Raw genomic sequence first — 57,671 nt, 5'->3', positions numbered from 1 at the left:
CCATTTAATAGGCTAAATTGTACTGGACTAGAGCCTCTGTATTTTGGTAAAGATGATGGATGCAAGTTAATTATTTTATTTTTATATTCTTCTAATAATTTTTCTTTTATCAACTGACCAAAAGCAACTACTACTATATAATCAATATTTTTTTCTTTTAATAAATTTATAAATTCATCTGTGTTTACACTATCTGGAGTAACAACTTCAATATTATTATCCAAAGCATATTGCTTAACCACTGTTGGCTTAAATTTATTTCTATTTCTTTTTTTATCTTTTCCACTTACTACTAAACTTAGGTTTATATTTTCGTTTTTATTAAGAATATCCAAAGTTTCTAGTGAAAACTTTGGACTTCCCATAAAACATATATTTATTTTATTCGTCAAATTTAACTTCCTCTTCATAATTATCTATAAATAAAATCCCATTTAAATGATCAATTTCATGGCAAAGAGCAACAGCTTTTAGGCCTTCAGCCTCTATTTTTTTCTCATTTCCATTTTCATCCAAATATTTTACAACAACATGGGCAGGTCTTTTTACATTTGCATTGAAATTTGGAACTGAAAGGCAACCTTCAACCCCAACTTGTTCTCCATCTTTTTCAATAATTTCTGGATTTACAAGTTTAATCAAACCATCTTCATCTCTAATGTCCACAACTATAACTCTTTTTAAAAGTCCTACTTGTGGTGCTGCAAGTCCAACTCCATCAGCCTTATACATTGTTTCTGCCATATCATCTAATAAAATTTTAATTCTATCATTAACTTCTTTCACTTCTTTTGAAGTTTTTCTTAAAATAGGATCTCCAACTTGTCTTATATTTCTAATTGCCATTTTTTCTCCTTCTATTTTTCATCATCAAAATCTATCGAATAAATTTTTGAAATTCCACCGTCACCAATTGTAACTCCATGAATTTTTTCTGCCAATTGCATGGTAGTTTGTCTGTGAGTTATCATTATAAATTGAGTTTTGTCAGATAAGGATTTTAAATAATCTATATATCTTTTTATATTTGATTCGTCCATAGCCGCATCAATCTCATCTAATAAAGAAAATGGAGCAGGATTTGTTTCAAATATTGCAAATAATAAAGCCACAGCCGTTAGTGATTTTTCTCCACCAGAAAGTAAGCTTATATTTTTTGTACTTTTTCCTGGAGGGCAAGCGGATATATCAATTCCAGCATCCAATAAATCATTTGAATCAAGTCTTAGCTTTGCCTTTCCTCCCATAAACAATTCCTTAAATATCCTTTGGAATTTTTCATCTATTATATTGAAATTTTTGATAAATTCATCTTTCATATCTTCTTCAAGTTTTTTTATCATTTTTTCAATATCTTTTTTGGACTTTTCAAGGTCAATTTTTTGCTTATCTAAAAATTCAAATTCTTTGTAGGCTTTTTCAAAATCTTCTTTTGAATTTTCATCAAAAAATCCGACTTGAGTCAATTTTTTTTGAAGATTAAATAATTCTTCCTTTTTAATTTGCTTTGAAGAATTTTCGTAATTATTTTCTTTTAAATCTTCTAGCGATTTTGAAATAAATGGTCTAATTTCATCTTCTAAATTTTTCAAATCCTTGCTTATAGCTTCAAGTTTGTAATTAAACTTCACTATTTTCATAGAATATTCATTTAATTCATTTTCTATATTTTTAGATAGAGATAATAACTTATGATTAGAGTTTTTCTTCTCATCAATTTCCATAGAAATCTTTATTTTATTTTTCTCGTCTTCTTTTACTCTTTCTTTTGTATCTACAACTTTATTTTCACAAGCACTTATTTCTTTTTCTAAATTTATCAAACTTTCTTCTAAGGATTTTTTCATTTTTTGATTGAATTCTATATTTTGTTTCAAATTCAAAAGACTATTTTCATCTTCATTTATCCTATTTTCTAAAATATTTAAATCTCTTGTATTTATTTCAATACTATTTTTGTTTTTAAATATTTCGTTGGATAAATCATTTATTAGTTTGCTATTTTCAATAGATTTTTCCTTTAAAATCTCATCTTCTTTTTTTACATTTGAAAGTTTTAATTTGATTTTTTCTATATCTTTAAAATTTTCTTCTTCTTTTGATTCGTTCAAAGATTCTTTTAACTCGTCAATTCTTTGAATTAGACTTTGCTTTTGATAATTTTTTTTGTCAAAAATTGACCTTATATCTATTAAATTTTCATTAACTTTTACTAATTCATCTTCCTTTTTTTGCCTTAATCTTTGATTTTCTTCTAATTTTATATTTAAAGAATTATAATTTTCTAATAAGTCATTTCTTTCATTTCTTAATTTATTTATCCTAGACTTAATTTCATTTATTTTTTTATTTCTATTTAGGATATTAATATTTGATTTTCTAGCCTTATTAACTCCGGCAACCATTGAACCCCAAGTATTAATTAAATCAAGATTTAAAGAAATTATCCTATATCCCTTAATTTTGTTTGATAAGCTTACAGCATCGTCTATATTTTTTACAACAATTGTATTTGAAAGAAAATGATTAATAATATTTTCAAGTTTTGAATCAAAACTAACCAAATCATAAGCCATTGCTATAACTTCTTTTTCTTCAACTCTAGCTTTTTTATTTTGTTTTATTGAATCCAAAGGTAAAAATGTAATTCTTCCAAGCTTATTTTTATTTACAAAATTAATTATCTCCCTAGTATCTTTTTTTGACCATGTTACAATATTTTGAAGCCCTTGACCTATAAGATTTTCAATTATTTCTTCATAACCTGATTTTACAGTTATAAGATTTGCTAGGGTATTTATATATAATTTTTCAATCTCTGTATTTTTGGTTTTTTTCAAAAAATCTGAAACAGAATAAAAATACCCTTCATTTCTTTCCATCAAAGACTTTTGTATCTTATAATTTGATATTTCTTCTTTGCAAGAAAGTTTATTTTGGTTGATTGCTTTTTCCAAATCATCTTTTTTATTTATTTCATTTATGATTTTTTCTTTTATCTTTTCAAGATTTGTATTTTTTTCTTCAATATCTTTTGAAAGATTTTCTTTTTTATTTTCCAATTCATTTAAATCTTTGCTAATATTTAACAAATCAGAATTTAGTTCTTGAATTTTTTCATTGATTATCTTGTTATTTTCAAATCTTTGTTTTTCAAGAATTGTTCTTGTTTTTTGATCTATATCATAGTCATATATTAATTTATTTAAATCTTCGCCTTCTTTTTTTAGTCTTTCAATTTCTTTTTGTATTGAAGATAATAAAGCAATGCTTTCATCTTTTTTCTCAGATAATTTTTTATTTTTTTCTTCTAAATTTTTAATTATATTTTTTGTATTTTCAAGCTTATCTTTTTGATTTTTTAGTGAAATTTCGTAATTTTTAAATTTCTCATCATACGATTTAAAATCATTATTATTTCTTTCTAAATCTTTTTTGTTATAAGCCAATTTTTGCCTATCAAGATTTATATTATTAGTGTACTTATCAATATTTTTTTCATTATCTAAAATACTTTGGTTAAGATTTTTATATTTATTTTCTAAATCTCTGATATTTTCTGCTATTGGCAATAAAGATTCATTTACCTTATCAAATTCTCTAGTTTTTTCTTCTTGATTATTTTTTAAAATTTCAATTTGTTCAATTAAATCTTTATTTTTTTCGTTTAAAGACTTCGATTTATTTGCATAAAATAAATAGGCTTTTTCATTAAGCAAGCTATCAATTTCAATATATTTTTCAAAATTTTTCGCCTCAATTTCAAGCTTATTTTTATCCTTATTTTTGTAGTCCCATTCTCTTTGAATTATCTCAAGATCTTCATCAACCTTAGATAATTTTTTTAGAGATTCTTCTCTTCTATATTTGTGAGTTGCAATTCCACTTGCTTCTTCAAATATATTTCTTCTTTCTTGATTTGATGAATTCAAAATTTCATCAATTCTTCCTTGACCTATTACAGAATATCCTTCTTTCCCAATACCTGTATCCAAAAATAATTCTTTAATATCCTTAAGTCTTACTCTTTTTCCATTTAACCTATACTCATTGTCGCCATTTCTAAAAATTCTTCTAGAAATTTTTACAATATCATAGTCACTAGACAAAGCCCTATCTTTATTATTAAACGAAAGATTTACTTCCGCCATATTCATAGGTTTTTTATCATCAGCTCCTTGAAAGATTACATCATCCATCTTCTTTCCTCTCAAAGATTTTACTGATTGTTCACCCAAAACCCATTTTATGGCGTCTGCTATATTTGATTTTCCAGAACCATTTGGACCAACTACAGCAGTTATTTGATTATCAAATTTTATTTTTGTCCTATTAGCAAAGGACTTAAATCCTTTAAGTTCAACACTTTCTAATCTAATATAAATCACCACCGTAAGTTTTTTCTACAAATTCTCTCATAAAATTTTCAATATCATAGGATATTTTTTTATCCTCATACTCTATATAATTATTTTCGTCATTTTCAAAATTTATAATCAAGCCGTATTTTTTATAAAAATAATTTTTGTTTGCTTTTTTATTTCCAGCTATTATTGAAATTTCTCTGTTTGATATATGAATTTTTATCTTATTTTTTAGCCTATACTTATTTATTAATTCTTCCAAATAAATTTTGTGAATATTTGTTTCAACCAATTGTCTAATTGAAGGATGAAAAGGCCCTGCAACAACATCTTTTTTTTCATTTATATTTTCTGTTGGTTGAAGTCCTATTCTTATTACTGGAATTTTTTTGTATGAATAAATCATATAAAGCCTACTAGATATTTCAATAGCTTCATCCAAGCTAAGAGGCCTATATAAACATTCCTTATATAATTTTTCAAGTTTTGTATCTTTTATAACCAAAGTTGGATATATTCTTACCATATCAGGATTCATTTTAATAGACTCTAATCCTGTTTTGATAGCTTTATCAAAAGAATCCTTATAAAGACCTGGCATTATTTGATGACCTAATTTAAAACCATAATCTTTTATTAATTTGCTTGCCCTAATTGAATCTTCTTTACTATGACCTCTCTCATTTGCATTTAATATTTCATTATCAAGCGATTGTATTCCAAGTTCAATTACATCAACCTCATATTTTTTTAATATATCAAGAATAGAATTATTTATATAATCAGGTCTTGTGGATAATCTGATTCTATCAATAATTCCCTTCTTTTTATAATTAAGTGCAATTTCAAGATAAGAAATCATTACTTTTTCATCAAGACCTGTAAATGAGCCACCAAAAAATGCAATTTCTTTAAGATTTTCATTTTTTGGAAAATATGATAAGTATTGATTAATTTGCCTTATAGTATTTTCTTTATTAATATTGTCCTTATAATTTGTAATTTTGACTTGATTGCAAAAAGCACAATCGTGGGGACAACCCAAAAATGGTATAAAAATTGGTATTATATATTCTTTTTTACTCATTTGTCAACTTCTTATAAGCGATTCTTGCTGCCATTTGTTCTGCTTCTTTTTTATTTTTTCCCTTGCCAGTGCTAAGTTTTTTATTTTTGGCTGAAACTTCCATATAAAATGTTTTATTATGCTCTGGTCCTTCTTCTTTTACAAGTTTATATTTTAAAATTATTCTGTTTGTCTTGTTAAAATATTCTTGTAATTTTGTTTTGTAATCAATAAAAAGCAAGTCATTTTCTAGAAGTTCTTTTACAATTTCATAATAATTTTTCATTAAAAAATCTTTTAGAAAATCATATCCTGCATCAAGATAAATTGCAGCACAAAAAGCCTCAAAAGTATCTGCTTTTACAGATTTTTTTTCTCTACCATTATGACTTTCTTCTCCTTTTCCAAACAACAAATATGAAGATAAATTAAATTTTTCGCTTGCTTTTGAAAAAGATGAAGTACAAACTATCCTTGATCTTATTTTTGTCAATTTTCCTTCTGGATATGTTTTGTGATTTTTGTAAAGTTCTTCGCTTACAATTAAATCAAGAATGCTATCTCCCAAAAATTCCAATCTTTCGTTTGATGATTTATTTTCATCCTTGCTCTCATTAATATAAGAAGAGTGAGTAAGGGCTACATCAATAAGATTTTTATTTTTAAAAATGTAGCCTATACTCTCTTCAAGTTTTTCAATTTCTTCTAATCTTTCTTTACTCAATTTCATTAATTTTTGCTTTCTATTAAAGATATTACATCTGAAAATTTTTCGATTTCATCTAATTCGTCATCAGAAAATTCTATGTCATACTTATCTTCAATTGCCATAATAAAATCAAGCATATCAATTGAATCTATGTCATAAGCTGTGATTTCTTTTTCAAAATCAATTTCATCTTCATTAATATCTAAATTTTCTTTTACTAATTCAATTAATTCTTCTCTTATCATTCTAATTCTCCTTTTATTTTTTCTATTGTATTTGTATTTACATAATCGATTAGGCCTAAAATAGCTGAGCTAAATGCTTTTTCATTAGAATTGCCGTGGGCCTTGTAAACATATTGGTTTACTCCCAAAAGTGGAGCTCCTCCTATAGAATCTGAGTTATATTTTGATAAATTTTCTTTTAAAGAATTTTTTATCAAGGCTCCCCCAATTTTTGTTGAAAATGATTTGTAAATTGCATCTTTAATTTCCTTACTGAAAAGACTAATTACACCTTCTGCAGTTTTTATAGCAATATTTCCGTCAAATCCATCTGCTATTACTATATTAGTCTTGCCAGTAAACAAATCTCTTGCTTCAATATTTCCTTTGAAATTTATTGAAGATTCTTCCAATAATTTGTAAGTTTCTTTTGCTAATTTGTTGCCCTTGTGTTCTTCGATTCCAACATTTAAAAGTGAAACTGTAGGATTTTCTATATGAAGTACATTTTTTGCAAAAACACTTCCCATTATTGCAAATTCTTTTAAAAATTCTGCTTTGCAATCCATATTTGCCCCGGTATCCAATAATAAAGTTGTATTTTCATAAGTTGGTAGGCTTGTTGCAATGCAAGCTCTTTTTATTCCTTTAATTCTTCCAGAAATAAATAATCCGCTTGCAAGAATTGCTCCTGTTGAGCCTGCAGAAACTAATCCATTGTAACCATCTTCATTTAATTTTTCAAAGGCTTTAACCATTGTAGAATCTTTTTTTCTTCTAATGGCCTTTACTGGATCTTCATTATTTTCAATTTTGTCTTTAGCATCTATTATTTCGTAGGATTTTATTCTTCCATCAATAATTTTTTCTATTTTTTCTTTATCTCCAGAAAAAACTGGCACAAAATCTTTTTCTTTTAAAGCACTAATTGCACCTTCAATTGGAATTTTTATTCCGTCATCTACTCCATAAGTATCTATAATTATCTTCATAATTTCCCCTTATTTTTGATATTAAAAAAAGATAGTGTTACCACTATCTTAATTTAACTCAAGAACTTCTTTGCCTTTATGATAACCACAGCTTGGACAAACTCTATGTGGTAACATTGGTTCATGACAATTTGGACACTCTACATAAGTTGATTTATTTAATCTGTAAGCTGAAGCTCTTCTTTTATTTTTTCTTGTTTTTGATGTTCTTCTCTTAGGTACTGCCATTCTAACACCTCCTAGTTATGAGTTTTAGCAATCTTAAACATTATATAAGTAAATGTTAAAATTGTCAAGCTATACTAGTTTTTTAGTGTCTCTTGCAATCATTAATTCTTCGTTTGTTGCTATTACAAAAACTTTTACTTTTGAATCGTCAGTTGAGATTAAATGACAACCGCCACGAACATTATTTTTTTCTGGATCAATTTTAATTCCAAATTGTTCAAAGCCTTTCATTATATCAGCTCTCATTGTTGCTGAATTTTCTCCGATTCCTCCAGTAAATACAATTGCATCAACATTGCCTACTTCTGCCATGTATCCTGCTACATATCTTTTTGCTCTGTTAGCAAACATTTTTAAAGCAATATCTGCTCTTTTATTTCCATCATTTGCAGCATTTTCAAGATCTCTAAAGTCTGATGATACTCCAGAAACTCCAAGAACTCCTGATTCTTTATTTAGGACATTGTCCATTTTTTTTGTATCATATCCGTATTCATTCATCAAAAATGTTACAACTGTTGGATCTAAATCTCCACTTCTTGTTCCCATTACAAGTCCTTCAAGTGGTGTAAGTCCCATTGTTGTATCAAATGATTTTCCTTCTTTAACTGCACAGATTGAAGATCCATTTCCCAAGTGGCATGAAATCATATTTAAATCTTTTTGATCTTTTTCTAAAACTTTTGCTGTTTTTTGTGTAATAAAATCATGGCTTGTTCCGTGGAAACCATATTTTCTAACAGCTTGGTCTTCGTAGTATTTATAATCAATTCCATAAAGGAAATTTTCTTCTGGCATTGATTGGTGGAATGCTGTATCAAACACTGCAACATTTTTTACATTTGGTAGAAGTTTTTCACAAGCTTCAAGTCCCATCATATTTGCTGGATTGTGTAATGGTGCAAATTTTGAATATTCTTTTACAGCTTCTTTAACTTCGTCATCAATTACAACAGATTTTGTAATTTTTTCTCCACCATGAACAAATCTGTGGCCAACTGCATCTATTTCAGATAAATCTGAAATCACACCATTTTCTTTATCAGTTATAGCATCAAATACGTGTTTAACTGCTTCAGTATGGTCTTTCATATCTTCTTCAATTATATATTCGTCGTCGCCTTTTTCTTGTTTAAGTCTTGAGCCATCTATTCCAATTCTTTCTACAAGACCTTTTACTAAAACTTCTTCATTGTCCATATCAAATAATTGATATTTTAAAGATGAAGATCCACAGTTGATAACTAATATTTTCATTTATTCCTCCATTAAAATACTTTTTTTGATTTAATTTCAATAAATTTTGGATTTTCTATATCATCAAGATAATCTAGTGATTTTTCTTTATTGTATGAATAATCAACTATATTAGTGTAATCATTTTTTGATATTAATTGCCCAGCTATAATAAGTTTGCTATTATTTTTTGAAATAATATCGCCTTTTATTATAAGCAAACCATCCAAAACTAAATCATTTTCCAAAATCAAATCTTTACCAATAATTACTATACCACTAATTCGTCTTGGTGTCTTAGTTTTATTGGAAAAATTTTTTTCTTCATTTGATAAATTGCTCTGATTTTTTTCTAAATTATCATCACTTGAAATTTCATTTGATATTTTTTCTTCTTTTACAAGAAGTTGGTCATTAATTTTTAAAAATCGATTTTCTAAATCATTTTCTAAGTTTAAATTTTCAAATTCTTCAAATTTATTTTCTTTGAATTTTAAATTTTTGTAAAATTCGTCGAAATTTTCATCAAGTATTATTTTTTTATTTTCTCTTAGCGCATACTTATTTCTTAAATCCAAAACCATTTCTAATATAGCTTTTGAATTTCCAATATTTTTTACACTTCTTAGTACAAATTCTTTTTCATTTTGTTTTTGAATTTTTACTTCTTCTTTTTTATCAAAATAATCAAAATAAAATGGATGCCACAAATTGTCATCATTTTTATTTACTATCTCAACATCTTCCAACAAAGTTTTTTTATCATCTACAATTATGGAATAAAGTGATTCTAATTCGTAAATTGCTTTTTTTCTATCGTACAAGTCCTTATTTGAATCATTGTTATTTATTGCTTGCTCGTATATAAAGCTTAGGCTTATTGATAAAAGAAGTAAAATTATCAGAACATAAATGGATAAAAACCCTCTTTTTTTCATTCAAGCCTCCTTATATAAGTTTTGTAATTTGAATTTCCTTCTTTTTCATAAAAATCAATATCTATTGAAAATGAATCCTCATTTTTATCATAAGATATTTTTGAATCACTACAATATCCTATTGGGATTTTTATTTCTCTTTGACTATTTGACTTTAAATTATTGATATAAACGTATAATTTTTTTCCATTTTGTTCAAACCTATATGTAGACTTATTTTTACCTTCAATAATTAATAATTTGAAATTATTTTCATTTTTAAAGTCAATTATTTTGTCTGATTTTCTTATAACATTTTCTATATACAAAATACAATTTGTTGAATTTTTATAGTCAATTTCGTCCTCATAAGTTTTTTGACTAATTGAAAGATTTGTTTTTACAATATTATTTATTAAAACTAAAAGGATTGATCCGATGGCTATGGCACAAATTAATTCTAAGAGGGTAAAGCCTTTTTTTCTCATTTTTTTACCACCACTTCCAAATTATATTTATCACATCTTACTTCTATATATTTCAAATTTTCCTTATATGATTCTATTCTTGTATTAATTTTAAAGCCATTTTCTAAATCTTCATATTCTCCTTCATCTCTATTTTTTGATTTTTCTAATACTTCTTGCATTGTAAATAAAATTTTAGAATCATCTTTTATTTTTCTAGAATTTTCATAAATCGAAAAAAGTGATGGAAGAAGGTAAATGCTTATTATGCTTATAAGGGCTAGAGCAATAATTATTTCAATCAATGTGAATCCTTTTTTATTTTTATTCATATCTTATCCTTCCAGCAATAGGCGATACTATAATAGAATATTTTTTGTTAGAGGAATAAAAATAAATCGTACTTGCTCCTTCTACACTTCCTGTTGGCCTAAATACAAAAGTATTTTTTGAGTTTGCTTTTATATATTTAAAATAAACTTCTTTTACCATTTCATTATCATCAGCTCTTTTTATTTCGTATTTATTACTACCTATATTTATTTTGTATTTATAACCTGTGACTAGAGATTTTTCTCTGCAATAATTTATATCAGCTTGCAGGTTTTCAATTTCTTTTCTTTCTTGAAGTTTTGGTATCAAACCTGATTTTATTAAAATCACACTTGAAATCAAAGAAATTATTGCAAGTGTGACTATTAATTCGATTAATGTAAAAGCTCTTTTTTTCATAAACACCTCACATAAGCCCTATAAGATAAGCTATAAATATATAAATACAAAATGGAATCATTATTTTCATTGATTTTTTCTTGATAGCTATTATGATTGCAAAAATCGCTCCAATCCAAATAGAGCCTAAAATTAAATATAAAATTCTTTCATTTTTTAAAAACAGAAAAAGACTAATGTAGAAAAAATAATCTCCATCTCCTATATTTTTCTTCGATATAAAATAAATTAAAAAATATAGGAAAGTAAAAATCAAAAAAATTAAAAAAAATTCAAAATCAAATCCCAAATAACAAATTCTATATATTAATCCAACAAAAGCTAAAATATAAACATATCCCATATATATTTCCATGCTTTTCAAATCAATCATAGCTATTACAAAAGAAAAAATTAGAGATAAAAAAATCAAACTTCCTTCCATAAAAGTTTTTTCTTTCATAGCAAATATAAATAAAAGACCCCCTATTATTTCATAAAGAATATATGAAAATGGGATCTTTTTTTGGCAAAATCTACACCTTGCTTTTAAATTTATGTAAGAAAAAATAGGTATAAGATCTCTTTTTAATATTTTATTGTTACAAAATGAGCAATGACTTGGCGGATAGGCAATATTTTCTCCTCTAAGAGTTCTATCACACAATAAATGTGCAAACGAACCGAATATTGCTCCCAAGAAAAAATAAATTATATTAATCATTTATTTTTCTCTTTTAGATCAATTGTATTAGGCTCAATTGTAATTGTTGAATTTTTAGGATTAATGGTTACCTTATATTCACTTGCTTCTAGTCCAATTCCTTTTGGAATCTCAGGCCATTTTTCTACATATTGAAGTGCATCTTCACTTTCTTTTGTCCAAGTTACTTCGTCATCATTTGCATTTAATTCATTTAGTTTTACGCTAGCTGCAGTTTTTAACATTGACACATTCGCATTATGAGCAGTTATTGCCGCTTGTTTTTTTGATTTTTGATATTTTGGTATAGCTATTGCTGCAAGTATGGCTATAATTGCAATTACAATAATTAATTCAATAAGAGTAAATCCTCTTTTTTTATTTTTTATATTATTAAACATTAACTTCTCCTTAAAAATTAATGGCATTAACCGAATCAAACATTGGTATGGCAATAGAAAAAACTACAAATCCAACTACTAAAGCCATAAAAAGTATCAAAAAAGGTTCTGCTAATCTTGATATTCTTTTTAGTCTATAAATATATTCATTAGCATAATAATTAGAGGCTTTTTTGAGAGATTTTGTCATATCTCCACTGTCTTCGCCTACCTTTATCATGGCTATAAATAATTTCGTAAAAACATTTTCCTTATCTAAAGAGCTTGATAAATTATTTCCTAGTTTTAGGCTCTCCTCTACATTTGTTAGAATTTGTTTTAAATATTGATTTTTGAAAGAATTTTTTATTATATCAATGCTTTCAATAATATCTACATCGCCCTTTTTTAGGATATATAAAAGCGAAGAAATTTGGTATTCTATGTTTAAAATTCTAAATTTTTTAAAAAATATACTTTTAAAAAAGCTTTCATCAACTTTATATCTGTACTTATCTTTACGTCTTAGTAAAATTATTGTAAAAACAAAAATAAAAATTATTAATAAAATAAAAAAGCCATTTTTATTAAAAAAATCTGAAATATTTAAAAGAATTTTTGTAGCTATTGGTAGGCTAATTTCATTTTCTTCAAAAACTTCTATAAAAGTAGGCATAACTTTTGTTAAAATCGTTATAACAACTCCTATAGTAACAATTAATAAAATTATAGGATAAATCAAAGCTTCACTTATTTGATTTTTGTTTTTACTTTCTTCGGTCATATATGTAGATAACTCATCAAGAATCTTTGAAAGATTTCCACTTGCATCTCCACTTTTTACAAAAGCTGTAACAATTGGTCCAAAGGCTTTTTCTTCTTTTTTAAAAGCCACATAGGCTTCGTCTCCCTTTTTTAGGGCTAATGATACATTGACCAAAGCCTTGTTCAATTTCTTGTCAAGTCTTTGGTCAATTATTATCATTAAACTATCGTATAAGGATACCGATGAGTCAATAAGTAAACTTAATTGCTTTAAAAATAAGGATAAAATATTGGAATTTATCCTAGCTTTTCCTATATCCTTGTTTAAAAAAGCCTTCAGCTTATCAAATTTTATTTTATTCAATTAAACTTCAAGTAATTCTTTATTTTTGCTTTCAACAGTTTTTTCAACTTTATCGATATATTTTTTTGTAATTTTTTGTATATCTTCTTCTATTGAAAATAAATCATCTTCTGTTAAGTCTGCAGATTTTTCAGCTTTTTTTGCTATATCCATTGAATCTCTTCTTATATTTCTAATTTGAATTTTGCTATCTTCAGAATATTCAGAAACTTGTTTTGTAAGTTCTTTTCTTCTTTCTTCAGTCAAAGCTGGGAATGGAAGTCTAATTACTTCTCCATCATTTTGTGGATTTATTCCTAAATCAGATTTATTAATAGCCTTTTCAATTTCTTTAATATTAGATTTATCCCAAGGTTTAATAACTAAAAGTCTTGGCTCTGGTGTAGATATGGTTGCAGCTTGGTTAATTGGTGTTTGAGTTCCATAATATGAAAATGTAATTCCATCCAATATAGAATCATTAGCCCTACCTGCTCTAATTTTTGATATTCTAATTTCGAATGATTCACAAGCTTTTTTCATCGAAGCTTCGGTATCTTTAATAATCTTATCGTACATCAAAATTCTCCTTTACAATTGTACCAATTTCTTTTCCTTCAACTATTTTAACTAAATTTTCTGGATTATCAATTCCAAAAGCAAGGATTGGCATATCATTATCCATACACAAACTTGTTGCTGTAGAATCCATAATCTTTAATCTTTTTTGTAAAATTTCACTATAGGTTAATTTTTCATACTTAACTGCATCATCAAATTTATTAGGATCTTTGTCATAAATTCCATCAGTTCCTTTTTTGCCTAATAAAATCATATCAGCATTAATTTCCAAAGCCCTAAGAGATGCTGTTGTGTCAGTTGAGAAATATGGTAGACCAGTGCCTGCTGCAAAAATTACAATTCTTCCCTTTTCAAGGTGTCTTACAGCCCTTCTTCTTATGTAAGGCTCAGCAACTTCTTGCATATTTATTGCAGTCATTAGTCTTGTTTCAAGTCCCATTTTTTCAAGAGTATCTTGAACTCTAAGACCATTCATAACAGTTCCAAGCATACCAATCGTATCACTTGTTGCACGTTCAATATGTTGACCGCTTCTACCTCTCCAGAAATTTCCACCGCCAACAACTATGGCAATTTCAAGTCCCTTATCTCTAGCTTTTTTTATATTTTCGCAAATAAGATCAATGGTGTCATCATCAAAACCAAATCCCTTATCTTTTGCAAGTGCTTCTCCACTTAATTTTAAAACTACTCTTTTTATATCTCGCAAAACTTTTCCTCCTATTAGTAAAATTATATACTATTTTTTTATATTGATAAAGTTATAGCTAATAAAAATTTATTAAATAGTTTACTATAAATATAGATACCCATATTCAAAAAATTCTATCTATATCAAAAATGGAAAATTTTATATTTTTATTATTTTATAGGATTTTTATTAAATGACGAAAATTTATCTAATACTAAACTTATCAAAGCAAAAATCATTCCAAATCCTATAATAATATAAATATTATTTAAAAATATTTCTTTTGAAAAATCATTTGCTATCATATTATTGTTTGCTACATAATAAAAGCTTGGAAAAACTCTAGCTAATAAAAGGGCGTTTTTACTTAAAATCTCTTGAGGTACAAAAACCCCTGTTAAAAATGATGAGCCTAGAGCAAATATATTCATTACAGCCATCATAATATTGCTATTACTTATTAATTTCGAAATAAAAAGCGCAAGACTAACTGTAGATAAGGCAAAAATCAATGAATTTATCATCATATATATTATTCTGTTGGATAAATCTTCTTTCCCATTTAAAACAAAAAATGCAATGATATAAAGAATCCAAGAAAAAATAGCAAAACAAATATTACCCAAAAGTATTTGCAAATTTCTTTTTGTTTTACTTAAAGGAGAAATCAAATTTCTTTGACTGATATTTTTATTTTTATAAGTCAGGCTAACCAAAGAAACTACCAAAATTATCTGACTTAAAAATACATAAGATAAAAAGTTGAAGAAAAATAAAATTTTTTCTGGTATAATTTGCCCCTTATCTTTTTTTAGAGAAATCTTCACTTTCTTTTGAAAATCTTTCTTCGTATTTTTGATTGCATCATTAAGATTTAAACCCGCTTTTTCATAAACCGAAATTTGATCTAAATATAAGTTTACTGATTCTTTTACATATTGATAATATTTTGCACTTTGACTCTTTTTTATCTCAACTTTTCTTTCTTTATCAAAATTTTTCGGAATTTTTATGTAAGCTGTCACAATTCCATAAAATAAATTATCATCAATATTTTTTCCTTTAAGGTCAACAATTTTATTTTCTTCTTCCATATAATCAATAAAAGATTTTGATAAATCACTTTCACATAAATCTTCTATATAAATTTTTGCCTTTTCTTTTTTATAAACATTTGTATTGTTATTGCTAGAATTTGAAAATATAAGTAAGGACATAAAAATTATTGTATATAAGGCTATCGCCTTTAAATGACCTCTAATTATTTTAAAATAATTTTTAAATACTATCATATTGCCTACCCCTTGTTAATAGATAAGAAATCAATCCAAAAATCAAAGTTAAAAATAATAAATATCCTATATTTGTCCGATACCTATCCAAATTATCATAATAGTAAATACTATAGATTCCATCATTAATTAAGCTTGCTGGATTTAGCTTATTAATTATAGGATAATTTTCTTGGATTAATATTTTTACATCAGAATTCATCATTCCAGCTAGGTATGAAAAAAGCATGCTTACAGCTATTCCTATTCCACTTTTTATTTCTATACTAGCCTTATTGGATAAGCCGATTAAACACCCAAACAAGACTCCAAATAAACTTGCAAGGCCTATAAGAAATATTAAAAGACCTAACTTATTAGAAAAATCGATTTTATAAATTTTATTAAAAAATAAAATTGTAAATAAAACTATAGAAAAGTTTATTATAAAACCCGAAAGAATTGAAGCTGAAAGACTTACAGATTTTTTTATTGGAGCTATTGCATTTCTTTTTGCAAGAGTTGTTAAGTTTGCTTCATAGTTGTAAATAATCAAAAGTCCAAAACTAAATCCATATAAAGCCTGCATTGCTATAAGTGTATAGAAAAACGTATTGATGATGTTAATATTTTTCTTTGAAATATTTTTTATGTGATCTACATTTTCGGTCAAAACATTAGGGTTAAAAGTAGGATTTTTTCTTATAATTTTCTCAACCATCATCCCTTTTCTAAGATAAGCATTCATAATACTTTCAACAATTGATTCATATAGACCTGATTTTTTAAACTCAACTTTATCATAATCTTTTATATAAGCAATTATTTTTTCATCATCCATATTTTTTTTATCATATAGCTTAAATATTTTTTCTTTCTCTAGTTTATCTAAGAAATCATCAAAATATTTATCATCTCTTAAACCATCTTTTACACTAACATTTATAGGCTCAAATTTCATAGAATTTTCGATATTTCCAAGACCTATATAAAAGAAAAATCCTAATATAAGAGGAAATATTAAAGACCAAAAAATAAGAGTCTTATCCCTAATTAAAATTTTAAAAGTATTTTTAAAACTATGTAAGAACATACTAATCCCTCAATTCTTTTCCAGTTAATTCTAGAAATACATCATTTAAACTAGGTCTACTTGAACTTAAATGGTCATATTTTGTATTGCATGAATTTAATATATCAACAAGATTTAAAATATTTGAATCTTTAGAAAAACTTAATTTACAATTTCTTCCATTTATTGAAAAATCTATCAAAAAATCCATATCTTTTATTTTTTCAATCAAGTCATCTGATAAATCATCAGATTCAAAAGAAATTTTTTCCTTTAAATTTATAGTATCCTTTAAGCTTTCAGCATCGCCTTTTGCTATTATTTTTCCCTTATCTAAAATAACTATGTAATCACAAAGACTTTCAACTTCATCCATATAATGAGAGGTGTAGATAATGCTTGCTCCTTCTTTATTTAATTTTTTTATACCTTCCAAAATATTGTTTCTAGATTGAGGGTCAACTGCAACTGTAGGCTCATCAAAAATAATTAAGTCAGGTTTGTGGGTTATTCCACAAGCAATATTTAACCTTCTTAGAAGTCCACCAGATAATTGCTTAGGTTTAAATTTAACAAAATCACCAAGACCTACAAGATCAATAGTTTTTTTAACAAGAATTTTTCTTTTATTCTTATTTTTTATATATAAGCCACAAAAATAATCTATATTTTCATAAACATTAAGCTCATCATAAACACCAACATCTTGAAAAACTACACCAATCTTTTTCTTGATATTAAATGAATCAGCAGTCATTTCTTCGCCAAAAATTTTAATAGAGCCTCCATCATTTTTTAGTAGAGAAAGAATGCAAGAAATGCTAGTAGATTTTCCAGAACCATTAGGTCCCAAAAGCCCCAAAATTTCTCCTTCATATAAATCCAAATCCAAATTATCAACAGCAATAAAATCTTTATATTTTTTAAGCAAAGACCTAACTTCAATAACTTTATTAACCATAATTTTTCTCCTTTTATTTATTTTAGCATATAAGAATGAGTAAAAATATTATAAAAATGTAAAAATTTTGTAAAAATAAGCACAAAAAAAGACGTTATTGCTAACGTCTTGCATTTCTTGGTGCGGGATAAAGGAGTTGAACCTTCACGAGAAAATCTCACTAGATCCTAAGTCTAGCGCGTCTGCCAATTCCGCCAATCCCGCATATGGGGTGAGTAGAGAGATTTGAACTCTCGATCTCCTGGGCCACAACCAGGTGTCTTAACCAACTGGACCATACCCACCAAATAAATAACTTACTATACAAGTATACATCCAATCAAATCACTTGTCAAGCAAACTGTAAAATATTCAAAATATTTTTACATTTTACAAGGGCCTTTCTCTTTCGACTTATATATAATACCACTAATAAAAAATTAATGCAAATTTATTTTTATTTTTAAGTTTTACAAAAAATATCTCTTATAGTAAAATACTGTTAAGAAAGATAGATTTAGAGGTGATTTTATGAAGAAAAAATCTAATAGCAAAATGATTTTAAAAATTTTTGCTGTTGTAATTGTTTTGTCTATGGTTATTCCTATTATTATGAATGCTGTTGAATCATTATGATTGTTGAAAATATTGAATATTCTGATAAATATAATTTGGTAAAAATTACCATTTCAAATGAATTTTTTTATATTTCTTATGATTTTTTTAATGATTTAGCTTTATCTCTTGGAGCGGTTATTGATTTTGATTTGTATAAGGAAATTCTAAGAGAAAATGACTTTAATAGATGTAAAAATGAAGCTTTAAAACAATTATCTTATGGGGCAAAGACTTCTTTCGATTTGAAAAAAAAATTGAAGGAAAAAAAATTCAATAATGATTCGATTTCTAGGGTTATTGATTTTTTGACTGAATATAATTTAATTGATGATAAAGCTTATGTGAAATCTTATATAAATGATAAATCAAGGATAAAAAATTGGTCCAAGGGTAAAATTAGATATAAATTAAAGGCAAAATTTATTGATGATAGTTTAATTGATACTTATTTGGATAAAATTTCCTATGATGAAGAGTATAAAAAAGCTTATGATGCAGGTCTTAACAAAAAAGAAAGTGTAAATGATAAAAATAAGGTATATAGATTTCTTGCTTCTAGGGGATTTTCTTATGATATTATAAGTGATGTGTTGGGTGATTTGTTTAAATGAAAAATGCTTTTGTTTATATTTTAAGATGTTCTGATGGAAGTCTTTACACTGGTTGGACAAATAATTTACAAAATAGATTGGAAAAACACAACAAGGGAATTGGCGCAAAATATACAAGAGCAAGAAGACCTTGCAAGTTGGTTTTTTATAAAGAAGTTTCTGACAAAAATAAGGCTATGAAAATTGAATATAGAATAAAAAGATTAAACAAAAAATTCAAAGAAAATATTGTGAATAATTTTGATAGAAAAAAATTAGAGCTTATCGATTAAATAAGCTCTTTTTCTTTTAATTTTTTATAGAGGCTTTCTCCTCTTCTTTTTATTGACAATTCAAATAGCCCCATATTTGTAAAGCCATATATTTCGTAAGTGTCAAAATATTTTTTTATATTTTCGTTTATTTTATCAATCAATTGGTCATTTTTACTAGATTTTAAAAAATCTATAACGACCATTCCGCCAATATTTCTAAGATTTAGATTATAAAAAATAAAATCTACCAAATCTTCATTAACCTTATAATAAAAATCATCTTTATCCATAGTTGATTTTTTCTTTGATGAATTCACATCAATAAAGCAAAGCGTTTCAAGATCATTGATTATTATTGATAAATCGTCTTTGTAAATCTTTTTTTCCTTAATATTTTTTATTGAATCTGAAATTATTTTATTATTTTTTATATCTAGTTCAACAAGTTCCAAATCTTTATTTTTTTCACAATATAAATCAAATTCATTGTAAGTTTTCAATAGTTTTGGAGAAGGCGTAAAATTTTCCTCATCTATTAATCTTTTTTTTAGTTCAAGTAATTTATTATAATTTTCAAAATTTTTCTTTCTATCTTTTTTTAATTTTGGAAATCCCTTATTTTTGAACCTATACAAATAATAATCTTCATTTTCGATTCTAAAATTTGCACTCATAGTTGCTAATTTATCGTCAAATTCTTCTTTAATAATCTGGCAAATTACACTATCTCCAATTTTAAATTTTTTTTTTGATTTTAAAAAAGCCTTTTTGCCATCATCATACAACAAAAAATAAGCATTAATAGAATCAATTTTATTTACTACTTTTGCCCTATAAATATTGAACAAATATGGAGAATAAAATTTTAATTCAAAAAGCTTGTTATCGACAATTTTGCCAAAGGCTTTTTCTTTATAATCTACAAAAATATATGATTTCATTTTGCTAATTTCTTCTTTAATTTTTCAAAAAATCCAATTTTTTCGATATTTTCATTTTTTTCATTCAAAAGATTTGAAATAATATTTTCATAGGATGTATCTTTTGATTTTAAACCTAAAAATTTTGAAGGTTTAGCAAAAATTTCATCTCTATATTCCCTAATATCAAAATATTTGTCATTACTTTCAATAAAAAAATAGTCAGAATCAAAGTCTTCATTAATTCTACATTCATCAATAATTTGAATTATCTTTTTATCATCTATTAAATCTTTATCTAAACCATTTACAATAAGAACATCATAATAATTTATTTTTTCTAAAAGATTTGATATATCATCTTTTTTTATTTTATATTTTGAATTAATTAATGGAGCTATGGCAATATCTATATTATCACAAGTTTTTCTAATAATTTTTTCAAGACCTACAAGGTCAAGGAAATAATCACATATATCGTATGTGATCATCCCTCCCATATCAAATAAATCTTCGACATTACAATCCTTGTTTCTTTCAAATGAGAGAACCAAAACAGACTTATCCTTAGATAAAATTTTTGAAAAATCTTTTATAAATTTTAATTCATTTTGATTTTTTGAATTTATTAAATATATGTCCATTTTATTCTCCTTGTGTATTTTCTTGATTATTACCTTTGGTTTTTACTTCATTAAGAAGATTTTGCTTATCTGGATTTATTTTTATATCAAAATATTTGCAAACTATGTCTCTAAAAATTGGTGAAACATTATATGATGTTCCTCCTTGAGTTAAAATTATTGATATTGCAATTTCTGGATCATCGTATGGAGCAAATCCAATCATCCATGCATAAGGGTCGTAACCACTTCCATCTGGATTTTTACCTTCAACTTCTGCTGTTCCTGTTTTTACTCCAACTTCAAGAGGCATTCTATTTAAAATAGCATTATTTTGAGCAACTAACAAGGTACCATATTTTATATCTTCCAAATATTTATCATCTTTAATAGAAATTTTCTTATGCTTTACTTGATTTTGATATAAAATATCTTTCGAATTATGGTTTGTTACTTCTTTTATTAATGTGTATTTATTTAAATAACCACCATTTGATATTGTAGAGATAACTCTATTCATTTGTAGTGGCGTGTATGAATTTTGACCTTGTCCTATAACTATATTTAACATATCTGTAATATCCCATTTTGCTTGATTTAGATAAGTAAATTTTAAAGTATCAGCAAGGCCTGCCCTATCATCTTTTTTGATTTCTAATGGTTCATAACCCATTTTATCAATCATTTCTATTAATTTTTTTCTATTTATAGAATTTGGATTATCCGCTAATTTTACAAGTTCATTTTTATCATTTTCAATATCAGATTTTGTTTTTTTAACATTTTTTTTCAAATATTTTTTTATATTTTTATCAAGGTACTTCTTCATTAATGATTTTGTAACTTCTAATTTCTTTTCGACAGATGGTATATTTCCACTTGATTCCTGTGGAATATTTATTTCTATTCCAGAAGTTTCATCTAATCCCAAAGTACTAGCAGCTTTTTTTACATCACTTAGTTCAAGTTTAAATCCAAGGCTTTTGCCAGTAGATGGATTTTCTCCCAAAGCCAAACAATAAAAGTAATAGTTACATGAATCTCTAATTGCATCATATAAATTTTCTTCTCCATGGTTGCCACCAGTTGTTGACCAAATTAAACAAGAAAATCTCCTACTTCCTATATCCATAAAACCATTACAATAATTTGTCATTTGTGGATTTAATCCTTTTTCCAAAGCCGCCAAAGAAGTTACTAATTTAAAAGTAGATCCAGGCATAACAGCAGTCTGACTTGCCACATTTAACATAGGTCTTGCTGCTAGCACGGATGAATCATCATCTACTTGTAAACTATCCCAATCTGAAGAAGAAATTCCTGTAGAAAATAAATTAGGATCATAACTTGGATATGAAGCCATTGCAAGAACTTCTCCAGTTTTTACATTACTTACAACAACTGCTCCATTTGTTGAATAAGGAGCAATTTCGCTAGTATTAAAATTCCCATATTCAGATTCATAGGTTTTACCTGTTCTAATTGATTCTAGAACTTTTGACAGAGATTTTTCTGCTTGCGCTTGCAAATTAGCATCTATAGAAAGATAAACGTCATTTCCTGGTTCTGATGGAGTTTTTGATAATGTTTCAATTCTATTTCCTGATGAGTCTACAGTTACAATACTTTTTCCATTTTTTCCTCTGAGAGTATCTTGATATGATTCTTCGATTCCAGTTTTGCCGACAATTTCATCTCTTAAATATGAATCTTTTTTTACATATTTTTCCACTTCTTCATCGGTTGCAATTGGTCCCATGTAGCCTAAAACGTGGCTTGCCAAATTTCTATTTGGATAAGATCTTATAGGAATTGTTGCCACACTAATCCCCTTTGATTTGTCAATATTTTCTTCAATTCTTAGAACAGTCGAATCATCTAAATTATAAACTAAATTAATTGGTCTAAAACCAAATGAGCCTTGCCTATTAATAATGCTATCGATTGTCAAAATCCCACAAGCTTCATAGTCATTGTCATTTTTTATATCTGATACTGATTTTATATAATCAAGAACTTCTTTTGCGCTTTTTGCTTTATTTAGTTTTTTTACAACCTTATCTCGACTTTCATTTTTATCTCTGCTTGCATAGTATTCAAAGAAATCTTTTTTGGCAACATTGAAAGTATAATCCCATTTGCTAGGCTTATCTTCTGAAATATCGATTGATGGATATACGTTATTTATAGCATTAGCATTTTGTGCCAAATATTTTAAATCTTTATCTAAGATTACGCCCTTCAATAATTTATGTTTGTCAGCAAGATTTGCTAATTCTTCTGCAGGATCTCCAGCTTGAGAATTTTTAAATTTTATATCAACAGAATATATGTTTTTTTTATCTTTTGTTTCGGTTTTTACTTCTGTTGTAAAGTTTGCATATATACCTTTGTTTTCCAATTTTTCTATCAAAATATCTGCTGGAATTAGGTAAGAACCATCTTCTTCATTTAAGCTTGCTGATTTTAAAAATTCTTTAATTGAAGATTTTTTTACAATTTCATAAAAATCATCACTAGCTTTTGTATCTAATTTTATTTCCGGATAGCCATCATTTAAACTAGCTTTTTTTTGTATGAGCTTTTCATCTGCTATCAAACTATAATCTTTTAAAATCACATTAGATTCTAAATTTTTTTCTTTCAAAATATTATAAGTTAATAATCTTGCTTGGTTATTTTCTAATATATTTTTTATAACAGACTTATCGTCGCCAATTGCACTAACAACAACGTCAAGAGGATCATCTTTTGTGCTATGACCTAATGCTTTTAATTTTTCTTTTGCATTTTCCTTATATACTAAATTAAGTTTATTATTTTTTTGCTTAACTAATATAGGAATATCTATTCCTCTTTTTTTCAAGGCAAGAAGGGCAGTTTTTATTGTTTCATATTTTATCCCATCTTTGTTGCTAAAAGATCCTACTATTTCTCTTGTTAATTTTTTTTCAACTATTATATCAACAATTTTATCTTCTGGTGATTTTTCTTCTTTGAAATAATCATCCTCACTTTTGTATTGGAATGAATTTAGTCTAATATCAAAATCATTTTGGTAATTTACACCTGCTTCTTCCAAAATATTTACCAAAGAATTTACAGCCTTTATCCTATCTTCATCATCCAAGCTTGTAAGTTTATCTTTATATAATTGCACAGCAAAAGATGGAACTGTTGTAGCAAGAACATTTCCATTTCTGTCTAAAATATCTCCTCTACTTGCAATTTCATCAACTTCTTGAACTTTTCTATTATCTGATAAGTCTCTGTAATGTTCTCCTTGATTTATCATAAGGATAAATAATTTTACAAAAATAGCAAGAAACATTAGACCAAAAACTATTTGCAAAATAGTTATTCTATTTTCTTTTTGTTTTCTCAAAACTTACACCCCTATATCCTATATGTTGGAATATACATTAGTTTTTTTATTATTATATGATAGATTAAATACATTAAAGTATTCAATAAAGCTTCTACCAAAATTGGTACAAATAAATAATTTTTAATAACAACTATATCCCCATTAAAAATATATGTTATTAAACTTACAAATAAAAAGTTTAATATAGTAAAAACAAAAGTTAATATCAAACCTGTTTTTTTATCGCTACTAAATCTAAACTTTTCATCTCCAACTACATGACCTATCAAAAAATATGATAAAGCTCTTACACCAATTATTTTTGAAAACATAAGATCTTCCAACAAACCAATAACAAGCCCCGTATAAGAAGCACTCTTAGACCCAAGCGTTAAGGATAAACATATTACAAATGCAACTATAATATTGATATTTGCTCCAAATATATCCACCTTAGAAAAGACGCTAACTTGTAGGATAAAAGAAATAAAAGCTATTAAAAATGTTTTAAATTTATTCATATATCCACCTTACTTTCTAAGAACCAAAACCCTATACAAATGGGTAAAATCTGCTGGAGAATCAATTGTTACATTTTTTCTTAGAGAATCCTTGCTCATAATTACATTAGAAATTTCTCCCAAATATAGGCCCTTAGGATAAACTCCACCTATTCCACTTGTAATTAATGTATCAGAATTTTTAACATCACTAGAAACTTCTAGCATATAACCACTAATTTTTTTGTTTTTATAATCATCAATAACCCCATAATCTCCACTTCTAGAATTAATGAAGGAAACGTCATTTGATGAATTTTTAATTGTTTCGACCTTACTTGTTGTTGAATTTACTTTTACAACTTTTCCTATAACGGCAGATGAATATTCGCTATTTCCTATAGCTTGCAAAATTACATCATTAACTTTTATTCCATCTTTTTTACCCTTATCTATAAAAAATGATTCTTGCATACTTTTTACATCAGAATTAATAACTTGAGCTTTGACGTATTCATATTTTTTATTTTTTATAGCATCATTTTCAGCTTTCAAAAAATCTTTTCTATTAATAACTTCCATTAAGTTAGCATTTTCTTTTAAAAGATTTTGATTTTCTATCTTTAATTTTTCAACTTCGGCTCTTGTTTGCTTTGAACCAATTGTATCTTCTATAGCTTTAATTATTTCTGAAGTTATTGAATAAGAAGCTTTGTTTACAGGTTTAAATATGGTATTTGTTATATTATTACCAGCCTCTACCAAATCATCAGTAAGGCTTGATGTAAATATCAACAATACTAACAAAATAACTGTTATAAAAAAATGTTTATTGTTTTTTTTCTTTCTTCTATAAGCCATACTTACCTACTTTGATATTTTAAAAATCTATCTGGATTTTCCATAATTAAGCCTGCACCTTTTATAGCATCCAATTCTGGTTTGTCAGATATTTTCGCCTTTAAATTTATTATTTTTTCAATATATTCACGAAGACCTCTAATATTTGCCATACCTCCAGTCATTAAAAATCCATCATTTTTAATATCACTGGATAATTCTGGCGGTGTTTTTTCCATTACTAAATAAATCATCTCTATTAGACTATCAGCATATTCGCTTATGCAAGGTGCTATTTCTTCACTTGTAACTTTTATTCTTTTAGGTTGAGCATCTTTTACATCTCTACCTTCAACTTCCATTCCTATATCCTTATCTTTAAGTCTAAGTGATAGCAATTCCTTTTTAATAAGCTCTGCTGTATTTATACCTACTTCGATTTTTTTCTTTTCTCTCAAAAAATTTTGAATATTTTTATCGATGTCATCTCCGCCCATTTTTAAAGTTTTGCTAGCAACAATTCCATTAAGGCTTATTACACAAATCTCACTTGTTCCAGCCCCAAGATTTAAAGTCAAAATACCTCTTGGATCTTCTGGAGTAAGTCCAACTCCAAAACAAGCCGCCAATGACTCATCAACCATTATTACATCCCTACTTCCAGCATGCAAAGAAGCATCTTCGACAGCTCTTTGTTCAATGTCAGTAATACCACTAGGAACGCAAACAACAACCCTTGGTTGAACAACCGAAAACCCAGGATTTATTTTTTGGAAAAAATAATTTAACATTGCCTCAGTTAAATTAAAATCAGATATAACACCCTTTTCAATAGGTCTTTGTACTATAATTTCATCAGGAGTTTTTCCAATCATTTCCTTAGCTTGTTGACCAATAGCTTTTATTTCCTTATTTTGGTGGTCAAGAACTAAAACAGATGGTTCAGAAATTACAACCCCTTCATTTTTCTTAAAAACTTTAATACAGCTAGTACCCAAATCAATTGCTAGGTCTTCTGCCATAATTCTAAAATTCATTTTATTCTCCTATATAATATTTTCTTGTCTAAAACTAAAATATTTATTATTGCCAATAATAATATGATCTAATACTTTTATATCCAAAATTTCTCCTGCTTTAACCAATCTTTGAGTAATCTCTTTATCATTACAAGAAGGATTTGGATTTCCACTTGGGTGGTTATGTACAAAAATCACAGAATTTGCACTCTTTTTTACAGCCGAAATAAAACATTCCCTAGGATTAACAATAGAAGAGTTAAGATCCCCAGTAGAAATCAACTCCTTGCTAATAATCACATTTTTTGTATCTAATAATATAGCATAGAAATGTTCTTTTTTTGTGTCTATAAATTTATTTTTCATTAAATTAAAAACATCCTCACAAGAATTAATACTTGTGATTTCTTTATTAATTATTTTTTCAGTAAGTCTTTTACCAAGCTGGATAGCAGCAATAATTTTACTAGCCTTGGCAAGTTTTATCCCGTCAATTCCATTTAATTGCTCAATACTTATAGACAAAAGCTCCTCGCTAGAAAAAGTATTTAAAATTTCTCTAGCAAGTTCAATAGCATTTTTCTTCTTAGAGCCAGTTTCGATAAGAATTGCTAAAAGCTCCTCATCACTCAAACTTGCATATCCCTCATTTTTCAACTTTTCCCTTGGTCTTTGACTAAGGTCCAAATCTTTGATTTTTTTATTCATTTATAACACCAAGTTTCTTTAAATGCTCAATTATAAAATTAGAACTCAAACCAACAAAAAATCCAGTAAAAATTCCTATAAAAACTAAAACTGGAAAATAATAAAACATCTTTATATTTTGCATAAAAAATATTGCAACAATAATTTGACCTAAATTATGGAAAAAAGCACCAATTTCACTAACTCCAATGAGTGAAAAATCATCATCTACCTTTTTAAGTGAAAAATACATAGCAGTTGTAGAAAAAATAGCTCCAACAAAAGAATAGAAAAAACTCATTACTGATCCAGTAATCAAAACCAACAAAAAAGATTTCAATATACTTACAGCCAAAGCCTTTTTATAATCATAAATATAAATAGCAACTAATATTATTATATTCGAAAAACCAAGCCTAGCACCAGGAATCGGAACAGGCATTGGAACCATAGATTCAATCAAAGAAATAGCAAGAGATAAAGCGACAAAAAGCGATAAATTTACATATACTTTTAAAGTTTTATTATTCATCCAACCACCTTATCAATTTCTTCCTCACCACTATCCTCTTTTTCAGAAACAATTTCTAAAATTAATCTATGAGGAAGGCAAACTATAGTTTCTCCAACTTTTTTTATACTAGGCATGTGAGTACAAAGCAAATCTCTACAATTAGCTTCCTTCATACTAACTTGCCCATTTTTTATTTCAACAATATTAAATTCATCATCGTCAATTTTAATTTTAAATTTTTTATCTTTATTAAGTGGATATTTACCATATTCTTTCCCATTAAGCTCAACTCTCAAATAATTTCCATCTTCTCCCGACTTAATTTTTTGCACAAAAAAAGCCATGCTCAAGCTTAATAATAAAAGTAATAAAATAACAAAAATATCTCTTTTTTTTAATTTCATATCTACCTCTTATAAAAGTTTATCATTTAAAATAGATTGATGTCAATTTAAAAAATCCAAATAAAAAAAGACCATCGATTTATTTCGATGGTCAAATCATTATCTTATTATTTATTCAACATCAATACATTTTGCAGGACATTTTTCTGCAGCTTCTTTTAAAAGATTTAGATCTAAATTATCAGATATTGTTTCTTTTGATAAGAAATTATCCATTGTAAATCCTTCTGGATAAGTTCTTGCACAAATTGAACAACCAATACATCCAACTTTACAATTTCCTCTAACATCTTTTCCTTTATCGTGTGAAGAACATTTTACAATTGCTTTTTGTGAATAAGGAACAAGCTCTATAATATTTTTAGGACAAGTTTTAACGCAAGCTCCACAAGCTACGCATTTTTCCTTATCTACAACACTTACTCCATCCACCATATGTATAGCGTCAAATTCACAAGCTTTAACACATGAGCCACAACCAAGGCAACCATAATTACAAGCTTTTTTTCCACCAAATAAAGCAATTTGTGCTCTACAATCTTCAAGACCTGCATATTCGTATAAATCTTTTGCATTTTCGCAAGTTCCATTACATTTTACAACTGCAACTTGTTTATCTCCAGCTCCAGCTGACTCAACGCCCATAGCACTTGCAACTGCATCTGTTACAGATTGTCCACCAATTACACAAGCAGAAACAGGAGCTTCTCCCTTTGCAATTGCATTTGCACAACCATCACAACCTGGATAACCGCAAGCTCCACAGTTTGCTCCAGGAAGTGCATCTCTTACTCTTTCAACAATTGGGTCTGTTTCAACCTCAAATTTTTTACTAATAACACCTAATAAGCCAGCTAGTACAAATCCTAATATGGCTAATACAAGTGTTGGAATTAATATATTATTCATCACATTTCTCCTCTATGCTAATCCTGCAAAGCCCATAAAGGCAATTGACATTAGACCTAGAGTAATCAAAGTAATAGGTCCACCCTTGAAAGCTTCTGGCAAGTCGTTATCTTCGATTTTTTCTCTTATAGAAGCAAGTATTACTAAAGCAATTAAGAAACCTACTGCAGCTGCTGCTGCATTTATTGTTGTTTCTAATAAATTATAGCTTTCATTTATATTTTTAATAGCCACACCAAGTACTATACAGTTAGTTGTAATTAATGGTAGATAAACACCAAGAGCCTCATAAAGATTTGGCATTGATTTTTTCATAATCATCTCTACTGTTTGCACTAATGAGGCGATTACTAAAATAAATACAACTGTTTGTAAATATCCAATTTTTAATGGATCTAATATATAATATTGGATAACCCAAGTAATAATTGAAGATAAGGTTACTACGAAAATTACTGCAGCTCCCATTCCTTTTGCAGTTTCAACTTTACTTGTTACACCAAGTGTTGGACAAATTCCTAAAAATTGTCCCAAAACATAATTATTTACAAATATTGATGCAATAATTATTGAAAATAATTCTGACATAATTCCTCCTACTTATTATTTTTCTTCTTGTTTGAAATAGCTGCTGCTACCGCAAACATGATTCCTAGGATAATAAATGAAGATGCTGGTTGAATTAAAAATCCAATTGTATAATCTTCAGGAATTATTCTATTATCTAGTAATGTACCATTTCCAAATAATTCTCTAATAGCTGCAAGAATAGAAATTGCTATTGTATAACCTAAACCTTGACCAATACCATCAACAATTGATGCTATAGGACCTTGTTGTGAAGCAAATCCTTCAGCTCTTGCAAGAATTATACAGTTTACAACTATAAGTGGAATAAAAATTCCAAGTGATTGATCAAGTGCTGGCAAGTATGCTTTTATAATCATTTGAACCATAGTTACGAAACTTGCTATTACAACTATAAATGCTGGAATTCTTACTTCATCTGGAATAAAATTTCTCAAAACAGAAATTACCAAGTTTGAAAGTGTAAGTACAAAAATTACTGCAGCTCCCATTCCAATCGCATTAGAAAGTGAAGATGAAATAGCAAGTACAGAACACATTCCTACCATTTGTACAAATACTGGGTTATTTGAAAATATTCCGTCTTTAAAAACTTTTCCCAAATTTACAGATTTTTTCTTTCTTTTTTCTTTTTCTTTTTGAACATCTATAGGTTTTCCAGTTTGTCTTTCCATATCTTTACCTCCTACTTAAGATCTTTCAATACTTCACGAGCAGTATTTATACCATTAAGGATAGTATTAGTTGAATATGTAGCTCCTGAAATTCCTACAATTTCGTTTTCAGATCCAGCTTCTGATGCACCGACTTTCTTGTCAACGCTTACGCCTTTAACTCCCTCTTTAAACCAATCTTCTTCCATTTGAAGACCAAATCCTGCAGATTCTGAATGTTTTAAAGGACTGAAACCTGTCAATTTATTTTCACTATCAACTCCAATGATAAATTCGATGTCTCCACCGTATCCACCTTTAGAATTTACATCAAACACATATCCTTTGCCTCCATCAGCTTTATAAACTCCTTTTACAGCTTCAGGAAATTTTCCCTTAACTTCTTCAAAGTCTTTTCCTTCTGGAAAGGCAATTTTTAATGATTCATTTAATTTTTCTTGTTCAGCTTTTTTTATAATTGGTTCTGTAACTGAATTTGTAAAGGCCAATACTAAAGCTGATACAGCTGTAATTATTAATAATTTAATTCCTAATTTTAATGCTTTATTCATCTTTTGCCCCTTTACTAGCTACACCAAATACCTTAGGCATTGTCTTACTATCTATAAGAGGAACTAATAAGTTCATTAATAAAATTGAATATGAAACACCTTCTGGGTATCCACCAAAAACTCTTATTAGTGAAGTGATAAGTCCGCAACCAAAAGCAAATATTATTTCTCCTTTTTTTGTTACAGGACTTGTTGTATAGTCTGTTGCCATGAAAAATGCTCCAAGCATTAGACCACCTGATAATAATTGTTCGATTATTCCATCAACAGATTTATTAAATACCATCAATAAAATTGCTGTTGTTAATATGTATACTGCAGGTATTCTTATTGAAATAACTTTTCTAATTATAAGATATGCTGCTCCAATTAATATGGCTAGAGTTGAAACTTCTCCAATACATCCACCCATATTTCCTATAAACATATCTAATAAAGCTGGTTTTTCTCCTCCTGATAAAACTGTTGCAGCTGATACTGCTGAAACTTTTCCTGGTGCTACATAATTTGACATATTTTTTGACCAAGATGCAAGTAAAAATGCTCTTGCTCCCAAAGCTGGGTTTACAATATTTTGTCCTATTCCACCAAAAAATTGCTTACAAATAACTATAGCAAAAGCTGCGCCTATTACCGTTTGCCAAACTGGCATTGTAACTGGGATATTGTAGGCTAAAAGTAAACCTGTAACTATAGCTGATAAATCATTTATTGATGATTGTCTTTTCATTACTTTGTTAGATACAAATTCTGCAATAACACAACTTGCTACTGATGCAATCATTAAAACAAGTGCTTTCATTCCAAAGAAATATATTCCTGCAAGTCCTGTTGGAATAAGAGCAATTATTACATCTAACATTTCTTTAGTAACAGTTCTCTCGCTTCTCATATGAGGAGAGGATGATACTAATAATTTTTTTGCTTCCATTTATTTCTCCTCTACTTTCCTGCTTGACGAATTTGTCTTTTTCCAAACCTAATTGCTTCAACCAAAGGTCTTTTTGATGGACAAATATATGAACATGATCCACATTCTATACAATCAAGTATGTGAAGATCTTGTGCCTTATCAAATTTTTCTTTTAATGAAAATTTGTGAATTAATAATGGCATAAGTCCAACTGGACAAACATTTACACACTTAGCACATCTTATACAAGGATTTGTAATTGGTGCTTTTGATTCTTCTTCGTTTAAAACTAAGATACAGTTACTAGCTTTTTCTACTGGTTGATTTATATTTGGTTGGGCAATTCCCATCATTGGTCCACCATTTATAACTTTTCCAGCATCTTCTGTAAGTCCGCCAGCTTCTTCTATCATATCTTCAAAACTTGTTCCAATTCTTACTAGGAAATTTGAAGGATTTTTTATTCCATGACCTGTAACTGTCATATATCTTTCTATTAGTGGTTTTCCGTAATAAACTGCTTCATAAACTGCGTTTGCACTTGAAACGTTTGAAACAATTACTCCAACATCCATTGGAAGACCGCCTGAAGGAACTTCTCTATGTAATACGGCATTAATAATTCTTTTTTCATCTCCTTGTGGATATTTGGTAACCATGGTTGCCACTTCAAGTTTTGATGAATTTTTATTTGCCAGTGCCTTTTTAACTTTTTCGATTGCTTCTGGTTTGTTATCTTCGATTGCAATAATTCCTTTTTTTGCATCTACTGCTTTAACAAGTAATTCCAAAGCATCTACTATTACTTCAGGTTTTGTTTTTAAAATAAAATCATCGCAAGTAACGTAAGGTTCACACTCAGCACCATTTATAATAACAGTATCAATTGGTTTGTTTGGTGAATATTTAATATGTGCTGGGAATGATGCTCCTCCCATACCTACAAGACCATTTTCTTTCATCGCCTCAACTATTTTTTCTTTAGTTAAGTTTGTAACATCTTTTCTTTCGTAGTTAATCTCTTGGTCATAGCCTTCTGTGTCAATAACAACAGCTTTGCTGTTTTTACCAGATGCTGTTTGGATATCGATTACACTTGAAACTTTACCATTAACTGATGAGTGAATATTACAAGAAAAATTTCCTACAGCTTCGCCGATAAGCTGTCCAATTTTCACTTCATCGTTTTTCTTAACTAAACATTTACTTGGAGCTCCAATGTGTTGAGTAAGTGGAATTGTTACAGTTTTTGGAATTTTTGCAACAATTAAGTCTTTTTTTTCGCTTAATTCCTTATACTCTGGAATTTTTACTCCATTAGCAAATGTTAAATTTTCTAGAGCCATAATCTCTCCTTTCATTTAATCCGTATACTAGCATTATAATTTATTTAAAAATATTATTCAATGATTATAATACATCAAATAATATTTTTTTAACAAATTTCTTATAATTTTTTATAGATAATGATTTTCTATCTTTTAATTCTTCCTTGCTTGGAAGTCCATCATCGTAAAATACTTTCATCAAATCATAATTTGAATTTATTTTTATTACATATTGTCTAGTTTCTTTTGTAGGAATTTTTGTTGGATCTGGGTCATGCTTGTCTATTTTTTTATCTGCAATTAGTTTGTCTATATTTCCTATTCCCCCATTATAAGCTGCAAGAGCTAAGTCGACATTATTATAATATTCATTCAAATATTTGAAATACCCTACTCCAAGATTTAAATTATAATCTACTTCTTTTAATTTATCTGGATAATATTCTTCTCCAATTATTTCTGCACTATGTTTTGCAGATGAATCTAATAATTGCATAAGTCCCATAGCATTTTGACTTGAGTGAGCTTCTGTGTCAAAATCACTTTCTACTTTTATAATTGATGCAATCAAAAGTGGGTCTACATTATATTTTTGTGAATATTTTTCTATTTCTTCTTGGTAGGCAATTTTTTGTCTTGATGTTTGATAGGCTACTATTGAAAAACTAATTATAACAACCATCACAAACGCTAATATTATTATTCCTATTATTTTAAAAATATTTTTTAAAGCTTTCATATATTCTCCAAATTTTTTAAAGCTATTTCTACTTTTTTTTCTAAATTTTCTAAGGACGTGCTATTATCAAAAATTACATCTGATTTTTTTTGCATTTCTAAAAAATCCTGACTGTTAATTTTTTTTAATGCAAAATCTCTTCCTATCTTATCTCTTTGCATTAATCTTTCTATTTGAATTTCTCTATCAGCGGTAACTAGCCATACATAATCACAATGAAATTTTTCTTTCATTTGAAAGTACAAGGGAATTTCTATAAAAATATTTTTCTCATTACTTTCTTTTATCAAATTATTTATATAAGCGATGATATTTTTATGAGTAATTTCATTTATCAATTCTCTTTTTTGAGAATTATTAAAAATTATTTTTGCTAAGATTTTCTTGTCTAAATTTTCTCCATCAAAAGCCTCGTCAAAAGCTTTTGATGATAAAATTTCTTTGTAATTTATTTGGTCTTTTTCTAGTAATTTCTTATTTATTTCATCGCTATCTATAACTTTATAGCCTTTTTTTCTCAAAATTTCTGATAAAGAAGATTTACCACTTGCAATTGTTCCAGTTATAACAATTTTATTTTGACTCATACATACTTTCTCCGCTATCTATGTCAACCAAAAGTGGAACGTTTAAATTTACAGCTTCTTGCATAGATGATTTTAAAATCTCCTTTGCTTTTTCCAAATCTTTTTTGCTTGCTTCTATGATTATTTCATCATGAATTTGTAAAACTATTTTTGCATCTATTTTTGCTTTTTGCAAATTTTGGTATGAATTTATCATGGCAAATTTTATAATGTCCGCTGCTGTTCCTTGAATTGGTGTATTTAAAGCGACCCTTTCTCCAAAACTTCTCACATTGAAATTTTTTGAATTTATTTCTGGAACATATCTTCTTCTATTAAATATTGTATTTACATATCCATCTTCTTTGGCTTTTTTAACAATATCTTTCATATATTTTTTAATTTCTGGATAGGTGTCAAGGTAATTTTCTATATATTCCTTGGCTCTTTTTCTTGGTATATTTAAATTTTGGCTAAGTCCATAATCGCTTATACCATAAATTATTCCAAAATTTACAGCTTTAGCCTCACTTCTTTGTAATTTTGTAACCTCATCAATTGGTGTAGAAAAAACTTCTGATGCAGTCTTTGTGTGTATATCAATATCTTTTGAAAAAGCCTCTTGCATTTTTTTATCATTTGCAAGATGTGCCAAAACTCTTAATTCAATTTGTGAATAATCTGCATCAATTAATACTTTCTCATCATCAGCTTTGAAAGCTTTTCTGATTTTTCTGCCCTCTTCGGTTCTTATTGGAAGATTTTGTAAATTTGGTTCTGTTGAAGAAAGTCTGCCTGTTGCTGTAACATTTTGCTTAAATGTTGACCTGATTCTTCCATCTTCATCAATACAATCTTCAAGACTTTCAAGATAGGTTGATTTTAATTTATACATTTCCCTATATCTTTCAATTTTTTCGATTATAGGGTGTTTTTTTCTTAATTTTTCTAAAACTTGAGCATTTGTTGAATAGCCAGTTTTTGTTTTTTTAATTATAGGAAGTTTCAAATCTTCAAATAAAATTTTTGAAAGCTGCTTTGGTGAATTTATATTAAATTCACTTCCAGCAAGCTCATAGATTATTTTTTCTAAATCTTCAAGTTCAAGAGAAACTTCATCTTTAATTTTCTCAAGCTCATTTTTATCACAAACAAAACCTGTTATTTCCATATCCGCCAAAACTTTGGATAATTTTATTTCACAATCCTTATAAAGATCATACATAGAAAGCTCTTTTAATTTTTGGGTTAAAATATCCAGACTATCTTCAATTGCATTTACAATAGATGCCAAATATTTGCCAAGATTATCAGAATCCAAATCCTTGTATGATTTTTTACTTTTTCCCTTACCAAGCAAATCTTCTTCATTTTCTACTTCATATTTCAAAAATGCTTGGCTAAAAGTTTTTAAATCATAAGATGACCTTGAAGGATCAATTAGATAGTGCATAAGCATAGTATCATCATAAGGCAAAGAAATATTTATCCCAAGCTTATCAAACAAGACAATGTCTTCTTTAATATCAAAAGAAACTTTTTTAGTATTATCATCCTCAAAATATTTTTTGAATTTTTCTACAAATTTTTCATCTGGATTATAAATGTAAGTTTTTGATGAAGGTGTTTTTATTGCTATTTTATAGGCATTAGAGTGAATATAATTGTCTCCCTCAAAAATGCTTTTAAAATAAAATACCCCATCTTTTTCAATATCATCTATTATAGAAAAATCATCAGAAAATGAATAAGAAAATTCTATTTCATCTTTTCTTTCTTCGCTAGTATCTTCAAATTTTTCCATAAATTTATTGAAATTATATTTTGAAAATTTTTCTCTCAAAGAATCCAAGTCTGGTTCTTTTACCTTTAATTCTGAAATTTTCATCCCAACTGGAGCATTTGTAACAATTGTTCCGATTTTTTTGGACAAAAAGGCAATTTGCTTTGAATTTTCTAGATTTCCCTTGGTTTTTTTGCCCTTAATATCATCCAAATTTTCATATAAGCCTTCCATAGACCCATATTTTTTTATAAATTTAATGGCAGTTTTTTCGCCAATTCCATCAACACCAGGAATATTATCAGACTTATCTCCCATTAAACCCTTAACATCAATTAATTGTTTTGGACTAAGACCATAATCATTTTCAATAGATTTTACAGTGATTTCTTCCATCTGAGAAATTCCTTTTCTTGTAAGAAAAACCACAACCTTATCATTTACAAGTTGAAAATAATCTTTATCCCCTGTAATAATTACAGTTTCAAGGCCTTCTTCCTTTGCAATTGTAGAAAAAGTTCCAACAATATCATCAGCCTCATAACCATCTATATCCAAATACTTTACATTTAATGAATCAAGAATGTCTTTTAAAATTCCAAATTGATAATTCAATTCGTTTGGCGCCTTATCCCTGTTTGCTTTATAATCTTCAAATTCTTTGTGCCTAAAAGTTTTTGTTTTCTTATCAAAAGCAACCAAAATATAATCTGGCTTATATTCTTCAACAGCCCTAAAATACATGGTCAAAAATCCATAAACACCGTTTGTCATAACACCATCAGCATTTGTAAGATTAGGAAGGGCAAAAAAGGCTCTAAAAATCAAACTAGATCCGTCAATTAGCATTACTTTTTTACTCATATATTTCTCCTTTCTATAAGTATAACACATTTTAATTTTCACAAAAAAATAAGTAGAAAAATTTGCTGATTAAAAATTTGAAAATTAAAATTTTAAAAAATTTTTTTAAAAAGGCATCAAAAAAAGCTATGCAATTTTGCATAGCTTAAATATGAAAAAAATAAAAAAATTAATGGTGCTGGTGGTGGGACTTGAACCCACACGTTCCGGAGAACAACAGAGTTTGAGTCTGTCTCGTCTGCCAATTCCGACACACCAGCATTAACACTACCTGATTATTATAACACCATTAATCGCCTTATGCAAATTTTTTTACATTTTTCTCAAATCATTAAAATCATTTCCCAAAATTTTTAAATTATTAATTAGTTTCATCCCACTTTTAGAAAAACAAAATTTCAAAGCAATTAAACTTGTCAATATTCCTATAAGAATTCCACAAAAAACATCTGATGGAAAATGAACATACAAATATAATCTTGAAAAAGCAATCAGGATTGCCAAAATACTTGCCATTATATTAATTGTTTTTGATTTTGAAAATAATAATATTACTGTAAGCATACAAAAAGAAATTGACGAATGCCCAGATGGAAATGATGGATCTTGAGGTTTTAAAACTAACAATTTAATTCCATCAACAATTTCAAAAGGTCTAATCCTCCCTATAGCAGGTTTTAAAATCAAATTTACAACTAATGCATTAAATAAAAAACAAACAATCATAAGCCTTGCCATTTTTTTATATTCTTTTGTAGTTAAAAAAATCAAAATCAATAATATCCAAAAAATTCCCATATTCCCAAGAGCAGTAATGGTTGTCATTATTTTATCCAAGATGGGACTTTTTATATTTTGAATTAAATTTAATAATGAAATATCTATTTTTGTTATAAAATTCATACTTTCCCCTTTATTTTCACAAATATAATATCACAAAGAAGAAAAATAAAAAAGACTGCGCTAAGCAGTCTCTATTGTACTTTTGTATTTATGGTTTCTTTAACCATTTGATCGGCTTTTAAAATTCTTGCTCTTTGATTTTCGTCAACTTTATCAAAATATTTTCCTCCTTCAAGGAAATCTTTTGTTCTGTAAACTCTTGAAAGTTTTCCATATTCATCATTTATATGTCCAACCCAAATCGGATAAAAATTAACTTCTCCTAATTTTACTTTTCCAGTTTTTGTATTTTTTTCTACATTTATGTCAAAGGCAACTGATTGTTCTGTTCTAATATCTCCCAAAGCCTCCAAGGATTGGTTTGATACAAAATTTCCACAAGCGTAAGCTATATATCCTTCTTTTCCATTTTCAGCTTTATATCTTTCTGCTGGTTGAACAACGTGAGGATGATTTCCAATAACTACATCTGCTCCCCACTTTATCATATTTCTTGCCAAAGAAATATGTTCTTGGGCTGGATATGATTGGTATTCTATTCCCCAGTGTGGATAAACTATAATAAAATCTGAATTTTTTCTAGCTTCTTTTATGTCTTCTTCTATTATTTTTTCATCCAAATAATTTATAATTTCATTTGGCTTATGATTTACTACTAAACTTTCTAAACCATTAACTCCATAGGTGTAAGCCAAAAATCCTATTTTCATATTTTTTACTTGAATATATTTTATCCTACTTTCTCCTGCTTTTCTTGTTCCGCAGTGAGCGATTCCTTCCTTATCCATAGCTTCTATTGTATCATAGATTCCTTTTTCTTCTGAATCTAGGGTGTGATTGTTAGCTGTTGAAAGTAAATCAAAACCCGCCTCTTTTATATCTTTCAAATATTCAGCTGGGCTTGTAAATTGTGGAAAACCTGAAGGTTGTCTATCAGGATTTATGCTTGTTTCAAAATTTCCAATTGCTAAATCAGAGTCTGATACAAATTCTTTTATATATTCAAATTGTCTAGAAAAATCATAATTTCCTTTTCCATAATTTTTTGCGTAATTTACTTGACCCATGTGAGCCATAATATCTCCAAAAGCCTTTATATTTATTTTTTCAACTTTTGAATCTGAATCATTTGTGTTTGAGTCTTTTTTATCAATTTTACTTATATTTATCTTTTTGTTATTTGAATCAGTACTATCGTCGTTTGATTTTTTTCTTTCTTTTATTATAATATTTTCTGCAATATTTGAATTAGAATCAGTTTTATCTTCATTTTTCTTACATGATGTAAAACTAATAGCTAGAAAAAATATAAAAATTACCGATAATATTCTCTTAATTTTTTTCATTTCTACTCCTTTATTTATATAATCATATACAATTATATATTATTCTATAAATAAAGTCATATTAGAATGAAATTTGGTATCTTATTGCAATTATACAAAGAATTACAGCAAGTGGAACATATAAATATCTTCCTAAATTATACCAACCATCACCGTGCTTACTTTTTGCACTTTTATTTATTTCATCCATCAAATCTTCTTTTTTCATTACCCAAAACCATGAAATGGCTCCTATAATTGCAGATATTGGAAGAATATAAATTGTTACAAAATTCATCCATGCTCCCCATTTTGCTATAGGATGTAAAAATAATCCACAAACAAATACAAGAATCATTAGAACAAGTAGGACATTAATTCTTTTTAAATTTTCAAATTTAGATGTTATTGCTTCAGCAACTGTTTCTATCATTGATTGAACTGACAATACTCCTGCAAAAACTATTGCTATATACAAAATAATTGCAAAAATTCTTCCTCCAGCTATTTCTTGTAAAACTTTTGGCAAAACAACAAAAATTAATTTTGGTCCTTGTGATTGGGAAAATCCAAAAGCAAAAGTTGCTGGTAGCATTACGAAAGTTGAAAGCATAGCTGCAACTGTATCAAGGCTTGATGTGATTGTTGATGAATGAACTATATCTTCACTATCTGGAAGATAAGAACCATAAACAACCATTACTGTTGAAACAATTGATAGGGAGAAAAATGCTTGTCCCATTGCACCTATCCACAATTTTATATCCAATAATTTTTCTGGTTCTAAAGTAAAAATAAATTTGTATCCTTCTACTGCCTTATTTAAAAATGCAATTCTTACTGCAAGAATTATAAATAAAATAAAAAATAGAGGCATCATAAATGAATTTGTTTTTTCTATTCCTTTTGTCCCATAAGCTAAGGTCAAAAATACAATAATAACTAATAAAAAATGTTCTTTTGTAAGTGCAAAATCATTTGTAGAAATTGATTCAAACCATACATTTGGATCTTGAGTCAAAAGTGATCCAGTAATTGAATCAAGAAGAGCTTTAAGTACATAAGTAATAACAACTGTATATCCAATAGCTAATAAAACTACACCAACTAAAGGAATCCACCTTATTACTCTTCCTACTCCTTCCTTATTTCTAGATTTCCAAACTTCTCTAAAAACTCCCATTGGCCCCGCTTTATATCTTCTTCCTACTGCACTTTCTGCAGAAAGACCAACACGACCAAATAAAAATACAAAGAATAAATAAGGAATCAAAAATGATAATCCCCCATTCATTCCAATTTTATAGGGAAAAGCCCATACGTTGGCAAGTCCTACTGCACTTCCAACGCATGCCATTATAAATCCCCATTTGTTACTAAATTTCGAATTATTTTCCATTTTCTTCTCCATAAATTTTAAAAAGTAACTTTAAATACTAAAGCTAAAATCGATAAAACAATTGCTATTGGAACATAAACATATTTTCCAAGCTTGTGCCATCCTTCTCCTGCTTTTTTCTTTGCACCACTATTAACTTCTTCCAAAATTTCATCTTTTTTCCAAAAATAAAACCAAGAAATTGCTCCAATTGATGCTCCTATTGGAATTATATAAATAGAAACAAGATCCATCCATGGACCCCATTTGCTAATAGCTTCCATATTAACGCCAATCAAAAATGTTACAAGACCAATTATAGTCAAAGCAGTAATTCTTTTAATTTTGTTATACCTGTGCATAAGAGATTCCGCTATAACTTCAAACATATTTTGTAAAGAAGAAATCCCTGCAAATACAACCGCAGTATAAAGAATTATAGCAAAAATTCTTCCACCTTTTATATTTTGCAATATAGTTGGCAAAACTTCAAATAAAAGTCCAGGTCCACCAGCTTGTGAAAGACCAAAAACCAAAATAGATGGAACAATTACACAAGATGACAACAAAGCTGCCAAGGTATCAAAAAATGCAGTAGATTTTGCTGCTGATAAAATGTCTTCATTTTTATCTAGATAAGAGCCACACACAATCATTCCACTTCCTGTTACAGAAAGAGAAAAGAAAGCTTGTCCCATTGCATTTTCTATAGTTTTTAAAGATAATTTGTCAAAGTCTAACCTAAACATATATTTATAACCTTCAAGAGCATTTGGTAAAGTTAAAATAAAAATTGCAATAATTAAAAATAAAATAAAAAATGCAGGCATCATAATTTTATTAGATTTTTCTATAGTATTTGCACCCTTCAAACAAGTTAAAAGTGTTACCAAAATTATTATAAAATGATAAATAACAACAGAGTAATCTTTATTTGAAAAAGATTCAAACCATTTTTTACTATTTACAACTAAAAGTTCTCCAGTCAAAGAATCTACTAAAGCTTTTAAAACATAAGAAACTATAACAGCATATCCAATAGCTATAAATAAAGAACCCAACAAAGGCAAAAAGCCGATATTTTTACTAATAAAAGAATGCTCTTTCTTATTATTTTTTGAATTTAAGGCATATTCATAAGAGCCCAAAGTTCCAGTTTCAGCTCTTCTACCTATTGCAAATTCACTTGATAAACCTACATAAGCAAAAAGAGCTACAAAAACTAAATAAAATAATAAGAAAAATATTCCACCTTCTTGGAACTTATAAGGAAAGCCCCACACGTTTGCCATACCAACGGCACTACCTACAGCTGTCAGGATAAAACCCAACCTCGATGAGAATTTTTTTTCTTTGTTCATATTTAACTCCTTTTTACTTTAGCACACCAAGGCGTCAGCGTACTATTGAACTTGTTTCATTATATCATAAATTTATTATTTGTAAAACAAATTTCAAAAATAATTTAAATATAAAAACAAATCATAATTTCATAAAAGTAAATCTACCAATAGCAATTAAATTTTTCTCATCATCAAAAACATCGCAGTCAATATTAGCTAATTTCCTACCAATTTTTTTCGCCTTACATTTTGCAAAAAGATAAGACGTCTTGCTTGCGGATCTAAGAAAATTTACATATCCATCGCTTGTTACAAATTCTCCATCAAAATATTCCGACGCTTTTTTGCCACAAGCCGTATCAATCAAAGTCATAGTCAAACCACCATGAACAATTTTATTTATATTTAAACAATACTCTTCAATAGGAACTCTTGTAATTATTTCTCCATCATCATCTTTCACATATTCCATTTTTAAATAATCAACAAAATTCATAAAATATCCTTTCTATTTACAAATCAATTATAACATTTTCTCGATAAATCCTTTAATAGTGATATAATTATTTAATGAAGGATAAATTATGAGAAAAATGCTATTTATATTATCGTCCATGGCAGGAAAAACCGAGTTCGATATTAATGAAAAAGATATAGAAAAAATTTATAATAAAAAAGATTTTGAAGAAAATATTCAAATAATTAGGACTTCTTATGAAGACCACGCAACTGATGCAGCCAAAGCCTTTATTGAAAAATATAAAAATTACAAAAAAACAATAATAGTTGGAGGAGGCGACGGCTCATTAAATGAAATTTGCAATGTGATTTATGAAAATGATTTGGAAAATACAAGTCTTGGTTTAATTCCTATGGGAACTGGCAACGACTTTTCCAAAAATTTTTCATACAAAAATTTCAAAGTAGAAAGTCTATTAAATTTAAAAGAAAAAAAGATTGATTTAATTAAAGTAAATGACAAAGTCGGAATAAACGTCTTATCCCTAGGATTTGATACAGTTGTTTTAGAAAAAGCCTACGAATATTTAGATAAAAATCCATCTTTAGGGAAAAAAGCATATTTTTTTGGAGTCATTAAGGCATTAAAATATTTGTCATATCAAAATCTATCATTAACTTTATATGACAAAAATTACAATGAAATAAAACTTGAAGATAAATTTTTGCTCACTGCTATCTGCAACGGTGGCTATTACGGCTCAGGATTTAATCCTGCCCCAAGCGCAAAAATTGATGATGGAATTTTAAATTTAGTTTATGCAAAAAAACTACCAAATATCTTGTTGCCATCTTTGATAATAAGATACAAACATGGACTTTTAGAAAATTCAAAATATTTGGATGAAATAAAGGTAAAAAAGGGACAAATAAAATCAAATGAAAAAATTTTAGCAAATATTGACGGAGAAATTTTTGAAAATAAAATAATAAATTTTGAAATTATTGAAAATTGTTTGTCTTGGACTTATTTTGATATGTAATTTTAAAAGGGATTGTTGTAAAATTATGAATAATCATCATTCTACAACAGTCCCTTTTTTATATCTAACTTTCTAATTTTGACACATAAGGATTATCTTTTATATAAAATCTATACAGGTAATCTTTCGCCTCTTTGGCATAATCTATTCCAATTCTTTTTGCTTTTATTATTTCAAAATCTTTCTTGCCATCTTCCATATAAAAATCTTTGGAAAAAATATCTTTACCATTAAAATTTTTATCAATTTTTAAGGCTTTTGTAAGTTTTGCTGGGCCATTGCTTAAATTTTTTCTTTGATAAATCGATAGGTCTTTATAATTTTTCCCAAATCTATTTTTTGAAATCAAATCGAAATTATCCAAAGGCTCAATTGCTCTCAACAAAACTGCCTCTGGTACTCCTTCTTTTACGCTTGATATATTTAAAAGAAAATGAATTCCATAAGTTTGATAAACGTACAAAGTGCCTGCATCCATATACATAATTTTATTTCTGTCAGTTTTTTTGCCTAAAAAAGTGTGGCACGCCCTATCATTTACTCCAAGATATGCTTCTGTTTCTACGATTTTAGCTCTTATAATTTGTCCATCAATTTTTCTAACTAAAATATTTCCAAGCAAATCATTGGCAAGATCTAGTGTATTTTTCCTAAAATATTTTCTATCAAGCATTGTTTTCTCCTTTATAAAAATAGCCCCTAAATCTTTTTGATTTAAGGGTTTAGTCTAGTTTTCCATTATTATTTTTTTAATATCACTTGGCCTATTTGCAATAAAATTTGCATTTTCAAATTCTTCTTTTTTTCCATAACCATAAGCTACAGCAATTGATTTTATGGCTAATTCATTGCTCGCATCTATGTCATAAGACCTATCGCCTATCATAATAGATTCATTAGCTTTTAAATTATTTTCAAAAAGTAGATGTTCGATTACCTTTTTCTTTGTATTTTTATCATTAGAAGAACCAGAAATATAGGAAAAATATTGCAAAATTCCAAAATATTCTAAAATTTTCTTAGAAGATTCTTCGCCCTTGCTTGTTGCAAGATAAATATTAAAGCCTTCATCATATAAATCTTCTATTAATTCTTTAACTCCCTCATAAAGAGAAGTTTCAAACAGACCGTTTTTAAAGTAATACTTTCTATAATAATAAACTCCATCATCAGCCAAGTCCTCTCCCAATTCTTTTACAAAAGAATCTCTCAAAGGCGGACCAATGTATTCATAGAGCTTATCTCTTTGATAAGACTTGCCCATTTTTTCCAAAGCATATTCAAAAGCATTCAAAATCCCGCTAGCAGATTTTGAAATTGTTCCATCAAGATCGAATATAATATTTTTAATCATAAATTATCCTTTCTGGTTTATTTTTCCAAACATTTTCAAAATAGATTCTATTTTCCATTATTTTTATAAAAAATATTATAGAGCTATTTTTTTCCATTTTCGAATTTTTGTCCTAAAAGTTCCAAAAGGTGCAACAGTATTGATGTGAATAAATTTATAAACTTCCCAAACTGCCGTTTTTGTTGCATCATCAGCCCATTTTCTCATGTGTGGTTTAAATAATTCATCATCACTCAAAGAATCAATCATTTTATAAATATCTTCAATATTTTCTCTTAATTTTTCCTTTAATTCTTTTAGTGATAAATGAGCATAAGTATCCGTAAAATATTGATACAATTCCCCAAGTTGATTCCACTTAAAATCTTCAGATGGCGTCTTAACTTCAATACCTTTCTTTTCATCCTCTTCCCATTTTAAAACTAAATTTGTCCAACCAACTTGATAAGCAAGGTTTTCAGCTGGAGTTCTATCAACTTCTTCAACTCTCTTATCTTTCAATTCTTCTGGAATATCATCAAATTCCGAAATATATTTTTCAAATTTTTTCTCAATTTCAGCTTTAAGCTCTTTTTTATTGCTGTAAGTTCTCATAAATTTCTCCAAATTTTTAAATATCTAAGTTTTTATAGAATTAATTATATCATAAATACTTATTAATAGCTTTTTCCAAAGAAAAAATTATCAATATTTAAATTTTCCCAACAAAAAAAGGCTGATTATTATCAACCTTTTAATAATTTTTATTAATAAATTTTTTAATCTACTTTTGCCCATATTTTCTAAATGTAAAATATATAAATGGAATCAATATTATTGAAATTAGCAAATATAATATAATTATCATTGGTATTTGCATAAATACATGACCAAAAATTTCATATAATATTGGTAGTTTTATGCAATTATATATATTCACTAACTGATCTGGTGTTATTTTAAATAAATTTTCAAATGGCAAGACTCTTCCAATAAATGGCGATACTACGAATAATATTATTGGAATACACAAGCTTAGAAGTGACGAATGTGTTTTGGCTGATATTAGCATTGTTAATACGCTTGCAAAAATGCTTCCAATATATCCTCCAATAATTATTAGCAAATATCTTTCAAAAAAAGTGTAATTATAAATACAATAACTGTATTCTAATTGAATGGGCGATTTTGCTCCGCTTACACCCATTATCGTAAAAGATATTATGCAAAGACTTAGCATTAATGCCCAATATATAATTGTTGTCATCAATAAGCCTGTTCCTATTTTTATCTTAACTCCCTTATTTTTTCCTAATTTTGTGCTAAAAAAAATCGAATCAGCTTTCAATTTAAAATCTTCAGTAAATATTTCTGATACAAGAAATGATATGCCAATAATCAATATTAATGAGTAGGTTGTTGCATATAAGCCCATAGTTATCCACGAATCGGCAGGTTCGTAATAAAAAGGAGTTTTATTTTTTGAAAATTTTTCTTTCAAATATTTCATTTTTTTCTCAGTAACTCCATATTCTTTTACCAATTTTTTTATATTTTCTTTCCTGATATGGTAAATATTTTTTGCTTTGCTGACTTCTAAAAAATCAAATTTTTCATAATCCATTTCACTTCCATAGGACAAAGTGCTTACCATAAAATCTTTTATATCCATATACTCTTGCGTATTTGTAGCATATATTTTTTCTGGAATTTGATTTTTATAAATAGCCTTAATTTTTTTATCTTTTTTTATTACATCTTCAAAGACATCAGAATTTAATTTACCCGCATATTTAGATTTTTTCTCGCTTAGCTTTCTTGGTGCAAATATTCCATTATGGGTATTTCCATTATTATCCACAAAACTTATGCTCCATACTGCAAATATGCTAAAAGAAACTGCTATAGCAAACAAAAATATCAATAAAATTTTATTCATACGATTGCTAAGTAATAATTTCATCTCATACCTTATCATATTTATCTCCACTTTCTGTTCTAAAATAATAGAAAAATACATCTTCTAGAGTGATTTCAACGCATTTTGCATTGTTGTCGGGCTTATCTTCTGATAAAATTCTCATTTCAACATATTCTCCACTCTCTTTTACAAAACTAATCGAATCCTTAAATTTGCTTATTACTTTATTTGCTTGATCGGATTTACAACGATAAGTCCATGCTTTATAAGAAATATTTGAACATAATTCGAAAGCACTTCCTTGTTTTATAATTTTTCCATCTTTCATGACAAATATATGTTTTGCAATAGCTTCAATATCAGAAACTATATGGGTAGATAAAAGAACAATCTTATCCTTGGAAAGCTCTCCTATTAAATTTCTAAATTTAATCCTTTCCATTGGATCAAGTCCAGCAGTTGGCTCATCAAGTATAAGTATTTTTGGATCATTTAATAAAGCTTGAGCAATTCCAACTCTCCTTTTCATTCCACCCGATAATTTTTTCATTTTTTTTGACGAATGAATCTGCATTCCCGTAATTTCTAATAATTTTTCAATACGCACTTTAGTCAATCTTTTATTTAATCCTTTTAAAGAAGCTATATAAGAAAGATAATCTTTGACACTAAGGTTTGGATAAAAACCAAATTCTTGCGGAAGGTAGCCAATAATATTTCTATACCTACCATCCATTTCAAATATATCCTCGCCATTATAATATATTTTTCCATCACTAGGTTTTAAAACCGTACACAAGATTCTCATAAGGGTAGTTTTTCCCGCTCCATTTGTGCCAAGAAGTCCATATAAGCCATTTTCCATTTCAATTGAAATATCATCAACTGCTATCAAATTCCCAAATTTTTTTCTAACATTATTCAAAACTAAGCTCATTAAATTTTTCCTCCAAATATTCAGTGTTATCGTGTAAAACTTTTTGAATAAAATAAAATAATAATAAGGCACACATAATAAAGATTAAAATCCATACTATTGGTGTTATTTTTAAATAGAGATTATCATTCAAAATTATTAACATCCATCCCATATTGGCAGCCAAACAAATAATCATTGTCACAAATTGATTTAAATATCTTTTTCTAGAAAAAGCCATCATACAAATGATTGACGCAATCATAATCGGAAATACGAACTGCCACAAAAGATCTACGACCAATATTTTTTGAATTTCTACCGCATAAATACAAAACACAGTTAAAATTCCTGTATCAATAAGTCCAAAGGCTATTAATTTAGCAGCATATACTCTTCTCAAATCAAAAAGTGAGCTTTTTTCAATTTCCATCGATTTATTTTCAATGTTTTTCCAAAGTTCTGGAATTATAAATATTACAAAAAGTGCCGCCAAAACACTCAATCCCCTTTGCATATAAACTATTTCTTTTGAAATAGAAAGCCAATATCCTGCAAAAAAAAGCAAAAGCATTTGTGCAAATAACCACTCTTTTTTAATAATTTTAATCTGCAAGGCAATAAATTCAATAAAGCCAATTCTATTTTCATTTTCTTCACTATTAATAAATTCTTTAGCTTTAAAAACTAATTTGTCAATTGCTTCATTGGAAGGCTTTTTTTCATTAAATTTTTCTATATTTCTTAGTATTTTTTCCATTTTTTTATCATACTTGTCTATTTTTTTCATCTTTCACCTTCCACATATTTTCTTATCATATCCTTGCCTTTCCTAAGCCTATATTTTGTTAATTCTAGTGAGATGCCACAAATCTTTGCAACCTCTTTTTGTTTTCTATCAAAAAAATAATACAGAATTATTACATCCTTAATATCTGATGGCAATTTTTTAACAGCTTCTTTAACATCTAAATATTCTATTTTCCTATCAGATTCTATAAATTCCAAAAATATATTTTCAGAAAAATCTTCAATATAAAGATCTCTATTGCTTGTCTTCTTTTTTTCATCAATACATTTATTACGAGCAATTGTATATAAATAATTTAAAAGTTTGCCTTTATGTTTATAATGATTAATTGTTTTTAGAAAAGTTAAAAATACATCCTGCGTTATGTCCTCAGCCGTATTTATATCCAAAGCATGATATTTGCAATAGTTAAATATATTTCCATAATATTTTCGTATTATAATTTCAAAAGCATCACTATCGCCATTTTTTGCCCTATATATCAATAAAAAATCTACGCTCATGCCTAACAATTCTCCTCAAATAAATCTTGCCCTTTGTAATGTTTAACGATCAAAAACTACAAAAAGATAGTTTAAAAATTTAATTTAAATAAATTATCCTTTAAATTCCATCTACAAGCAAAATTTTATTTTGCAAGTATTTGAAATTTTTCAAAAAAAAAGACGATGAAGATATACTCTCACCGTCCTATAATTTATATCAGTCTGTAATTCTCTTTTTTTCAATATGATAAGTTGTAAAATTAAATGCGACACAAATAAAAAATAAAAAAGACTAAATATTTCTCAGATAAATAGCCTTTAATATTATTCACACAGAAATAGATTTCTGTATTTATTTTTTAAACATTTCTTAAATAATTCTGTACTATATTTAATTTTGCTATTTTAAGATATAAAAAAATCCTATAATAAAAACAGCACACATAGATAAAACACTCAACCATAATTTATAGCGTTTTTCTATATCTAATAAATTAATATATCCAATCCAACTTGTAATTTGTACAATAAATATCAAAATAACCCAGATATTATCTAACTTAATCTTCTCATTAGTTACCATCCCAATCAGGATAGTAGCAAGTAAAAATACTATTCCTAATATTTTATTCATATATACACCTAATAACGACTAACTGAAACGATTGATTTAGATATATACCATACATGTCTTTTCCCAAGCCTACTACGATAATGCTTAACTTTTTTTATTGTAAATTTCAAACCATGGCTAGAATCATTAGGAATAAGTAATGTTCCTCCACCAACTATAGTGCTGATTGTTCCAATTACACTTCCTACAACTTGCCCACCAGGAACTCTTGTCAAAATTAAACCTACTACACCACCCACTGTTGCGTTGTACCGATAGTAGTTTTAAACTCTGCCCATGATATATATACAGTACTATATGAAGTATCTGAGCGAGGTGATATAATAGGATTCTGTTCATCGCTACTTAATGTTTTATTCGTAATGGATGAATAAATTGAACCATCCTTTTTATTTAAGATTAAGTATTCTTCTTCACCAGTAGTATTATTATAAATGGTAACCTTTCTTGTGTTATCATCTTCTTTAACACTAACACGCTCAATTCCATCTTTTGAATTTATTGTAACAGCATCGTTGCCATCTTCGCTTATTGAGTAATCTTGTCCCTCTATTTTCTCTATACCATAATTTTCACTTGCGTATATTGGTGAAATTAGACTTGTAGACATTACTAAAACTGTCAATATTAATACACTCATTCGCTTTTTAAAGTTTTTTATCATAATCTCTAACCTCCTTATTATCAATTATTTGTTTTTCAAATACAAACTATAATACTGTGTCAATTCTTATTCTCAAACTATAATATAAATAAATCTCCGTTCTTTTACCTCTGAGGATTCATATAATTTATCACAATTAAACCTACCTTTATTTTAAGAAATAACATAAATTAGTAATGCATTTTGCTAATTATTACTACAATTTGAATCTAAACATTTATAATGTCCTGTACCATCTAAATCAAATATTTGGTATATACAAACGTCCAAAGCATTTGCTATATCGTTAGCAGTTTTTAGGCTCGGAATCGTTTTTCCTGTTTCTATTTTATTTATACTTGTCCTTGATATTCCCACTTTTTTACCAAGTCTATGTTGTGATAAACCTAGAGGTTTACGGTATTTCTCGATTCTATTATTCATTATTTCACCTTTCTTTGGTTAACTATAGTTTAACGCAATCTCATCCAGGTGTCAATAATTCATCATATTTTTTAATTACCTTTTCCTCGTATATTGTTACATAATATCTATGTTAATACTTTTCCATTTTGCCTTATTGCTCTAAGTGTTTCTTTGAATTCTTTTGTCTTTGTTGCTTCTTCTAGTAGGATTTTTATTTCTTCATCTGTTAGTTCTTCTGCATTTTCTATAAAGCTTTCTAAGATTGATCCTCTTATTATGAGCCTATGAGTTCTTTCTTTTCTTCTTTTCACTATGTCTTGTTTTAATATCTTTTGTTCTTGATTTTTTAGTTGCCTTAATCTTTCTTCTGTATCGTCTATTTTTTCTTTTATTTCTTTTTACTCTTGTCTTATTTGATATAATTTTTTCATACTAATCTCCCTTCTTGCAATAAAAAAGACGATAGAGTTTTTATTTTCTATCGCCTAGGTTATTTATCCTATTTATTTTACACCCATTTCAATTTTGCAAGCTATAGGTATCTCTATAAAAAATACTGTATATTGTCCAAACTCACTTGTTACTCCTATGTCTCCTCCCACATTATTAAGTATTTTTTTTACTATTGATAAGCCTAATCCCATTGATTCTTTATCAGTCGACCTAGCTTTATCCACTGTGTACAATGGATTAAATATTTTATCTAATTCAGATTTCTCTATGCCCTTTCCATTGTCTTTAAATTCTACTATAACTGTATCTGGGTTTTCTTTTGCAATTATATCAATTTCCAATGGATTTTCACCTCTATATTTTATAGAGTTTGAAAACAGATTTTCTAATATGATTTCAAGCATCCTATCAGATAAACCTATAACTGTACTTTCTTTTATATCATTTTTGTAAAATAAATTTTCTATTTCAATTGTAAATGATCTATTTAATTCATCTACAATTCTATCTAAAGATTCTTTAGCTCTGATATTATTTATTTCTTTGTCATATATACCAAATGATGAATAATCTTTTAGTTGTTTGATTCTATTATTTAATTGTTTGATCTTTTTGTTTATTATCCTTATATATTCATCTTTTTTTTCTTCGCTATCAGCAACTCCGTCACTTATTCCATCTATATGGGCTTGTATTACAGATAAGGGAGTTGATAAGTCATGGCTTATAGATGCTATTATCTCTTCTCTTTCTTCCTTTGCTTTATTTTCTCTTTCCCTATATAATTTTAAAGACGCTACCAATTTATTAAAATTATCCAATAATTCTCCTATTTCATCTACCCTATCATTTTCTATATATAAATCATATTCTCCTTTAGATAGCTCTTTAAAATTATCTAGCAAATTATATATAGGCTTTATAATAATCTTATCTACATAAGCTAAAAATATAGTCGATATAATGACAATTACTATAGCTATTAATATAGAAATTGATGTTAAAGATAACAAAAGACTTTTAGGTTCTTTTTCTGGTATTCCTAAGACCAACAAAAATAAAATTGGTATTAGAATGATTGATATGACAAATATTATTAAGTTTTTTTTAAGTGATTTAGATTTCAAATTTATAACCTACTCCCCAAACTGTTAAAATATATTTTGGATTCTTTGGATTATCTTCGATTTTTTGACGGAGTCTGTTTATAGTAACGGTAACAGTATTCAAATCTCCATAACTATCGAAGCCCCATATTCTATCATATAATTGTTCTCGACTAAAAACTTGTCTTGGATTTTTAGATAAAAATATCAAAAGTTCAAATTCATTTCTACTTAAATCAAGATCTCTACCATCTTTTTCTACCTTATATTCCTTAGTATATATTCTGATATTTTCTAGGTCTATTATTTCAAGATTTTCCTTATTGAAAACTTGGCTTCTTCTTAGCTGAGCATTAACTCTTGCAAGTAATTCTCTTGGCCTAAAGGGTTTGGTAATATAATCATCAGCTCCAAGATCAAGTCCCTTTACCTTATCAAATTCATCAATTTTTGCTGACAAAATCAAAATCGGTATTGTAGATTTTATTCTTATATTTTGGCAGATTTCATAACCATTCATACCTGGAAGCATTAAATCTAATATTACTAAGGACGGCTTAAATTTATCAAAAATTTCTATTGCCTCATCTCCTTGAGAACAAATTTCTACCTCATATAGCTCTTTTTCTAGATAATCTTTTATTATATTTGCCAAGTCAAGTTCATCTTCTACGATTAAAATTCTACTCATCCTATCCTCTCCTATTTTAATATTTCTACCCTTTTAAAATAGGAAATATTGACAAAATATAAGATTAATATACCTATTAAAGATATTGCAATATACAAGCTAAGTTCAATACCAAATTCCCCTTTGATTAAAAGAGATGGTATTTTATAAACATGTCTTACTAAAAATAAATATTTTAATTTTTCAGGACCTATTAAGCTTAGAATATAATATAAAAATCCTATTCCCATAACAATTGAAGCATTTTTTAAAAAAAGACCAGCATATACAATAAACATAGCCAAACATATTAGTGGCAAGATAATAGAAATTTCACTAAAAAGTACATTAATAAAGGCTCTTATTCCCTCTAACTTTACTCCTCCAAACAAAATAGCTTTTTCATCAGAAATTAAAACTGTTCCGTCATTAAGCATTATTTTGCCAACCAAAAAAGATGATATTATATCAAAAATCACTAAGGCTATTAGCCACATGATTATAGTAAATATTTTTGCTTTTATTAAATTTTTTCGATCTCCATTTACCATTATTGATAATTTGATAAGACCTTTTTCATACTCTATAGCTGTTAAGTCTGAAGATATATAAATCACAAATAAGACTAAAAACAAAACTGTATCTGGAACTGAAACTAAGGGAAATGACATCCAATTCATATCCGTATGAATAAATTGATTCGCTTTTACTATATGAGAAATTAAAATTATTAGAAAAAATAGATAATAAAACTTATTTTTCCTTTGTTTATATAACTCAAAATCTATAAATTTTTTCATATCTCACCCTAATATAAAATATCTTTCTTTTCTAAATAAATATTGCTTATTATTAAAAGTAAAGCTAATAATATCCCGCTTGCTAATATTAGAATATTAAATTCATTAGCTGACACATTTTTTATCATTGTAAATTTTTCTCCCATGCTTGTATTAAAGAAAAATATAAGACCAACAATAGAAATGATATTTGCTAGGCTTACATTTTCAATAAATAATCCTATTGACATACTTAATAAGCCGTAGGTAATTGTTGGTAAAAGAATCCTCCCATAAGTTACGAATGTATAGATTAAATCACTAGCTTTTGTAAATCCTTGTCTTATTAAAGATAAATCACTCATGTTTTTAAAATATAGCATTCCAAATAAATAGCACAAGATAACAAAAATTGTAGTTGCCATTATACAAAATATTGTAAAGGCAATTTGTTTGCTAACTAAATTTTTAATTCTTGACGGTTCTTTCAATATGCTCAATTTCATTGTGCCTGCTACTAGGTCTTTTGTTACTAAGGCATTTGCTAAAATTGGTATGAAAAATATTAATATTTGCATATAAATATCTAAAAGGCTTGCAGGAAAAGTATAAAAACTATCAATATTCCACACTCCTTCTTTTGGATCATACATGGTAATATTCATCCAAATCAAGAGTCCGGCTGATAATAAAAATACATATCCTATCTTTGATTTAATGATTTTCTCTAATTCATTAATAATTAATGCTTTCATTTTTCCCACCTACTTTATCAAAGAACAGTTCTTCAAGATTAGATACATTGTTTTTTGAAACTAATTTTTTTACATCACCTTCTATACATAATTTTCCGTCATGTAAAATTCCAACCCTATTGCAAATACCTTCCATTTCATGGAGAAGATGGGATGAGATTATAAATGTTTTATTAGAAGTTTTTGCCAAAGATACTATAAGTTCGTTTATATCCCTCATACCATACGGATCTAGTCCATTGGTAGGCTCATCTAAAATTATTAAATCTGGATTTCCTAATAAGGCATTAGCAATACCAAGTCTTTGTTTCATACCCATAGAGTATGAGGCAAATTTATCTTTGCTCCTATCTTTTAGACCTACTAATTCAAGTAATTTATCAATATCTTTATCACTTGTACCATCAATTAGTTTTGCCATTAATTTTAAATTTTCATATCCAGATAGATTTTCATAAAACTTAGGAGATTCTACCATAGCACCTATATTTTTAATTGCTTGATCTCTATTTTTTATTACAGACTTTTCATTTATTAAAATTTCTCCAGAATCAGACCTAATTAATGATGTAATCATTCTAATAGTAGTTGTTTTCCCCTCTCCATTTGCTCCAAGAAAACCATAAACATCTCCTTTAAACACAGTCATATTCAAATTATTTATAATCTTTCTTTTACCATAAGATTTAAATAAATTTTTTATTTCAAGTACTTTTTCGGACATAATTTCCTCCTTTGATGATTCTATTATAAGAGGTAAATATAACAAAACTATAAAAATAACATAATTTTTAACTAATTTTTGAATAACAATCAGTAATATTATTTTAATTAGTCTTTAAATTTCATATTAAAAAGCGACTAAACTTATAATTCAATCGCTAAATTTCTTATATATTAAATTGTTTAATTGAGACTTCTTACCCTTACCATTTTAACCTCCTAATTTTGAGTATAAAAAAAGACGATAGAGTTTTTAATTTCTATCGCCAGTGATTATCTAATATTTATTTTTCTTTAAACTGATTCTATTGTATAGCTTAATAATTCTATTAATCCAATTATAAAAATTAAACTGGGATTCATATCAAACCCCAGTTTTATAATTAGCGTGTTCTTTTAATATAATTTTGATCCTGCTGGAATATTATCATCCAGCATTATTAAGTTAAGTTTTTCTTCACCGTCATACTCACAAATTGCAGATATAATCATACCTTCTGAGTCGATTCTCATCATCTTACGTGGAGGAAGATTACAAATTGCAAGCAGTGTCTTTCCAATTAAAGACTCTGCGCTGTAATAATCTTTAATACCAGATAGAATAACTCTTTCTTTTTCAGAACCATCATCTAATGTAAATTTCAAAAGTTTTTTTGACTTAGGAACTTCTTCGCAGTTTTTAACCTTTACAACTCTAAAATCAGATTTTGAGAAAGTTTCAAAATCTACATAATCTTCAAATAGTGGTTCAACTTTTATTTTTGATAAGTCAATTTTTTCTGTAGCAACTTTTCCATAATTTTCATTTGATGAGATTTCATTTTCTGATTTTTCTTTTCCTATTGGCTTCATTGTTGGGAAAATCCCCTCTACTTTAGATAATTGTCTAAATCTCTATAAAAGTCTATTTTATGGTACTTTTCCATTTACGACAATTTGCTAACTCTCTATAAGTGCCTATAGATTTCTAGCAAATTGTCGTAAATTTGTCGTAAGCTGTCGTAAATTCTAAAATATAAATTTCATCGCTTTTTCAAATTCTCCCATCTGTTCTATCTTAAAATCTTCTGTTGCATCTACATATATATCCATTGTTGTACTAATATCAGAATGACCTAGAATAGACTGCATTGCTTTTGTATTTATATTTTGTTCATTAAGCCTTGTAGTAAAGGTGTGTCTGAAAATGTGATTGCTTAAATGTGGAACTAATAGAATATCATTAGAGCTCGATTTATTTTTATCCATTATACTTAAATTGCAATCTCTAACAATTCTTCTTAAAGCTTTATTAAGTGTTCCATTATTGTGAACCTTTCCGAACCTATTTAAAAATACAAAGTCTTTAAATCCATCGATTGAATCACAACATTCGATTCCAAAAGTCTTTTGTAACTCTCTTTCCATAAGAAAAGCATCTTTTACTTTTTGAACCATAGGAATACTTCGCTTACCTGATACTGTCTTCGGTGTATTAATAGCATATCTATTGTTTAATCCTTTACCTTTACTATAATATACCAAAGTCCTATTTACATTTATAAGACCATTATCAAAATCTAGATCGTCCCATTGCAATCCTGTAACTTCTCCAACTCTCATTCCTGTCCAAAGCATAACAATGAATATTGGATACCATTTTTTATATTCATCACTATTAGATAAATATTCTTCAAATAGCACTTGTTCTTCTATTGTCATGGCTTTTTTCTTCAGAGATTCATTTCGATAAGCTACTTTCAATTCCTTCAAAGCATTGTCAGATGGATTAAATCTTATATATTCGTCATCCACTGCTAATTCTAAAACCTGATGTAAGACAGTATGAACACAATCTATGGTAGAAACCATCAATCCCTGATCTTCCTTTAATCTGTTATAAAAACTTCTAACATCAGATCTTTTAATATCAGATAGTTTAATGCGACCAAAAGTCGGTTCGACAAATTGTTGATACATATAGATGTAATTTTTAAAGGTATTATCTTTTAAACCTCTTTTTACCTTTGTCCATAGCTTAAAAGTATCATTTACAGATAAGCTACTTCCTTCGTTGTTGATTCCATCTATAGTATTGCGTAAAATATCTAATTCCTTTTCTCTTAATTCTTTTAGAGTTTTCGCATAGATAGATTTTCTACGACCTATTTTGTCTTGCCACTTAAATTCATAAGTGCCATTTGATCTTTGATATTCACCGTCTTTTAAAACAACCCCTTTACTATCTTTGCGTCTTTTTACCATAAAAATTCTCCTTTTTTGATAAAAGACACGCTATAATTATTATACCGCATTAAGCGTGTTTTATATATAGTTTTAGATTAAATAGAGAACTGTCTATTTAAATATTCTTCCATTAACTTTTTCTTAATAAGACGCTTACTACCATTAAATAATACAAAATCGCAATCATTTTCATCCGTTAATTGTCTAACTTTATCTTGACCAATATTAAAATATTCAGATGCTTCTTTTAATGTTAGAAATGCTTTTTCACAAACACGAACTACTTTTATATTTTCATTAATCATAAATCCTCCAAATAATATATTTAAAATATTTATTTTAATATTTTTAAAGTTTTTTGACATTGACAAGTGCATTGGATTAGCAACATAGGAATCTCACCTCC

Annotated in this window: 66 protein-coding genes, 3 tRNA genes and 1 pseudogene (1 of these 70 cut by a window edge); 3 read left to right on the top strand and 67 right to left on the bottom strand. The window is 27.4% G+C overall.

What is annotated here, in order from left to right:
• The 23 genes from fmt to HMPREF3045_RS07890 form a co-directional block, all read right to left on the bottom strand.
• Positions 1–410, bottom strand: the 5' end (the start) of a protein-coding gene (fmt, locus tag HMPREF3045_RS08000) for a methionyl-tRNA formyltransferase (RefSeq protein ID WP_070738486.1). Its footprint begins 550 nt before the window's first position; 410 of the gene's 960 nt are visible here — the first part of the coding sequence; its start codon is at positions 408–410; its stop codon lies beyond the left edge, outside the window.
• On the bottom strand, positions 382–846 hold the full coding sequence (def, locus tag HMPREF3045_RS07995; RefSeq protein WP_070738484.1) for a peptide deformylase: 465 nt from the start codon (positions 844–846) through the stop codon (positions 382–384). The genes fmt and def overlap by 29 nt, the downstream gene beginning before the upstream one ends.
• An 11-nt stretch (positions 847–857) precedes the next feature.
• Positions 858–4,388, bottom strand: a complete 3,531-nt coding sequence (smc, locus tag HMPREF3045_RS07990; protein ID WP_083316599.1) for a chromosome segregation protein SMC — start codon at positions 4,386–4,388, stop codon at positions 858–860.
• Entirely contained in the window at positions 4,375–5,451 is a 1,077-nt protein-coding gene (locus HMPREF3045_RS07985) for an elongator complex protein 3 (RefSeq protein WP_070607151.1), read from the bottom strand. The genes smc and HMPREF3045_RS07985 overlap by 14 nt, the downstream gene beginning before the upstream one ends.
• The gene (rnc, locus tag HMPREF3045_RS07980) at positions 5,444–6,160 is read right to left on the bottom strand and encodes a ribonuclease III (protein WP_070607148.1); all 717 of its coding nucleotides are present in this window, start codon (positions 6,158–6,160) and stop codon (positions 5,444–5,446) included. Before rnc ends, HMPREF3045_RS07985 begins: the two co-directional genes overlap by 8 nt.
• Positions 6,160–6,384: an acyl carrier protein gene (locus tag HMPREF3045_RS07975; RefSeq protein ID WP_004838554.1), complete on the bottom strand. Its 225-nt coding sequence runs from the start codon at positions 6,382–6,384 to the stop codon at positions 6,160–6,162. Before HMPREF3045_RS07975 ends, rnc begins: the two co-directional genes overlap by 1 nt.
• A complete protein-coding gene (gene plsX / locus HMPREF3045_RS07970) occupies positions 6,381–7,355 on the bottom strand; it encodes a phosphate acyltransferase PlsX (RefSeq protein ID WP_070738482.1) in 975 nt (324 codons plus the stop codon). The genes HMPREF3045_RS07975 and plsX overlap by 4 nt, the downstream gene beginning before the upstream one ends.
• Positions 7,356–7,403: 48 nt before the next feature.
• Entirely contained in the window at positions 7,404–7,583 is a 180-nt protein-coding gene (gene rpmF, locus HMPREF3045_RS07965) for a 50S ribosomal protein L32 (protein WP_004838552.1), read from the bottom strand.
• Between the two features lie 69 nt (positions 7,584–7,652).
• Positions 7,653–8,840, bottom strand: a complete 1,188-nt coding sequence (locus tag HMPREF3045_RS07960; protein ID WP_070738480.1) for an acetate/propionate family kinase — start codon at positions 8,838–8,840, stop codon at positions 7,653–7,655.
• Positions 8,841–8,851: 11 nt separating this feature from the next.
• On the bottom strand, positions 8,852–9,757 hold the full coding sequence (locus HMPREF3045_RS07955) for a hypothetical protein (RefSeq protein ID WP_070738478.1): 906 nt from the start codon (positions 9,755–9,757) through the stop codon (positions 8,852–8,854).
• The gene (locus tag HMPREF3045_RS07950; RefSeq protein ID WP_070738476.1) at positions 9,754–10,224 is read right to left on the bottom strand and encodes a type II secretion system protein; all 471 of its coding nucleotides are present in this window, start codon (positions 10,222–10,224) and stop codon (positions 9,754–9,756) included. Before HMPREF3045_RS07950 ends, HMPREF3045_RS07955 begins: the two co-directional genes overlap by 4 nt.
• Positions 10,221–10,535 (bottom strand): competence type IV pilus minor pilin ComGE, encoded by a 315-nt coding sequence (gene comGE / locus HMPREF3045_RS07945; protein WP_070738474.1) that lies wholly within the window; start codon positions 10,533–10,535, stop codon positions 10,221–10,223. The genes HMPREF3045_RS07950 and comGE overlap by 4 nt, the downstream gene beginning before the upstream one ends.
• Positions 10,528–10,935 (bottom strand): type II secretion system protein, encoded by a 408-nt coding sequence (locus tag HMPREF3045_RS07940; protein WP_070738472.1) that lies wholly within the window; start codon positions 10,933–10,935, stop codon positions 10,528–10,530. Before HMPREF3045_RS07940 ends, comGE begins: the two co-directional genes overlap by 8 nt.
• Before the next feature lie 7 nt (positions 10,936–10,942).
• Positions 10,943–11,638: a prepilin peptidase gene (locus HMPREF3045_RS07935; RefSeq protein ID WP_070738470.1), complete on the bottom strand. Its 696-nt coding sequence runs from the start codon at positions 11,636–11,638 to the stop codon at positions 10,943–10,945.
• Positions 11,635–12,018 (bottom strand): prepilin-type N-terminal cleavage/methylation domain-containing protein, encoded by a 384-nt coding sequence (locus HMPREF3045_RS07930; RefSeq protein WP_070738467.1) that lies wholly within the window; start codon positions 12,016–12,018, stop codon positions 11,635–11,637. Before HMPREF3045_RS07930 ends, HMPREF3045_RS07935 begins: the two co-directional genes overlap by 4 nt.
• A gap of 10 nt (positions 12,019–12,028) precedes the next feature.
• A complete protein-coding gene (locus HMPREF3045_RS07925) occupies positions 12,029–13,126 on the bottom strand; it encodes a type II secretion system F family protein (protein WP_070607127.1) in 1,098 nt (365 codons plus the stop codon).
• A complete protein-coding gene (gene frr / locus HMPREF3045_RS07920) occupies positions 13,127–13,684 on the bottom strand; it encodes a ribosome recycling factor (protein WP_004838543.1) in 558 nt (185 codons plus the stop codon).
• Positions 13,674–14,396 (bottom strand): UMP kinase, encoded by a 723-nt coding sequence (gene pyrH / locus HMPREF3045_RS07915; RefSeq protein ID WP_070607124.1) that lies wholly within the window; start codon positions 14,394–14,396, stop codon positions 13,674–13,676. The genes frr and pyrH overlap by 11 nt, the downstream gene beginning before the upstream one ends.
• A gap of 152 nt (positions 14,397–14,548) precedes the next feature.
• Complete coding sequence (locus HMPREF3045_RS07910; RefSeq protein WP_070738466.1) at positions 14,549–15,670, bottom strand: ABC transporter permease; 1,122 nt, start codon at positions 15,668–15,670, stop codon at positions 14,549–14,551.
• A complete protein-coding gene (locus HMPREF3045_RS07905) occupies positions 15,657–16,742 on the bottom strand; it encodes an ABC transporter permease (protein WP_070738464.1) in 1,086 nt (361 codons plus the stop codon). The genes HMPREF3045_RS07910 and HMPREF3045_RS07905 overlap by 14 nt, the downstream gene beginning before the upstream one ends.
• Position 16,743: 1 nt before the next feature.
• The gene (locus HMPREF3045_RS07900; RefSeq protein WP_070738462.1) at positions 16,744–17,682 is read right to left on the bottom strand and encodes an ABC transporter ATP-binding protein; all 939 of its coding nucleotides are present in this window, start codon (positions 17,680–17,682) and stop codon (positions 16,744–16,746) included.
• A gap of 118 nt (positions 17,683–17,800) precedes the next feature.
• A tRNA-Leu gene (locus HMPREF3045_RS07895) sits at positions 17,801–17,886 on the bottom strand.
• A gap of 3 nt (positions 17,887–17,889) precedes the next feature.
• A tRNA-His gene (locus HMPREF3045_RS07890) sits at positions 17,890–17,966 on the bottom strand.
• Between the two features lie 327 nt (positions 17,967–18,293).
• Between HMPREF3045_RS07890 and HMPREF3045_RS07885 the strand changes: the two genes are divergently transcribed.
• Together HMPREF3045_RS07885 and HMPREF3045_RS07880 are read left to right on the top strand one after the other, a co-directional pair.
• On the top strand, positions 18,294–18,890 hold the full coding sequence (locus HMPREF3045_RS07885; RefSeq protein ID WP_070738460.1) for a regulatory protein RecX: 597 nt from the start codon (positions 18,294–18,296) through the stop codon (positions 18,888–18,890).
• Positions 18,887–19,162 carry a GIY-YIG nuclease family protein gene (locus HMPREF3045_RS07880; RefSeq protein WP_070607109.1) on the top strand — a complete coding sequence of 92 codons (276 nt, stop codon included), beginning with the start codon at positions 18,887–18,889 and terminating at the stop codon, positions 19,160–19,162. The genes HMPREF3045_RS07885 and HMPREF3045_RS07880 overlap by 4 nt, the downstream gene beginning before the upstream one ends.
• Here HMPREF3045_RS07880 and HMPREF3045_RS07875 read toward each other — a convergent pair.
• From HMPREF3045_RS07875 to HMPREF3045_RS07760, 24 genes are all read right to left on the bottom strand, one after another.
• The gene (locus tag HMPREF3045_RS07875) at positions 19,159–20,085 is read right to left on the bottom strand and encodes a ribonuclease E/G (protein ID WP_070738458.1); all 927 of its coding nucleotides are present in this window, start codon (positions 20,083–20,085) and stop codon (positions 19,159–19,161) included. The genes HMPREF3045_RS07880 and HMPREF3045_RS07875 overlap by 4 nt on opposite strands.
• Positions 20,082–20,708, bottom strand: coding sequence for a hypothetical protein (locus tag HMPREF3045_RS07870; protein WP_070738456.1), 627 nt, complete (start codon positions 20,706–20,708; stop codon positions 20,082–20,084). Before HMPREF3045_RS07870 ends, HMPREF3045_RS07875 begins: the two co-directional genes overlap by 4 nt.
• 1 nt (position 20,709) lies before the next feature.
• A complete protein-coding gene (locus HMPREF3045_RS07865; protein WP_070738454.1) occupies positions 20,710–24,072 on the bottom strand; it encodes a penicillin-binding transpeptidase domain-containing protein in 3,363 nt (1,120 codons plus the stop codon).
• A gap of 11 nt (positions 24,073–24,083) precedes the next feature.
• On the bottom strand, positions 24,084–24,575 hold the full coding sequence (gene mreD, locus HMPREF3045_RS07860) for a rod shape-determining protein MreD (protein WP_019117991.1): 492 nt from the start codon (positions 24,573–24,575) through the stop codon (positions 24,084–24,086).
• 9 nt (positions 24,576–24,584) lie between these two features.
• Positions 24,585–25,415, bottom strand: coding sequence for a rod shape-determining protein MreC (gene mreC / locus HMPREF3045_RS07855; protein WP_070604926.1), 831 nt, complete (start codon positions 25,413–25,415; stop codon positions 24,585–24,587).
• A gap of 2 nt (positions 25,416–25,417) precedes the next feature.
• Positions 25,418–26,431 carry a rod shape-determining protein gene (locus HMPREF3045_RS07850; protein ID WP_070738452.1) on the bottom strand — a complete coding sequence of 338 codons (1,014 nt, stop codon included), beginning with the start codon at positions 26,429–26,431 and terminating at the stop codon, positions 25,418–25,420.
• 9 nt (positions 26,432–26,440) lie between these two features.
• A complete protein-coding gene (radC, locus tag HMPREF3045_RS07845) occupies positions 26,441–27,121 on the bottom strand; it encodes a RadC family protein (protein ID WP_070738449.1) in 681 nt (226 codons plus the stop codon).
• A complete protein-coding gene (locus HMPREF3045_RS07840) occupies positions 27,114–27,632 on the bottom strand; it encodes a Gx transporter family protein (protein ID WP_019117993.1) in 519 nt (172 codons plus the stop codon). The genes radC and HMPREF3045_RS07840 overlap by 8 nt, the downstream gene beginning before the upstream one ends.
• Complete coding sequence (locus HMPREF3045_RS07835; RefSeq protein ID WP_070738447.1) at positions 27,629–28,018, bottom strand: NusG domain II-containing protein; 390 nt, start codon at positions 28,016–28,018, stop codon at positions 27,629–27,631. Before HMPREF3045_RS07835 ends, HMPREF3045_RS07840 begins: the two co-directional genes overlap by 4 nt.
• A 111-nt stretch (positions 28,019–28,129) precedes the next feature.
• Complete coding sequence (locus HMPREF3045_RS07830; protein WP_019117995.1) at positions 28,130–28,927, bottom strand: RnfABCDGE type electron transport complex subunit B; 798 nt, start codon at positions 28,925–28,927, stop codon at positions 28,130–28,132.
• Positions 28,928–28,939: 12 nt separating this feature from the next.
• Complete coding sequence (gene rsxA, locus HMPREF3045_RS07825) at positions 28,940–29,515, bottom strand: electron transport complex subunit RsxA (protein WP_004838526.1); 576 nt, start codon at positions 29,513–29,515, stop codon at positions 28,940–28,942.
• Positions 29,516–29,523: 8 nt separating this feature from the next.
• Positions 29,524–30,189 carry an electron transport complex subunit RsxE gene (gene rsxE, locus HMPREF3045_RS07820; protein ID WP_004838525.1) on the bottom strand — a complete coding sequence of 222 codons (666 nt, stop codon included), beginning with the start codon at positions 30,187–30,189 and terminating at the stop codon, positions 29,524–29,526.
• Positions 30,190–30,200: 11 nt separating this feature from the next.
• Positions 30,201–30,740, bottom strand: coding sequence for an RnfABCDGE type electron transport complex subunit G (locus HMPREF3045_RS07815; RefSeq protein ID WP_070738445.1), 540 nt, complete (start codon positions 30,738–30,740; stop codon positions 30,201–30,203).
• On the bottom strand, positions 30,733–31,671 hold the full coding sequence (locus tag HMPREF3045_RS07810) for an RnfABCDGE type electron transport complex subunit D (protein WP_070738443.1): 939 nt from the start codon (positions 31,669–31,671) through the stop codon (positions 30,733–30,735). The genes HMPREF3045_RS07815 and HMPREF3045_RS07810 overlap by 8 nt, the downstream gene beginning before the upstream one ends.
• Before the next feature lie 11 nt (positions 31,672–31,682).
• Positions 31,683–32,999, bottom strand: coding sequence for an electron transport complex subunit RsxC (rsxC, locus tag HMPREF3045_RS07805; protein WP_070738441.1), 1,317 nt, complete (start codon positions 32,997–32,999; stop codon positions 31,683–31,685).
• A gap of 64 nt (positions 33,000–33,063) precedes the next feature.
• Positions 33,064–33,720 carry a lytic transglycosylase domain-containing protein gene (locus tag HMPREF3045_RS07800; RefSeq protein ID WP_019118000.1) on the bottom strand — a complete coding sequence of 219 codons (657 nt, stop codon included), beginning with the start codon at positions 33,718–33,720 and terminating at the stop codon, positions 33,064–33,066.
• Positions 33,717–34,307, bottom strand: a complete 591-nt coding sequence (gene coaE, locus HMPREF3045_RS07795) for a dephospho-CoA kinase (RefSeq protein ID WP_070738439.1) — start codon at positions 34,305–34,307, stop codon at positions 33,717–33,719. The genes HMPREF3045_RS07800 and coaE overlap by 4 nt, the downstream gene beginning before the upstream one ends.
• Positions 34,294–36,933 (bottom strand): DNA polymerase I, encoded by a 2,640-nt coding sequence (polA, locus tag HMPREF3045_RS07790; protein WP_070738437.1) that lies wholly within the window; start codon positions 36,931–36,933, stop codon positions 34,294–34,296. Before polA ends, coaE begins: the two co-directional genes overlap by 14 nt.
• A gap of 173 nt (positions 36,934–37,106) precedes the next feature.
• Positions 37,107–37,193 (bottom strand) — tRNA-Leu (locus tag HMPREF3045_RS07785).
• Between the two features lie 52 nt (positions 37,194–37,245).
• Entirely contained in the window at positions 37,246–37,836 is a 591-nt protein-coding gene (locus HMPREF3045_RS07780; protein ID WP_070604894.1) for a phosphatase PAP2 family protein, read from the bottom strand.
• A gap of 71 nt (positions 37,837–37,907) precedes the next feature.
• Positions 37,908–39,182: a CapA family protein gene (locus tag HMPREF3045_RS07775; RefSeq protein WP_070738435.1), complete on the bottom strand. Its 1,275-nt coding sequence runs from the start codon at positions 39,180–39,182 to the stop codon at positions 37,908–37,910.
• 61 nt (positions 39,183–39,243) lie between these two features.
• Positions 39,244–40,560, bottom strand: a complete 1,317-nt coding sequence (locus HMPREF3045_RS07770) for a sodium-dependent transporter (protein ID WP_070738433.1) — start codon at positions 40,558–40,560, stop codon at positions 39,244–39,246.
• Between the two features lie 17 nt (positions 40,561–40,577).
• On the bottom strand, positions 40,578–41,900 hold the full coding sequence (locus HMPREF3045_RS07765) for a sodium-dependent transporter (protein WP_070606296.1): 1,323 nt from the start codon (positions 41,898–41,900) through the stop codon (positions 40,578–40,580).
• 121 nt (positions 41,901–42,021) lie between these two features.
• A complete protein-coding gene (locus HMPREF3045_RS07760) occupies positions 42,022–42,378 on the bottom strand; it encodes a PaaI family thioesterase (RefSeq protein ID WP_070738431.1) in 357 nt (118 codons plus the stop codon).
• A gap of 88 nt (positions 42,379–42,466) precedes the next feature.
• Between HMPREF3045_RS07760 and HMPREF3045_RS07755 the strand changes: the two genes are divergently transcribed.
• On the top strand, positions 42,467–43,384 hold the full coding sequence (locus HMPREF3045_RS07755) for a diacylglycerol/lipid kinase family protein (RefSeq protein ID WP_070738430.1): 918 nt from the start codon (positions 42,467–42,469) through the stop codon (positions 43,382–43,384).
• A 64-nt stretch (positions 43,385–43,448) separates the two neighbouring features.
• Here the strand turns inward: HMPREF3045_RS07755 and HMPREF3045_RS07750 are convergent, their stop codons facing one another.
• The 20 genes and pseudogenes from HMPREF3045_RS07750 to HMPREF3045_RS07655 all read right to left on the bottom strand — a co-directional run bounded on the left by HMPREF3045_RS07750 (position 43,449) and on the right by HMPREF3045_RS07655 (position 57,570).
• The gene (locus tag HMPREF3045_RS07750; RefSeq protein ID WP_070738428.1) at positions 43,449–44,057 is read right to left on the bottom strand and encodes a DNA-3-methyladenine glycosylase; all 609 of its coding nucleotides are present in this window, start codon (positions 44,055–44,057) and stop codon (positions 43,449–43,451) included.
• A 54-nt stretch (positions 44,058–44,111) separates the two neighbouring features.
• Positions 44,112–44,738, bottom strand: a complete 627-nt coding sequence (locus HMPREF3045_RS07745) for an HAD-IA family hydrolase (RefSeq protein ID WP_070738426.1) — start codon at positions 44,736–44,738, stop codon at positions 44,112–44,114.
• Positions 44,739–44,813: 75 nt separating this feature from the next.
• Positions 44,814–45,332 carry a ClbS/DfsB family four-helix bundle protein gene (locus HMPREF3045_RS07740; protein WP_070738424.1) on the bottom strand — a complete coding sequence of 173 codons (519 nt, stop codon included), beginning with the start codon at positions 45,330–45,332 and terminating at the stop codon, positions 44,814–44,816.
• A gap of 169 nt (positions 45,333–45,501) precedes the next feature.
• The gene (locus tag HMPREF3045_RS07735; protein WP_070738422.1) at positions 45,502–46,695 is read right to left on the bottom strand and encodes an ABC transporter; all 1,194 of its coding nucleotides are present in this window, start codon (positions 46,693–46,695) and stop codon (positions 45,502–45,504) included.
• A complete protein-coding gene (locus tag HMPREF3045_RS07730; protein WP_070738420.1) occupies positions 46,682–47,575 on the bottom strand; it encodes an ABC transporter ATP-binding protein in 894 nt (297 codons plus the stop codon). Before HMPREF3045_RS07730 ends, HMPREF3045_RS07735 begins: the two co-directional genes overlap by 14 nt.
• Positions 47,556–48,344 (bottom strand): hypothetical protein, encoded by a 789-nt coding sequence (locus tag HMPREF3045_RS07725; RefSeq protein ID WP_070738418.1) that lies wholly within the window; start codon positions 48,342–48,344, stop codon positions 47,556–47,558. The genes HMPREF3045_RS07730 and HMPREF3045_RS07725 overlap by 20 nt, the downstream gene beginning before the upstream one ends.
• Positions 48,341–48,868: an RNA polymerase sigma factor gene (locus tag HMPREF3045_RS07720; protein ID WP_070738416.1), complete on the bottom strand. Its 528-nt coding sequence runs from the start codon at positions 48,866–48,868 to the stop codon at positions 48,341–48,343. The genes HMPREF3045_RS07725 and HMPREF3045_RS07720 overlap by 4 nt, the downstream gene beginning before the upstream one ends.
• Positions 48,869–49,250: 382 nt before the next feature.
• Positions 49,251–49,484, bottom strand: coding sequence for a hypothetical protein (locus HMPREF3045_RS07715; RefSeq protein WP_004838505.1), 234 nt, complete (start codon positions 49,482–49,484; stop codon positions 49,251–49,253).
• Positions 49,485–49,492: 8 nt separating this feature from the next.
• Entirely contained in the window at positions 49,493–49,699 is a 207-nt protein-coding gene (locus HMPREF3045_RS07710; protein WP_070738414.1) for a hypothetical protein, read from the bottom strand.
• 11 nt (positions 49,700–49,710) lie between these two features.
• Positions 49,711–50,148, bottom strand: a complete 438-nt coding sequence (locus HMPREF3045_RS07705; protein ID WP_070738412.1) for a hypothetical protein — start codon at positions 50,146–50,148, stop codon at positions 49,711–49,713.
• A 186-nt stretch (positions 50,149–50,334) separates the two neighbouring features.
• Positions 50,335–50,571: a helix-turn-helix transcriptional regulator gene (locus HMPREF3045_RS07700; RefSeq protein ID WP_004838503.1), complete on the bottom strand. Its 237-nt coding sequence runs from the start codon at positions 50,569–50,571 to the stop codon at positions 50,335–50,337.
• Between the two features lie 107 nt (positions 50,572–50,678).
• Complete coding sequence (locus HMPREF3045_RS07695; protein ID WP_257244391.1) at positions 50,679–50,945, bottom strand: DUF3847 domain-containing protein; 267 nt, start codon at positions 50,943–50,945, stop codon at positions 50,679–50,681.
• 111 nt (positions 50,946–51,056) lie between these two features.
• Positions 51,057–52,133, bottom strand: a complete 1,077-nt coding sequence (locus HMPREF3045_RS07690; protein WP_070738410.1) for a HAMP domain-containing sensor histidine kinase — start codon at positions 52,131–52,133, stop codon at positions 51,057–51,059.
• Positions 52,123–52,803, bottom strand: a complete 681-nt coding sequence (locus HMPREF3045_RS07685; RefSeq protein WP_070738408.1) for a response regulator transcription factor — start codon at positions 52,801–52,803, stop codon at positions 52,123–52,125. The genes HMPREF3045_RS07690 and HMPREF3045_RS07685 overlap by 11 nt, the downstream gene beginning before the upstream one ends.
• Positions 52,804–52,814: 11 nt before the next feature.
• Positions 52,815–53,582 carry an ABC transporter permease gene (locus HMPREF3045_RS07680; protein WP_070738406.1) on the bottom strand — a complete coding sequence of 256 codons (768 nt, stop codon included), beginning with the start codon at positions 53,580–53,582 and terminating at the stop codon, positions 52,815–52,817.
• An 8-nt stretch (positions 53,583–53,590) separates the two neighbouring features.
• Positions 53,591–54,316, bottom strand: a complete 726-nt coding sequence (locus HMPREF3045_RS07675; protein WP_070738404.1) for an ABC transporter permease — start codon at positions 54,314–54,316, stop codon at positions 53,591–53,593.
• Positions 54,297–55,040, bottom strand: a complete 744-nt coding sequence (locus HMPREF3045_RS07670; protein WP_070738402.1) for an ABC transporter ATP-binding protein — start codon at positions 55,038–55,040, stop codon at positions 54,297–54,299. Before HMPREF3045_RS07670 ends, HMPREF3045_RS07675 begins: the two co-directional genes overlap by 20 nt.
• Before the next feature lie 395 nt (positions 55,041–55,435).
• Positions 55,436–55,903: pseudogene (locus HMPREF3045_RS07665) on the bottom strand (lysine--tRNA ligase); the annotation flags it as partial.
• Positions 55,904–56,047: 144 nt separating this feature from the next.
• Positions 56,048–57,283 (bottom strand): tyrosine-type recombinase/integrase, encoded by a 1,236-nt coding sequence (locus HMPREF3045_RS07660; protein ID WP_002836633.1) that lies wholly within the window; start codon positions 57,281–57,283, stop codon positions 56,048–56,050.
• Between the two features lie 77 nt (positions 57,284–57,360).
• Positions 57,361–57,570 carry an excisionase gene (locus HMPREF3045_RS07655; protein ID WP_035109578.1) on the bottom strand — a complete coding sequence of 70 codons (210 nt, stop codon included), beginning with the start codon at positions 57,568–57,570 and terminating at the stop codon, positions 57,361–57,363.
• Positions 57,571–57,671 lie beyond the last annotated feature (101 nt).

The sequence above is a fragment of the Anaerococcus sp. HMSC075B03 genome, assembly GCF_001815585.1.
Lineage (GTDB): Bacteria > Bacillota > Clostridia > Tissierellales > Peptoniphilaceae > Anaerococcus > Anaerococcus vaginalis.
Note: the sequence above shows the minus strand (reverse complement) of the source record. Positions and strands in the feature narration are given on the sequence as shown.

What these genes read in the sequence shown, in the direction of transcription:
- def (WP_070738484.1), bottom strand. Translation starts at nt 846, where the DNA reads ATGGCAATTAGAAATATAAGACAAGTTGGAGATCCTATTTTAAGAAAA.
- HMPREF3045_RS07985 (WP_070607151.1), bottom strand. Translation starts at nt 5,451, where the DNA reads ATGAGTAAAAAAGAATATATAATACCAATTTTTATACCATTTTTGGGT.
- rnc (WP_070607148.1), bottom strand. Translation starts at nt 6,160, where the DNA reads ATGAAATTGAGTAAAGAAAGATTAGAAGAAATTGAAAAACTTGAAGAG.
- HMPREF3045_RS07975 (WP_004838554.1), bottom strand. Translation starts at nt 6,384, where the DNA reads ATGATAAGAGAAGAATTAATTGAATTAGTAAAAGAAAATTTAGATATT.
- plsX (WP_070738482.1), bottom strand. Translation starts at nt 7,355, where the DNA reads ATGAAGATAATTATAGATACTTATGGAGTAGATGACGGAATAAAAATT.
- rpmF (WP_004838552.1), bottom strand. Translation starts at nt 7,583, where the DNA reads ATGGCAGTACCTAAGAGAAGAACATCAAAAACAAGAAAAAATAAAAGA.
- HMPREF3045_RS07960 (WP_070738480.1), bottom strand. Translation starts at nt 8,840, where the DNA reads ATGAAAATATTAGTTATCAACTGTGGATCTTCATCTTTAAAATATCAA.
- HMPREF3045_RS07955 (WP_070738478.1), bottom strand. Translation starts at nt 9,757, where the DNA reads ATGAAAAAAAGAGGGTTTTTATCCATTTATGTTCTGATAATTTTACTT.
- HMPREF3045_RS07950 (WP_070738476.1), bottom strand. Translation starts at nt 10,224, where the DNA reads ATGAGAAAAAAAGGCTTTACCCTCTTAGAATTAATTTGTGCCATAGCC.
- comGE (WP_070738474.1), bottom strand. Translation starts at nt 10,535, where the DNA reads ATGAATAAAAATAAAAAAGGATTCACATTGATTGAAATAATTATTGCT.
- HMPREF3045_RS07940 (WP_070738472.1), bottom strand. Translation starts at nt 10,935, where the DNA reads ATGAAAAAAAGAGCTTTTACATTAATCGAATTAATAGTCACACTTGCA.
- HMPREF3045_RS07935 (WP_070738470.1), bottom strand. Translation starts at nt 11,638, where the DNA reads ATGATTAATATAATTTATTTTTTCTTGGGAGCAATATTCGGTTCGTTT.
- HMPREF3045_RS07930 (WP_070738467.1), bottom strand. Translation starts at nt 12,018, where the DNA reads ATGTTTAATAATATAAAAAATAAAAAAAGAGGATTTACTCTTATTGAA.
- frr (WP_004838543.1), bottom strand. Translation starts at nt 13,684, where the DNA reads ATGTACGATAAGATTATTAAAGATACCGAAGCTTCGATGAAAAAAGCT.
- HMPREF3045_RS07910 (WP_070738466.1), bottom strand. Translation starts at nt 15,670, where the DNA reads ATGATAGTATTTAAAAATTATTTTAAAATAATTAGAGGTCATTTAAAG.
- HMPREF3045_RS07905 (WP_070738464.1), bottom strand. Translation starts at nt 16,742, where the DNA reads ATGTTCTTACATAGTTTTAAAAATACTTTTAAAATTTTAATTAGGGAT.
- HMPREF3045_RS07900 (WP_070738462.1), bottom strand. Translation starts at nt 17,682, where the DNA reads ATGGTTAATAAAGTTATTGAAGTTAGGTCTTTGCTTAAAAAATATAAA.
- HMPREF3045_RS07885 (WP_070738460.1), top strand. Translation starts at nt 18,294, where the DNA reads ATGATTGTTGAAAATATTGAATATTCTGATAAATATAATTTGGTAAAA.
- HMPREF3045_RS07880 (WP_070607109.1), top strand. Translation starts at nt 18,887, where the DNA reads ATGAAAAATGCTTTTGTTTATATTTTAAGATGTTCTGATGGAAGTCTT.
- HMPREF3045_RS07875 (WP_070738458.1), bottom strand. Translation starts at nt 20,085, where the DNA reads ATGAAATCATATATTTTTGTAGATTATAAAGAAAAAGCCTTTGGCAAA.
- HMPREF3045_RS07870 (WP_070738456.1), bottom strand. Translation starts at nt 20,708, where the DNA reads ATGGACATATATTTAATAAATTCAAAAAATCAAAATGAATTAAAATTT.
- mreD (WP_019117991.1), bottom strand. Translation starts at nt 24,575, where the DNA reads ATGAATAAATTTAAAACATTTTTAATAGCTTTTATTTCTTTTATCCTA.
- mreC (WP_070604926.1), bottom strand. Translation starts at nt 25,415, where the DNA reads ATGGCTTATAGAAGAAAGAAAAAAAACAATAAACATTTTTTTATAACA.
- HMPREF3045_RS07850 (WP_070738452.1), bottom strand. Translation starts at nt 26,431, where the DNA reads ATGAATTTTAGAATTATGGCAGAAGACCTAGCAATTGATTTGGGTACT.
- radC (WP_070738449.1), bottom strand. Translation starts at nt 27,121, where the DNA reads ATGAATAAAAAAATCAAAGATTTGGACCTTAGTCAAAGACCAAGGGAA.
- HMPREF3045_RS07840 (WP_019117993.1), bottom strand. Translation starts at nt 27,632, where the DNA reads ATGAATAATAAAACTTTAAAAGTATATGTAAATTTATCGCTTTTTGTC.
- HMPREF3045_RS07835 (WP_070738447.1), bottom strand. Translation starts at nt 28,018, where the DNA reads ATGAAATTAAAAAAAAGAGATATTTTTGTTATTTTATTACTTTTATTA.
- HMPREF3045_RS07830 (WP_019117995.1), bottom strand. Translation starts at nt 28,927, where the DNA reads ATGAATAATATATTAATTCCAACACTTGTATTAGCCATATTAGGATTT.
- rsxA (WP_004838526.1), bottom strand. Translation starts at nt 29,515, where the DNA reads ATGTCAGAATTATTTTCAATAATTATTGCATCAATATTTGTAAATAAT.
- rsxE (WP_004838525.1), bottom strand. Translation starts at nt 30,189, where the DNA reads ATGGAAAGACAAACTGGAAAACCTATAGATGTTCAAAAAGAAAAAGAA.
- HMPREF3045_RS07815 (WP_070738445.1), bottom strand. Translation starts at nt 30,740, where the DNA reads ATGAATAAAGCATTAAAATTAGGAATTAAATTATTAATAATTACAGCT.
- HMPREF3045_RS07810 (WP_070738443.1), bottom strand. Translation starts at nt 31,671, where the DNA reads ATGGAAGCAAAAAAATTATTAGTATCATCCTCTCCTCATATGAGAAGC.
- rsxC (WP_070738441.1), bottom strand. Translation starts at nt 32,999, where the DNA reads ATGGCTCTAGAAAATTTAACATTTGCTAATGGAGTAAAAATTCCAGAG.
- HMPREF3045_RS07800 (WP_019118000.1), bottom strand. Translation starts at nt 33,720, where the DNA reads ATGAAAGCTTTAAAAAATATTTTTAAAATAATAGGAATAATAATATTA.
- coaE (WP_070738439.1), bottom strand. Translation starts at nt 34,307, where the DNA reads ATGAGTCAAAATAAAATTGTTATAACTGGAACAATTGCAAGTGGTAAA.
- polA (WP_070738437.1), bottom strand. Translation starts at nt 36,933, where the DNA reads ATGAGTAAAAAAGTAATGCTAATTGACGGATCTAGTTTGATTTTTAGA.
- HMPREF3045_RS07780 (WP_070604894.1), bottom strand. Translation starts at nt 37,836, where the DNA reads ATGAATTTTATAACAAAAATAGATATTTCATTATTAAATTTAATTCAA.
- HMPREF3045_RS07775 (WP_070738435.1), bottom strand. Translation starts at nt 39,182, where the DNA reads ATGAAAAAAATTAAGAGAATATTATCGGTAATTTTTATATTTTTTCTA.
- HMPREF3045_RS07770 (WP_070738433.1), bottom strand. Translation starts at nt 40,560, where the DNA reads ATGGAAAATAATTCGAAATTTAGTAACAAATGGGGATTTATAATGGCA.
- HMPREF3045_RS07765 (WP_070606296.1), bottom strand. Translation starts at nt 41,900, where the DNA reads ATGAACAAAGAAAAAAAATTCTCATCGAGGTTGGGTTTTATCCTGACA.
- HMPREF3045_RS07760 (WP_070738431.1), bottom strand. Translation starts at nt 42,378, where the DNA reads ATGAATTTTGTTGATTATTTAAAAATGGAATATGTGAAAGATGATGAT.
- HMPREF3045_RS07755 (WP_070738430.1), top strand. Translation starts at nt 42,467, where the DNA reads ATGAGAAAAATGCTATTTATATTATCGTCCATGGCAGGAAAAACCGAG.
- HMPREF3045_RS07750 (WP_070738428.1), bottom strand. Translation starts at nt 44,057, where the DNA reads ATGCTTGATAGAAAATATTTTAGGAAAAATACACTAGATCTTGCCAAT.
- HMPREF3045_RS07745 (WP_070738426.1), bottom strand. Translation starts at nt 44,738, where the DNA reads ATGATTAAAAATATTATATTCGATCTTGATGGAACAATTTCAAAATCT.
- HMPREF3045_RS07740 (WP_070738424.1), bottom strand. Translation starts at nt 45,332, where the DNA reads ATGAGAACTTACAGCAATAAAAAAGAGCTTAAAGCTGAAATTGAGAAA.
- HMPREF3045_RS07735 (WP_070738422.1), bottom strand. Translation starts at nt 46,695, where the DNA reads ATGATAAGGTATGAGATGAAATTATTACTTAGCAATCGTATGAATAAA.
- HMPREF3045_RS07730 (WP_070738420.1), bottom strand. Translation starts at nt 47,575, where the DNA reads ATGAGCTTAGTTTTGAATAATGTTAGAAAAAAATTTGGGAATTTGATA.
- HMPREF3045_RS07725 (WP_070738418.1), bottom strand. Translation starts at nt 48,344, where the DNA reads ATGAAAAAAATAGACAAGTATGATAAAAAAATGGAAAAAATACTAAGA.
- HMPREF3045_RS07720 (WP_070738416.1), bottom strand. Translation starts at nt 48,868, where the DNA reads ATGAGCGTAGATTTTTTATTGATATATAGGGCAAAAAATGGCGATAGT.
- HMPREF3045_RS07715 (WP_004838505.1), bottom strand. Translation starts at nt 49,484, where the DNA reads ATGAATAAAATATTAGGAATAGTATTTTTACTTGCTACTATCCTGATT.
- HMPREF3045_RS07705 (WP_070738412.1), bottom strand. Translation starts at nt 50,148, where the DNA reads ATGATAAAAAACTTTAAAAAGCGAATGAGTGTATTAATATTGACAGTT.
- HMPREF3045_RS07700 (WP_004838503.1), bottom strand. Translation starts at nt 50,571, where the DNA reads ATGAATAATAGAATCGAGAAATACCGTAAACCTCTAGGTTTATCACAA.
- HMPREF3045_RS07685 (WP_070738408.1), bottom strand. Translation starts at nt 52,803, where the DNA reads ATGAGTAGAATTTTAATCGTAGAAGATGAACTTGACTTGGCAAATATA.
- HMPREF3045_RS07680 (WP_070738406.1), bottom strand. Translation starts at nt 53,582, where the DNA reads ATGAAAAAATTTATAGATTTTGAGTTATATAAACAAAGGAAAAATAAG.
- HMPREF3045_RS07675 (WP_070738404.1), bottom strand. Translation starts at nt 54,316, where the DNA reads ATGAAAGCATTAATTATTAATGAATTAGAGAAAATCATTAAATCAAAG.
- HMPREF3045_RS07670 (WP_070738402.1), bottom strand. Translation starts at nt 55,040, where the DNA reads ATGTCCGAAAAAGTACTTGAAATAAAAAATTTATTTAAATCTTATGGT.
- HMPREF3045_RS07660 (WP_002836633.1), bottom strand. Translation starts at nt 57,283, where the DNA reads ATGGTAAAAAGACGCAAAGATAGTAAAGGGGTTGTTTTAAAAGACGGT.
- HMPREF3045_RS07655 (WP_035109578.1), bottom strand. Translation starts at nt 57,570, where the DNA reads ATGATTAATGAAAATATAAAAGTAGTTCGTGTTTGTGAAAAAGCATTT.